Below are 55,627 nucleotides of genomic sequence, written 5' to 3'. Positions count from 1 at the left end.
GCGAGGCGCCGGGGTCGAGGGGACTGGGCGCGACGGTCCTGGCCCGGGAGCCACCGAGGACGGCCGGATCGGGCACGGTCCGCACCCGTCCCGGCGCGGCGGCGGACCGGGGGCCGCCCTTACCGTCGGCCACCGGCTCCGCCGGCGCCATGGACGGCAGCCGCGTCCAGGGGTCCCCGGGCGGCGCCGCCGCCCGGTCGCCCGCTATGCCCCGGCCCGGCTCGCGGTTCGGCTCGTCGCTCATCGCGCCCCCTGTCCCTCGGCGGTGGGTGCCGCGGCCGGACATCGTGGCGCGCGTCCCCCCAGCCCACCACCCCCCAAGCCCCCCTGCCCGCCGTACACCGCCGAACGGGTGACACGACGGCTCCGGCACCGAGCTCCACGGAACCGGTGTCATCGGGGCGGAGGGGGCACAGCCGGCGGCCGTGTCCCGCCGGGCGGGGCTAGCCGTGCGACAGTCGGAACGACATCTGGCCAAAGCCGACGACGTCTCCCGCGCGGACCACGACCGCGCCCGTGACCCGGCGGCCGTTGACCGTCGTGCCGTTCGTGGAGCCGAGGTCGCGGAGCACCCACATGCCGCTCTGCATCGACAGTTCCGCGTGCAGTCGGGAGGCCGTCTCGTGGCTGAGGCGGAGGCCGTTGACCGGGTCGCGGCCTATCCGCAGCGGGTGCGGGCCGGGCAGCGGCAGCAGGAGCTTGGGCAGTCGCTCCGCGTGCCACGCCCGCCCCAGCCGGGCCGTGAAGGCGGACATCCGCTCGACCGCGCCCACCACCCGCCGGGTCCAGGTGCCCTCGGTCCTCAGGTCGGCGGTGAGCAGGTCGAGTTCGTCCGGGCGCCGGGCCTGGAGCGCGCGCTCCATCCGGAAGACGAACGTGTCGTGCGAGAGGCGGCCCTGGGCGGCGCCCTCACGGAGCAGCACCAGCGCGCGGTCCCGCTCGGCGTCGGTCAGCCGAGGGGAGTTCGCCGGAAGCTCGAAAGGGGTCGTCACACCGCTGATTGTCCGTCCGCCGGGCCCGCAGTGTCCAGAAGCTCCCCGGGCCTGCGGAAACTCCGTACCGCGCGCGGCGGGACCGCTGCTACGGTCGGCCGTCTTCCGCGCCCGTCTTCCCAGGGGGAACCAGCACGTGCCCACGTCCTCTCCGACCGCCTTCGACCCGAACCAGCTCGTCATACGTCCGCTCGCCGGACCCGGGGAACTCGACCTGTTCCTGCGCCTCTCCTACTCGCTCGACCACGAGCTCGCCGACGACCTGGCCACCGGTCGGCGGGTGCCCGAGTGGATGTGGGTGGCCCTCGACGGCGACCGGCTCCTCGGCCGGATCGCCTGGTGGACGAACGCCGCCGGCGGTGAGCCGCAGGCCCTGGACTTCTTCGACCTCTCCCCCGAGCTCTCTCCGGAGGAACGCGCGGCGATCGGGCTGCGGCTCCTGGAGACCGCCACGGCCGCCGTGGTCCCGGCGGGTACGCGGCGCCCGGAGTTCGGCCGCTTCCTGCCGGCGGACTGGCGTGAGGTGCCGGAGACCCGGGCCCTCCTGGAGTCCGTCTTCGGCGTTCTGGTGGCCACCGGGGCGCGTCCGCTCGTGGAGCGGCTGCGCCTGGAGTGGCGGCCGGGCACGCCCGTGCCGGAGCCGAAGGGCCGGCTGGAGTTCCGCCCGGTGCGGGACCGCGAGGACCTGGTCGCGCTGATGACGCCGGTCATGGAGGGCACGCTCGACGCGCACGGGCAGGCCGATCTCGCCTCCGGTCTGTCGGCCCGCGAGGCCGCCGAGCAGCACTACGACGAGGAGTTCGCGCACTACTCCTCACCCCGTGAGTGGTGGCGGGTGGCGCAGCTGCCGGGGACCGGGGAGCCGGTCGGCTTCGTCGTTCCCGCGCGGAACAACTACCACCACACGATCGCGTACATCGGCGTGCTGCCCGCCCACCGCGGGCACGGCTACATCGACGACATCCTCGCCGAGGGGACGCGCGTCCTGGCCGCCGTCGACGTGCCGCGCATCCGGGCGGCCACGGACCTGGGCAACGTCCCGATGGCCGCGGCGTTCGCCCGGGCGGGTTACGACGCCTTCGAGCACGCGATCAACTACGTGTGGGACGCGCCGGGCGTGGCGGGTCCCTGACTGCCAGGATGGGGGCGTAGGTCCGTCGACGAGGGGATTTGGCGTGCTCTTCGAGGTGTGGGCGCCGCACGCCCGTGACCGGGTGACCCTGGAGCTGAACGGCTCCGGGCACCCCCTGGAACGGGACGCCGAGCGGGACGGCTGGTGGACGGGCGTGGTGCCCGCCGAGGACGGCGACCGGTACGGCTTCGCCCTGGACGGGGGGCCCGTCCTGCCCGACCCGCGCTCCCCCCGGCTGCCCGACGGGCCCGACGGGCTCGGCGCGGTCGTCGACCACTCCGCGTACGTCTGGCGGAACGAGTCCCCGAAGCTGCGGCTCCGCGGCGCCGTCCTGTACGAGCTGCACGTCGGCACGTTCACCCCGGCGGGGACGCTCGACGCGGCGGCCGCGCACCTCGGGGAGCTGGCGGGCCTCGGCGTCACCCATGTGGAGCTGATGCCGCTGTGCCCGTTCCCCGGGGTGCGCGGCTGGGGGTACGACGGGGTGGCGCCGTGGGCGGTGCACGAGCCGTACGGCGGTCCGGCGGCGCTGAAGCGGTTCGTGGACGCGGCGCACGGGCTCGGCATGGGGGTGGTCCTGGACGTGGTGCACAACCATCTGGGGCCGTCCGGCAACCATCTCCCGCTCTTCGGGCCGTACTTCACGGAGACCCACCACACCCCGTGGGGCGCGGCGGTGAACCTGGACGCGCCGGGCTCGGACGAGGTCCGGGCGTACTTCCGGGGCAGCGCGCTGGCCTGGCTGCGGGACTACCGGATCGACGGGTTGCGCCTCGACGCGGTGCACGCCCTCGCCGACACGCGGGCGCTGACGTTCCTGGAGGAGTTGTCGGCGGCCGTCGACGAGCTGGCGAAGGAGCAGGGCCGTCCGCATTTCCTGGTCGCCGAGTCGGATCTGGCCGACCCCCGGACGACGGCTCCGCGCGCGCTCGGCGGGCTCGGGGTGCACGCCCAGTGGAACGACGACTTCCACCACTCGCTGCACTGCGCCCTGACGGGTGAGTCCCAGGGCTACTACGCGGACTTCGCGCGCGCCCCGATGGCGGCGCTCGCGAAGACCCTCACGCACGTCTTCTTCCACGACGGCACCTATTCGGCGTTCCGGGGCCGCCGGCACGGGCGGCCGGTGGACCGGGAGCGCACCCCCGCGCACCGGTTCCTCGGGTACGCCCAGACCCACGACCAGATCGGCAACCGGGCTCTGGGGGACCGTCTTTCGGCCTCCCTCTCGCCGGGTCTGCTCGCCTGCGCGGCGACCCTGGTGCTGACGGGGCCGTCGGTGCCGATGCTGTTCATGGGCGAGGAGTGGGGGGCGACGACGCCCTGGCAGTACTTCACCGACCACACGGACCCGGAGCTGGCGGAGGCCGTACGGCGGGGCAGGCGGCGGGAGTTCGCGGCGCACGGCTGGGCCGAGGACGAGGTCCCCGACCCGCAGGACCCGGCCACCCGGGACCGTTCGGTCCTGGACCGGGCCGAGCGCGAGCGGGACCCGCACAAGCGGCTGCTCGCCTGGTACCGCCAGCTGATCGCGCTGCGCCGCACCCTGCCGGACCTGACGGACCCGGACCTGGCGGGGGTGAAGGTGGCCTTCGACGAGGAGGCGCGCTGGCTGGTCTTCCGGCGCGGGGTGCTGCGGGTGGCGGTCAACCTGGGCAAGGAGCCGGCGGTGATCCCGCTCGGCTCCAACGGCCGTGACCAGGTGCTGGCGGCGTGGGAGCCGGTCGCCACCCCGGCGGCGGACGGGGCCCTGCGGCTCCCGGGCGAGTCGGCGGTCCTCCTGACGGACGGCTGAGCCCGCCGCGCGGCCGTGCTATTCGACGAGGGCCATCTCGTGCGGGGTGTTGTTGAAGCGGCGGCCCGCCCCGTCCTCGGTGGCGGTCACGATGTCCTCGATGCGGACGCCGAAGCGGCCGGGCAGGTAGACGCCGGGTTCGATGGAGAAGCACATGCCGGGCACGATCGGGAGCTCCTCGCCCTCGATCATGTAGGGCGGTTCGTGGGTGGTGACGCCGATGCCGTGGCCGGTGCGGTGGATGAAGTACTCGCCGTACCCGGCGTCGGTGATGACCTTGCGGGCCGCCCGGTCGACCTCCTGGCAGGCCACCCCGGGCCGTACCGCCTCGAAGCCGGCCTGCTGGGCCTCCCGTACGAGGTCGTGGACGCGCCGCTCCTCGTCGGTGGGTTCGCCGACGTGGACGGTGCGGGTGGTGTCGGAGCCGTAGCCGTGCTTGAGGCCGCCGAAGTCGAGGACGACCATGTCGCCGTGCTCGATGACCCGGTCGCCCGCCTCGTGGTGGGGGTTGGCGCCGTTGGGTCCCGAGCCGACGACGGTGAAGTCGACCTGCGAGTGTCCGAAGCGCCGCAGCAGCCCCGCGAGGTCGGCGGCGACGTCGGTCTCCTTGCGGCCGGCGAAGCGGACCTTGAGGATCTCGCCGTAGGCCCGGTCGGCGGCGGCTCCGGCGGCGGCGATCCTGGCCAGTTCGTGCGCGTCCTTGACGCCGCGGAGCATCGGCAGGGCCTCGGTGAGGGAGACGTACGAGGTGCCCGGCAGCGCCTGTTGGAGGCCGAGGAGGTGCATGGCCCAGGCGTTGTCGCTGATGCCGAACCTGCCGTCGACGTCGAGCAGCGGCGCGGTGACGGCGTACGGGTCCTTGCCGTCGGTCCAGTCGCGCAGGGTGAGCGCGGCGGCCCCTGCGGCCTTCTCGGCGTCGGGGGCCTCCAGGGTGGGGACGACGAGGACCGGTTCCTGTCCGGCTGCGAGGACGAGGACGGTGAGCCGCTCGGTGATCGCGGTGGGCTGGTAGCCGGTGAGGTAGACGAGGTCGGGTCCGGGCGCGACGACGATGCCCGCGAGTCCGGCGTCGGCGGCGGACTCGGCCGCGCGGGCCATCCGGGCCCGGTAGTCGTCCGCGGTGAAGGGCAGGGCCGCCTCGGACGCGGTCCCGGTCTCCGTCGCGGGGGCGGGGGTGCTCGACATGGGGTCTCCTTCTCGGCTCCGCTGCGTCCTGGACGTACAGCATCCTGCCGGGCGGGGACCGGGGCCGCGACCTGGTGGTCGGCGGGCCGGGAGCGGCGGGGCGCGGCGCGGGCCGCCGGGTCAGCGGCGGTCCGGGCCCTGGGCGATGAGCCGCTCCAGGAGCTCCTGGAAGTCGTCGCCGACGACGATCCGCAGGTCGCCCCGCTCCTCGTCGTGCTCGCTGAGCTGGGTGAGCGTGCCGCCGCGCCACCAGAAGACGTACGGGCTGATGGCGCCCGGCGTGTCCTCGTACCCGGAGGCGGCGAACGAGGCCATCGCGCCGAGCGCCGGGATGATCGAGGTGTCCCGGATGGGGTGGAAGGCCAGCTGGTGCCGGAACGGCATGGCGACCAGGGCGCCGTGCTCGCCGAGCGGCACGCCCGTGACCCGGCGGACCACGCCGTCCAGGTCGAGGACGCGGCTCGCGGTGTAGAAGGAGTCGCCGAGGATGATCTCGAAGCACATGCCGTCGGCGTCCCGGACGGTCTCGTGTTCCTCGACGGGCAGCCCGCGGAGGTTGCGCAGCGCCCGGTCGCGCAGCTGGGTGTGGTCGCCGAGCCGTTCGAGCGCCTCGTCGGTGAGCATCATGACGCTCTCCGGCAGGTCGAGGGCGAGGACCTCGTACAGTCCGGGGGCGACGGTCCTGGCGTACCCGAAGGCGGCCGCGTCGATGCCCTCGCCGCTGACGACGCGGGGGTAGAGCTGGGAGCGGATCTGCTCGGGCGGCAGGGTGTCGAGCGCGGAGGGGCCTTCCATGGCGCGGACGACGAGGCCGATGTGCCGGTGGATCGTGCCGGGCCAGACGCGGGGGCCGCGCCGGTCCTGGTGGCAGACGGCGGCGAGGTTGCCGAGGCCGAAGCGGCGTCCCTTGTCGTCGATGACGTGGTCGGCGTAGACGGTGACTTCCAGGCCGAGTTCGGCGAAGGTCTCCCGGACGCGGCCCCGAAAGAGCGCGGCCTCGCGCTGCGAGAAGTACGCGAACTCGGGGTCCCTCGGTGCGTCGTCGCCGTCCCGCCGGGGTCCTCGTCGCCACCACGCCACGCCCGTCCGCCTTCCGTCGCCGTTGCGCACAGGGTAGCGACTGCCGGTGTCAGGCCCCCAGCCGTCCGGTGAACCGGGCCACCGGTCCGGTGGGTGCGGGAACGCGGCCGGCGGGCCGGAGGAGTTCGGTGCGGTGGACCAGCCGGGGCGCGACGAGGGGGACGCCGACGGCGCCGGGCACCCCGGCGGCCAGCGGCAGGGGCAGCAGCGCGAGGCCGTGCCCGGCGGCGGCCAGTGCGGTGAGCGCGCGGGTGTCGGTGCCCTCGTAGCGCAGGGCGGTACGGAAGCCCCGCCCGGCGGGCCCGCCGTGCACGGACCGCAGCTCGTCGAGCGGGACTCCGGCGGCGGGCGCGTCGAGCCAGCGGGCGTCGACCAGGTCGGCGAGGCGCAGCCCGGGGCGTCCGGCGAGCGGGTGGCCGGCGGGCAGCAGGACGGCGAGGGGCTCCTCGGCGACGGGGGTGGCGGTGAGCGGGGCGACGTCGGGCAGCCGCAGCGGGTCGCTGGGGGCGGCGATGCCGTCGACGAGCCCGGCGTCGGCGTCGCCGGTGGCGACGGCCTCGGGCACCCGCTCGCGGGGCAGGGCGCACAGGGTGACGCCGGTGGCGGGGAGCGCGGCGAGGGTGCGGGGGTGCAGGGCGAGCGGGGAGGCGGCGACGCTCAGGGTGGTGCGGGGGGCGGCCGCGAACCGGTCGAGGTCGGCGCGGGCCGCGTCGAGGCGGAGCAGCAGCGCCCCGGCGTGTTCCAGGAGCCGCTCCCCGGCGGGGGTCGGGGCGACGGGCCTGCGGGTGAGCAGGGGCAGTGCGAGGTCGGCTTCCAGGGCGGCGATGTGCTGGGAGACGGCGGACTGGGTGTAGCCCAGCGCGCGGGCGGCCTCGGAGAAGGAGGCGAGCCGGGCGACGGTGACGTACGTACGGAGGAGGTGCGGGTCCATGGGGGGGGCGGCTCAGGACCCGTCGGGGGCGGTGAGGAGGGCGCGGGCGTAGTGGGTGAGGGAGCGGTTGTAGCGGGGCAGCAGGGGGGCGAGGGCGCCGAGGGCCAGTGAGGCGGCTTCGCGGTCGCGGCCGGTGTCGGCGAGGGCGAGGGCGAGGAAGGCGTCGACGGCGCCGGAGAGCGCGGCCTCGTCGGCGTCCAACTCTTCGGCGGGGATGGCGCGTTCGGCGGTGAGGAGCTCGACGCTCCGGTCGGGGCGGCCGAGGTTGCGCAGGCTGCTGGCGAGCTGGATGACGGCCCGGCGGCGGCGCAGGCCGCTGAGCCGCCGGTCCAGGGCCCGGCGGTAGAACCGGACGGCTTCTTCGGGCTCTCCGGTGGAGTCGTGGGCGGCGCCCTGTTCGAAGAGGGCGGCGGGGTCGTCGTCGGGGCGCTCGGCGGCGAGGGCGGCGACGCGGGCGCGGAAGTCGGCGGGCTCGTACGCGTCGAGGCGCTCCCAGAGGGCGGCGACGCGGTGCTCCCAGTCGTGGTCGTTCGTCATGGGGTCAGCGTATCCACCCCGCCATTAGCGTTCGTGATGCCGGATGCAGGAATCATCGTTGGACGTGAACTGGCGGCGCGGCCAAGGATGGTGCCCATGAACGACACGCACACCCTTCCTCCTCGTACCCCCCGGATCGCCCTGGTCGGCGACCGCTCCCCGCACGTCCGCTCCCACGTCCGCATTCCCGTCCTGCTCGACGCCCTCGCCGAGCGGGACGGCCTCGCCCTCGACGCGTACTGGATTCCGACCGGGGACGCGGCCGCGCCCGGCGCGGTGCGGGGCTTCGACGCGGTGTGGGTGCTGCCGGGGAGCCCGTACGAGAGCGAGGCGGGCGCGCTCGCCGCGATCCGCACGGCCCGCGAGGACGGCGTCCCCTTCCTCGGCACGTGCGGCGGGTTCCAGCACGCGCTGCTGGAGTACGCGCGGGACGTCTGCGGCCTGACGGGCGCGGCGCACGCGGAGAACGACCCGTCGGCGGACGAGGGCGACCTGCTGATCGCGCCGCTGGCCTGCTCCCTCGTGGGGCACGAGGGGGTCGTACGGGTCACCCCGGGCTCGCTCGCCGAGCGGGCCCTGGGCGCGGAGCGCACCACCGAGCGCTACCACTGCAACTACGGCCCCGACAGCCGCCACCTGGACACCCTGCGGGCCCACGGGCTGCGGTTCACGGGCGCGGACGAGGAGGGCGGCATCCGCATCGCGGAGCTCCCCTCGCACCCCTTCTTCCTCGCCACCCTCTTCCAGCCGGAACTCGCGGGCGACGGCACCCGCCCGCATCCGCTGATCCGGGCGCTCGCGGTGGCGGCGACGAGGCACGCGGAGGGCGTCAGCGGGACGTGAGCGGGCGCGGGTCCTAGCTCAGGGTGACCGGGACGTGAGCGGGCGCGGGTCCTAGCTCACGGTGACGACGAGGTCGGCGCGGGCCCGGCCGGGGGCGACGAGGCGGGCGTTGGCCTCGTCGGAGTCGTGGACCCAGCGCTCGGCGCGGTCGCGGTCCTTGCCGAAGCGGACGTGGCGCTCGACGAGCCGGGACACCCGGCGCCGGTCGTCCAGGTCGAGGTACCAGGCCTCGTCGAGGAGGGGCCGGACGCCGGCCCAGGCGCCCGCGTCGTGCAGCAGGTAGTTGCCCTCGGTGATGACCAGGGGGACCTCGGGCCCGACGGGGATCGCCCCGGCGATCGGCTCTTCGAGGGAGCGGTCGAAGGCGGGCGCGTAGACGGTCGTGCCGGGTTCGGGGGCGCGCAGCCGGGCGAGCAGCGCGGTGTACCCGGCGGCGTCGAAGGTGTCGGGCGCGCCCTTCCTGCCCGCCCGGCCGAGGCGTTCCAGTTCGGCCTGGGCGAGGTGGAAGCCGTCCATGGGGACGAGGACGGCGCGCCCGCCGAGGTGGGCGACGAGCCGCTCGGCGAGCGTGGACTTCCCCGCTCCGGGCGGCCCGGCGAGCCCGAGGACCCGGCGGTCCCGCCCCTCGGCGAGGGCCCGTGCCCGGGCGGCGAGGCGGTCGAACTGCTCCACGTCCATGCGGGGCATTCTCGCACCGGGCGGGGCCGCCACGAGGGCCTTCGGGCCCGGAATCGGGCACGGGGGCGGCCGTGGCGGCGGCCCCCGGCCGGTCCGGAACCGGCCGCGACCCTCGTCCGCCCCTCCCCCGACCCTCGTTCGGACCCTCCCATCCGGGCCGGAACGACACGGGTCGGCGCGGGTGGTTTGCTACTGCTTCCGCGTATTACGTTGGGGTAATGCCGTCCATCGCACTCGTGACCCTCGTCGTCCGTGACTACGACGAGGCCATCGCCTTCTACACCGACGCCCTCGGCTTCGAACTGGTCGAGGACACCGACCGGGGTGGCGGCAACCGCTGGGTCGTCGTCCGCCCGCGCGGCGCGGCCGGCGTCGGCGGCCTCGGGAACGCGGGCCTGCTGCTCGCCCGCGCGAAGAACGAGGCCGAGGAGGCGTCCGTCGGCAACCAGACGGGCGGCCGGGTCGGCTTCTTCCTGCACACCGAGGACTTCGCCCGCGACCACGAGCGGATGACGGCGGCCGGGGTGAAGTTCATGGAGGAGCCGCGCCACGAGCCCTACGGCTCGGTCGCCGTCTTCGAGGACCTCTACGGCAACCGCTGGGACCTCCTCCAGCCGGCGGACCCGGCGGCGTAGCCGACAAGGAGCTCCGGATCTCCGGCCGTTGCCGGATCCGGTCCCCCGAAAACCGCTGTCGCGCGGCCCGTCAACCTCCCTACACTCACGTCTCGGCCGCACCGATCCGTGCGGGCCGTGAGACGTCCGTAACCGAGGGGAGCCGACCGTGCGCAGCCGCCGTGCCGCCGTCGTGTCGCCCTCCCGTGCCCGGTACGACGTGATCCTCGCCTCTCCCTCCGGCCGGTGGCGGCTGCGCGCCCGCCATCGCCGACCCGTGACGCCGCCGCCGTCCGTCTGACGGCCCGTCGTCCGGGAATCGCGCTGCCCTGTCTTCATCCAGCAGCAGCGAAAGGCACGACACCGTGCGTACCACCCAGCTCACCGGCCTCGTCCGCAACCTCGGCATCCTCGCTCACGTCGACGCCGGCAAGACCACCGTCACCGAGCGCTTCCTGTACCTCACCGGCGCCACCCACAAGCGCGGCGAGGTCCACGACGGCACCACCGTCACCGACTTCGACCCGCAGGAGCGGGACCGGGGCATCACGATCTTCGCCGCGGCCGTCAGCTGCGACTGGGCCGGCCACCGGATCAATCTGATCGACACCCCGGGTCACGTCGACTTCTCCGACGAGGTCGAGCGCTCGCTGCGCGTCCTCGACGGCGCCGTCGCCGTCTTCGACGCCGTCGCGGGCGTCGAGCCGCAGAGCGAGACGGTGTGGCGGCAGGCCGACCGGCACGGCGTCCCGCGCCTCGCGTTCGTCAACAAACTGGACCGCGCGGGCGCGGAGCTCGACAGCGCCGTCGAGTCGATCCGGACCCGGCTCGGCACCGTCCCGCTCCCCGTCCAGCTGCCCATCGGCCGCGAGGACGGCTTCACCGGCGTCGTGGACCTGGTCAGGATGCGGGCGTACGAGTGGGCCGACGGCGCCGACACGTACACCGACCTGCCGGTCCCCGACGACCTCCGCGACGAGGCGCTGCGCCGCAGGCGACATCTGGAGGAGACCGTGGCGGAGCTCCACCCGGGCGCCCTCGACGAGTTCTGCGAGCGGTCCGCGCTCTCCGAGGCGACGCTGACGGGTGCGCTGCGCGACCTCACCCTCGGCGGTGAGGCCGTGGTCGTCCTCTGCGGCTCCGCCTACCGCAACCGGGGCGTGGAACCGCTCCTCGACGCCGTCGTCGCCTACCTTCCCGCGCCGGCGGACATGCCTCCGGTACGCGGTGAGGTCCCGGCGGACCCGACGGCCCCGTTCACCGCGCTCGCGTTCAAGGTGAGCGCGACCGCCACCGGCCGCTTGACGTATCTCCGCGTCTACGCGGGCACGCTCGGAAAGGGGGACACCGTGCTCGACACCACCACCGGCCGCACCGAACGGATCGCCCGCGTCCTCCGGGTCCAGGCCGACCGGGCCACCGAGGTCGACGTGGCGCGCGCCGGTGACATCGTCGCCGTCGTGGGCCCGAAGTCCGCCCGCGCCGGGGCGACCCTGTGCGACCCGGCCGCGCCGGTCGTCCTCGAACCGCCCACGACCGCCGACCCGGTGGTCACGGTCGCGGTGGAGGCCCGCCGCGGCACCGACACCGGCCGCCTGGCGACGGCCCTCGCCCGGCTCTCGGAGGAGGACCCGTCGCTCGTCGTGCGGTCCGACCCGGAGACGGGTCAGACGGTGCTGTCCGGCCTCGGCGAACTGCACCTGGAGGTCGCGGTGGAGAAGCTGCGGCGCGACCGGGGGCTTGAGGTCACGGTCGGCCGTCCGCAGGTCGCGTACCGGGAGACGGTGACGAAGGGCGTCACGGGTCTGCTGTACCGCCACGTCAAGCAGGACGGCGGCGCGGGCCAGTTCGCCCATGTCGTCATCGACGTCGAACCGGCGCCCGACGGGACGGAGTTCGCGTTCTCCTCGGTGGTCACGGGCGGCCGTGTCCCGCAGGAGTACGTCCGCGCGGTCGAGGCCGGCTGCCGGGACGCGCTCGTCGAGGGTCCGCTCGGCGGCCACCCGGTGACGGGGGTGCGGGTGACGCTCACGGACGGGGCCACGCATCCGAAGGACTCTTCGGAGATGGCGTTCCGCACGGCGGGCAGGTTCGCGCTGCGCGAGGCGCTCCGCGCGAGCGTGGTGACCCTCCTGGAGCCGGTGGCCGATGTGACGGTCACCGTCCCGGCGGAGTCGGTCGGCGCGGTCCTCGGCGATCTCGCGGCCCGCCGCGGCCGGGTCACGGACCAGACGACCCGCGCCGGCACGGCGGTGGTGGAGGCGACGGTGCCGCTGGCCGAACTCTTCGGCTACGCGTCCCGCCTCCGCGGCCGCACCCAGGGCCGGGGCACCTTCACGACCCGCCCGGCGGGTTACGCGCCGGCGCCGTAGGCCCGGTCCGGGGACGCTCCTTGAACCATCAAGGAGCGTCCCCGGCACGCGAGTTGCACGAGGGCCGGAGTGGGGCGAACCTGGTGGTGGAGACGCGTGCAGGCGCCTGCGGACAGCAGCCTCCGTCGATCCCACCCAACCAGAACGGAGCCCCGCCATGGTTCTGGTGCATCTCGAATGCAGGGCCCCCGATGCCGGAAAGAAGTACCTCGCCGGCACCTACACCCAGGGCACGGTTTCTCTGCGGAACAGGGAAGATCCGGGTACGCGATGGGAGATGAACCACCTGGGCAACAATCAGTTCACGTTCCTGTGCGTCGAAGAGCTGGACCTGACCAACTTCTTCGACGTCCTCGACTCGTTCAACGAGACCCGCTATCTCGACGGGAACACGGCCACCGGCGCCGTCCAGCTCGCAAAGAACACCAATCCGCCGTTCACGGGCACCCGCTGGCTCCGCTCCAACGGCCCCGAGGACTCGCTCGTCTTCACCTGCCTCGGCGCGCTCGACGGACCCCGGATGCTCGACGGCTGGCCGGGCCACGACACCGTGCAACTCCGGCCTGACACCACGTTCCTGGGGACGAGGTGGATCACCGGGACGCCCTTCTGACCCACCGCCGGTTCAGGGAACCACGAGGTCGAGCTCGGCACGTACCGTCTTTCCGACCGGTACGCGGTCGAGCACGGCCCACCGTGAGGCGAGCGCCTCGACGAGGAGCAGGCCCCGCCCGCCCTCGTCGAGCGGGCCCCGGGTCGTGGCGGCCGGCCGCCGTTCGCCCCGGGTGTCGGAGACGTCGATCCGGAGCCGCAGCCCGGGCGTGTACGAGAGCGTCAGCTCGAAGTCGCGCCCGGGCACCCGGCCGTGCGTGACGGCGTTGGCGGCGAGTTCGGCGACCAGGAGCGCGGCCGTGTCGGAGGCCTCGGAGCCGTACGGGATCCTCCAGCGGTCGAGCTGGTGGAGGGTGAGCCGGCGGGCCAGCCGGGCGCCGCGCGGGGTCGAACTGAAGCGCTGGGTGAACACACGTACGGTGACGGGCGCTTCGCGGGTCACGGGGGAGGTCATGGGGCCAATGTGGCGCCGCCCGAGGGCAGTTACCAGCTCAGAAACTCGTACGCTGCCCAGCGTACGGGTTCACACTCTGGACTGTACCGGTAACTATCAGTGAGCCTTGTTCCGTTCAGCGCGAGCACACGGGTACGGAGGTGGCGGGGTGACGGACGAGGTTCCGAAGGGAAGCGAACCGGAGACGTCGGAGAGCCTGAAGGCTTTCGGGGAGGTGGTCAAGGTCTTCCGCAAACGCGCGGGCCTGACCCAGGAACAGTTCGCCCCGCAGGTGGGCTACTCGGTCCCCATGATCGCCTCGATCGAACAGGGCCGGCGCCTGCCGTCGAAGGAGTTCGTGGACCGCGCGGAGGAACGGCTGGACGCGTTCGGGGTGATCCGCGCGGCGGCGAAACACCTGACGCGGAGGGCGGGGCTGGCGAAGTGGTTCGAGGGGTTGGCCGAACTGGAGCCCCACGCCGTGACGCTGTACACCTACGAGAACCGGCTCGTGCCAGGCTTGTTCCAGACCCCCGCGTACGCCCGGACGCTCTTCGAGGAACAGATCCCGGCGATGGGCGACGACAAGATCGAGTCCAGCCTGGTCGCCCGCATGGAGCGGGCGAGCCTCCTCACGGAACGCCCGGAGACGATCTTCAGCTTCATCATCGAGGAGCACGCCCTGCGCCGCCAGGTAGGCGGCCCGGCGGTGATGGGCGAACAGATCGACCACGCCCTCGGCCTCTGCGGGCGGCGCAACATCGACGTCCAGGTCATGCCGCAGTCGCGCGGGCACCACGCGGGTCTCGGCGGACCCCTGCGCCTCCTGGAGACCGAGGAGAACTCCTGGTACGCCTACTGCGAGGGCCAGGAGACCGGCCAGCTCATCTCCGACCCCAAAGTGGTCAGCATCCTCCAACAGCGATATGCCAGGATGCGAGCACAGGCTCTGTCACCTGAAGAGTCCGTGAGCCTGCTGCGGGAGATCCGAGGAGCACTATGAGCACCACTGACCTGGCCTGGTTCAAGAGCAGCTACAGCAGCGGCAGCGGCGACGACTGCGTCGAAGTCGCCCTCTCCTGGCACAAGTCCAGCTACAGCTGCGGTGACGGCGGCAACTGCGTCGAGGTCGCCTCCTGCCCCTCCACCGTCCACGTCCGCGACTCCAAGAACCCCGACGGTCCGCAGTTCGCCGTGGCGCCCGGCGCCTGGACGGAGTTCCTCGCCCGGCTGGCGTGAGAACGCGTCTGGCAGGATGCGTGTACCTGCCCTCCACCGCATCTGGACGGGCCGGTACACGCACGACGCGAGGAGCGCAGACCAGATGAGCACGACGCCCGGCGGGTACCTCTCCGACCTCTTCTCCCTCGACGGGCGCACCGCCCTCGTCACCGGCGGCAGTTCCGGCATCGGCCGGGCCATCGCCGGCGCCCTCGCCCGCGCCGGGGCGAGCGTGGTCGTGCTGGCGCGCAAGGAGGCGGAGCTGACCGCGACCGTCGAGGAGCTGACGGCCGACGGCTGCCGCGCGGCCTGGGTGAGCGCCGACCTGAGCACCCGCGAGGGGATCAAGGCGGGCGCGGAGGCGGCCGCGGCCGTCTTCGGTGAGCCCGACATCCTGGTCAACTCCGCGGGCATCAACCTCCGTCCGCCGTTCGGCGAGCTCGACGACGAGGTCTGGGACACGACGATGACCGTGAACCTGGAGGCGCCGTTCCTCCTCGGCCGGCGTTTCGGTCCCGGGATGGCCGAGCGGGGCTTCGGCCGGATCATCCACATCACCTCGCAGCAGGCGCACCGCGCCTTCGTGCAGAGCGGTGCGTACGGGGTGTCCAAGGGCGCCCTGGAGTCACTGGCCCGTTCGCAGGCGGAGGCCTGGTCCCCGAACGGCGTCACGGCCAACACCCTGGTCCCCGGCTTCGTCATGACCGCGCTCAACGAGCGGCTCTCCTCCGACCCGGAGAAGGTCGCCGCGCTCGCCGCGCGCACGATGGTCGGGCGGAACGGGCTCGCCGAGGACTTCGCCGGCGCGGCCGTCTTCCTGGCGAGCACCTCCTCCGCGTACGTCACGGGGCAGTCGCTGTTCGTGGACGGCGGCTTCTCCGTCCACTGAGGCGGTGGCGGCCCCGGGGGTCAGCAGATGGTGCCCGGGGCGGCCGCCGTGGCCTTCAGGAGATCGCGTACCAGGTCGAAGTCGACGCGTTCCGGTTTCCGGAACCGCAGGCAGCCCTTGCCCATGTCCTGCTCGGCCAGCCGCTCCTCGAAGGCCTCCCGGACGTCGCTCCGCATGAGGTAGAAGGAGATGCACTGCCGCTGGCTCGCGAAGGCGATCTCGGCCGTGCCGTTCCGCTCGTACGCGGGCATGCCGTACGCCATGACCTCTTCGAAGCCCGTGAGCTCCGCCCGGCACAGCCGCCGGAGCCTCGTCAGGGCCTCCCTGCGGTCTTCCGGCACCTCGGCCAGGTATCCGTCGACGTCTTCCGCGCTGCTCCGCACCATGCCGTGAGCTTAGAGCGGCGGCGCGGGGTCGTCCGGCAGCCAGTCGCGGGTCGGGTCGTACTCCAGCCAGCGGCTCCGGCCCGCCTCCCCCGCGCAGGCCGCCGCGAGGCCGCTCAGGCCGGGGTGGGGGTTCCCGGTGCGCCACAGGAGCGACCAGGCGTACATCGGGGTCGGGTCGACCAGCGGGACCGAGCGCAGTCCGGGGACGTCCGGCAGGGGGACGTCGGCGGGCAGCAGCGAGAAGCGGCGCGGGTCCGCCGCCACCTCGGTGAGAAAGGGGGCGAGGCCCAGGTTCACGCTGCCGGCCCGCTCGCGGACGCCGAAGCGGTCGGCGAACCGGCGCAGGAAGTCCAGCCGGTCGAGCGCCCCCGGCGCCCACAGCACGCTGTCGCGCAGCTGCTCGGGCCTGAGCGCCGGCTCGGCCGCGAGCGGGTGGCCGGCGCTCAGTACGGCGTCGACGGGTTCGAGCCGGACGAGACGGTGGGTCAGACCGGTGGGGAGCGGCGGGTGCACGCGTCCGAAGGCCGCGTCGATGTCGCCGTGCAGCAGGGCCGCCGACACGGCGGGCAGGTCTCGGCCGTGGCCCAGCTCCAGTTCCCGTGCCGGTCCGGCGACTTGGCGCAGGGTCCGCATCGGCGCGTACAGGTGGCCCCACACGTCGACGCGGAGGGGGCGTTCCTCACTCGCCACGGCCGCGACGGCGTCGTCGGTGGCGGCGAGGACCCGGCGGGCCGGGTCGAGGAGGCGGCGGCCCGCCTCGGTGAGGGCGACGCCGTGGCCGAGGCGCTCGAACAGCCGCGTACCGAGCAGTGATTCCAGCCGGGCGATCCGCTTGGAGAGGGCCTGCTGGGTCAGGGACAGGTCGGCGGCCGCCCGGCCGAAGTGCGCCTCGCGGGCGGCGTGCACGAAGGCGCGCAGCTGCGCCGTGTCCAGATCCACGCCGCCCACCTTAGGAGACAACCGTTGGTTGTCGGGCTCTCCCGCCGGTTGTTGGATCACCGGGGGTTCGACGGCTTGCATCGTCCCCATGCGACAACTGATTCCCACGGGGGACGCGCTGCGGCCGGTGGAGTTCACCGAGGCGCCCCAGCCCGTCCCCGGGCCCCATGAGGCGCTGGTGAAGGTCGAGGCGTTCGCGCCCAACCGCGGCGAGACGTTCCTGCTGGAGCGGCCCGCCTCCGGGCTGCTCCCCGGCAAGGACATCGCGGGGCTCGTCGTCCAGGCGGCGGCGGACGGCTCGGGCCCCGGCATCGGCACCCGCGTCGTCGGGCACCCGCCCCACGGCGGGTGGGCCGAGTACGCCGCCGTCCCCACCCACTCACTCGCCGTCCTCCCGGACGGCATCGACAGCGTCCGGGCGGCGGCCCTCCCCCTGGCGGGGATCACCGCCCTGCGGCTGCTGCGGACCGCCGGGTCCCTGGCCGGCGCGCGGGTCCTGCTGACCGGCGCCTCCGGCGGGGTCGGGCACTACGTCACCGAGCTGGCGGCCGCCGCGGGGGCCGAACTGACCGTGGTGACGGCCACCCCCGAGCGCGGTGCGCGGCTCGCCGAGCTGGGCGCGGCCGAGGTGGTGCACGAGGTCGCGGACGCCCGCGGGCCGTACGACGTCGTCCTGGAGTCCACCGGCGGCCCGCACCTGCCCGTGGCCGTGTCCAAGGTCCGGCCGGGCGGTCTCGTCGTCTGGTTCGGCCAGGCGAGCCGCACCCCCGCCACCCTCGACTTCTTCGAGCTCCTCGGCGGGCCCGAGCGCGTCACGATCCGGCACTTCCACTACGCGGGCGCCCCGTACGGCCGCGACCTCGCCGCGCTGGTGCGGCTTGTGGAGCGGGGGCGGCTGCACCCGGAGATCGGCCGGACGGCGGACTGGTCGGAGACCGCGGACGTCCTGGTCGACCTGCGGGAGCGCCGGGTGCGCGGCAAGGCCGTCCTCACGACGGGGGCGACCCGGACGGCGGGGCAGCCCGCGACGACAGGGGCGGCCCGGGCGGCAGGCCACCCCGCGACGACAGGAGCGACCCGGACGGCGGAGCGCCCCGCGACGACAGGAGGGACCCGATGAGCGTGGCCGAGTTCGTCGACGCACAGTGGTCCCGCGCCCTCGGCGCGGGCCTCGACCCGCAGGAGTACCGGCGGGTCACCGAGGACCTGGCGTCCGTCGCCGACTGGGGTCCCGCCTTCCGGCGGACCGCACGCGACCACGTGCGGCGCGCGGAGCAGGCCGGGTCCGCCCGGTCGGCGGGTGAGTTCCTGCTGACGGCGGCCCGGTGGTTCCATGTCGCGACCCTCGCGCCGTACGAGGAGGCCGACGCGGCCGCGGCGGAGGCGGACAACGCCCTGGGCCGGGGTCTTGCGCTCCTGGAGCCCGGGGCACGCCGGATCAGCGGCCCGGAGTTCACCGGCTGGCTGCGCGGCCCCGCCGACGCGCCCGGCACCGTGATCGTCGTACCGGGTCTGGACTCGGCCAAGGAGGAGTTCCTCGACCTCGCGTCCGCGCTGCTCGCCCGGGGCCTCGCGGTGTTCGCGATGGACGGGCCGGGGCAGGGGGTGCTGCGGGCCACGACCACCAAGCGGGCGGACTACCACCAGGTCGTCGGCCGGGTCGTCGACGCCCTCGGCGTTCCCCGCGTCGGGGTGGTCGGGCTCAGCCTGGGCGGCTACTACGCGGCCGAGACCGCAGCGCTCGAACCCCGGGTGGCCGCCGTCGCGACCGTCAGCGGTCCCTTCCGGCTCGACTGGGCAGAACTGCCCCAGCCGGTACGGGACATCCTGATCCGGCGCACCGGCGGGGAGGAGGCCGCCCGCGCGTTCACCGGCCGGGTCGACCTGAGCGGACTGGCCCCGCGGATCGAGGCCCCGCTGCTGACCGTCGACGGGGCCCGGGACGTCATCCCCGGCGTGACGAACGGGGAACCGCTGGCCCGCCTCGCACCGCGCGGCGCCTACGTCTGCGTCCCGGAGGGCGACCACCTCCTGGGCAACGCCCGGGCGGCGTGGCTGCCGCTGCTCGCGGACTGGATCACCCACACCCTGACAGGAGCCCGCGCGTGAACCGCTTCACCGGCAGGACCGTCCTCATCACCGGCGGCACCAGCGGCATGGGCCTGGCCACCGCGCACCGGCTGCTCTCCGAGGGCGCGCACGTCGTCGTCACCGGCAGGACCCGCGACCGGGTGGACGCGGCCGTCGCCAAGCTCGGCCCGCGCGCCTCGGGCGCGGTGGCCGACGTGGCGGACCTCGGCGCGGTGGACGCGCTGATGGACCTCGTCGGGGAGCGGCATGGCCGGCTCGACAGCGTGTTCGCGAACGCGGGCGCGGGGACGTTCCTGCCGTTCGAGGAGATCACGGAGGCGGCCTTCGACCGGACGGTCGACGTCAACCTGAAGGGGGTGTTCTTCACGGTGCAGAAGGCGCTGCCGCTGCTCGTGGACGGCGGATCGGTCGTGATCAACGCCTCGTGGACCCTGCACCGCGGCAACAGCGTCCTGACCCTGTACTCGGCGACCAAGGCCGCCGTGCACAACCTGGCCAGGACCCTCGCCGCCGGCCTCGCGCCGCGCGGCATCCGCGTCAACTCCGTCAGCCCCGGTTACATCGACACCCCCATGTACCCGGCGGCCTCGCTGAGCGAGGCCGAGGCGGCGGCGGTGACCGGCGGGATCGTCGCCGGGCGCTTCGGGCGCCCGGAAGAGGTGGCGGCGGCCGTGGCGTTCCTCGCCTCGGCCGACGCCTCCTACGTCAACGGCCAGGACCTCGTCGTCGACGGGGGCCTGGTCGGCTCCGTCAGCCCGCCTCCGGCTCCAGCCGGAGCGAGATCGAGTTGATGCAGTACCGCTGGTCCGTCGGGGTGGGGTAGCCCTCGCCCTCGAAGACGTGGCCCAGGTGGGAGCCGCAGCGGGAGCAGCGGACCTCGGTGCGGACCATGCCGTGCGAGGTGTCCGCGATCAGTTCGACGGCCGAGCTGTCCTTCGGGTCGTAGAAGGACGGCCAGCCGCAGTGCGACTCGAACTTCTCGGTCGAGGTGAACAGCTCCGCGCCACAGGCCCGGCAGGAGTACACGCCCTTGGTGGTGGTGTCGGTGTACTCACCGCGGAAGGCGGGCTCGGTGCCCGCCTGGCGCAGCACCTGGTACTCCGCCGGGGTCAGCTCCGCACGCCACTGCTCGTCCGGCTTCTCGACGTCGTACGCCATGAGCTCGCTCCCTCTGCTACTTCGACAGGTGGTCCAGGATCAGCGGGCCGAGGTCCGTGACGTCGCCCGCGCCCATGGTGAGAACGAGATCGCCGGGCCCGGCCATTCCCGCCACGACACCCGGCACGGCCGCCTTGTCGTGGACGGCCGTGACGTCGGCGCCCGCCTGCCGCGCGGCGGCGATGATCAGCTCGCTGGTGATGCCCGGGATGGGGTCCTCACGCGCCGGGTAGATGTCGAGGACGACGGACGCGTCCGCGAGGGCCAGCGCGTCGCCCATCTCCTTGCCCAGTTCCTGGGTGCGGGAGAAGAGGTGCGGCTGGAAGACGACCAGGAGGCGGGAGGCCCCGGCGGCGCCGCGCATGGCCTCCAGGTCCGCGGTCATCTCGGTGGGGTGGTGCGCGTACGAGTCGATGACCTGGACGCCCTTGGCCTCGCCCTTGAGCTGGAGGCGGCGGCCGACGCCGGTGTAGGCGGTGAGGGCCTGGGCGAGCTCGGCCGGGTCGATGCCGACGCGGGCGCCGGCGGCGAGGGCCGCGGCGGCGTTGTGGGCGTAGTGGCGGCCGGGCACGGAGACGGTGAAGGTGTGCTCGACGCCGTCGAGGGCGACCGTCACCTCGCTCTTCATCCCGTTCGGGACGATCTTGAGGATGCGGGCGTCGGAGTCCTCGGACTCGCCGACCGTGACGATGTCGAGGCCCTCGCGGTCGGCGACCCGGCGGGCCAGCTCGCGCGCGCCGGCGTGCTCGCCGACGACCAGGGTGCCGCCGGGGCGGATCTTGGCGGTGAAGGCCTCGAAGGACTCGTAGATCTCGTCCATGGAGGCGTAGTTCGCGTGGTGGTCCAGCTCGACGTTGAGGACGATCGCGACCTCGGGGTCGTACTTCTGGAAGCTGCGGTCGCTCTCGTCGGCCTCGGCGACGAAGACCTCGCCGTCGCCGTGCAGCGCGTTGGTGCCGGGGCCCGCCAGGTCGCCGCCGATGGCGTACGAGGGGTCGAGACCGAGCTCGGTGAGCGCGACGGCCAGCATCGAGGTGGTGGTCGTCTTGCCGTGCGTACCGGCGACGGCGATCGCGCGCAGGCCGTCCATGAGGGAGGCGAGCGCGTCGGAGCGGTGGACGACGGGGATGCCGAGCTCGGCGGCGCGGGCCAGCTCGGGGTTGTCGGCGCGGATGGCGCTGGAGACGACGACGGCGGAGGCGTCGTCGGCGAGGTGCTCGGCGGCGTGGCCGATGTGCACGGTGACGCCGAGGGCGCGCAGCGACTCGGCGGTCGCGGATTCCTTGGCGTCGCTTCCGGCGACCTTGGCTCCGCGCTGGGCGAGGATCTTCGCGATGCCCGACATTCCGGCACCGCCGATGCCGATGAAGTGCGGCCGTTCCATGGCGGCAGGGATGGCGGGTGCCATGCGGATCTCTCCCCGGGGTTCGACGTGCTTGGAGGTCCCCAGCCTAGTGGCTCCGCCCGGGTGGCCCCGGCGGCGGCGACGGGGCCGGGCGCGTGGCGCGGCGGCCTCGCGGCGGGGGGCGCGGTGGCTGTGCATCGGGGGGCGCGCTCGCCGTGTGGTGCCTGGCACGGTGGCCCGCACCGCCCGGCGCGGTGGCCGGGTCCGGCTCGGGTCCGCGCCCCCTGCACGGGGCGCGGACCCGGGCCGCCGCGGCTACTCGCCGGCTTCCTCGCTGTGGGCGAAGAGCTTGAGGACGGGGACGCCGACCTTGTGGCGGGCCCGGGAGGCCCAGTCGCGGTGGAAGAACTCCTCCACGTAGTGCGGGGCGGTGAGGACGATCACCTCGTCCGCCGCGGACTCGTCGACGACCGCCTTCATCTTGTCGAGAGGGTGGTCCTCGACGACCTGGCCGACCGCCTCGCAGCCGGCGTTTCTCAGGGCCCGGAGGGAGTACTCCAGGGCTTCCTCGGCGGGGACCCTGGCCGCCTTGCCCTCCGGCTCGTCGCCCTCTCGCGCCGCTTCCTTCAGTTCGCCCATGGCGACGTCGTCGATGGCACGCAGCAGTACATCGGCCTGGTCACCACGCGGCTGCATCAGAACGATGAAGGACATGCCCTCGTCGCCGTGCAGCGTGGTGACGAACTCCACGTCGACGGACGTGAGGGGCTTCTCGATCATCAGAACGCTTGTGAACACCTCAGGAGCCCTTCTGCGGAAACCATCCTTCCCCGTGCCCGCACGGGGTCTGCGACAGTAAGTGTGCCCAGCGGACGGTAAGCGGAACGACAAATTCCGCCGATTGTCAGATCCGACGGTAGCGGGTGAAGAGGAAGCCGTCCTGCTCCAGCACGGAAGCCACCTGGAAGCGTGTCGGCACGGCCACCGCGGGGCCGCCGGCGATCCGCTGGGCGGCCCCCGAGGTCATCGTGGGCGAGACCGTCAGACAGAGCTCGTCGAGGGCGTCCGCCGCCACGAACTGCCCGAGCAGCCGGGGCCCGCCCTCGGTCAGCTGCCGCCGCAGACCGCGCTCCGCGAGCACCGCCCTCGCCCGGGCCGGCTCCACCCCGGCCCCGTCCCCGGCGACCAGCACCTCGGCACCCGCCGCCCGCGCGGCCGCGACCCGCTCGGCGGGCGCGGCGGCCCCGGTCAGGACCAGGGTCGGCACCAGCGGCTCGGTGAAGAGCGGAAGCGAGAAGTCCAGGTTCAGGGAGGCGCTGACGACGGCGATCGCGGGGGCCGGGCCCTGCCCCGCGGCCTCGCGCCGCGCGGCGAAGGCCTCACGCGCGCGTGCCGGGCGGTAGCCCTCCAGTCGTACCGTTTCGGCACCGACGACGACCACGTCGGCGAGGGCCCGCAGGGTGCCGAAGATCCGCATGTCCTCCTCGGAGGAGAGCGGCTGGGAGCGCCCGTCGTGCTGCCCGGCACCGTCGAGCGAGGAGACCATGTTGGCCCGCAGCCAGGCCCCGTCCCCGGCCTCCCCGCCGGCCCCCGCGGCCCCGGCCGACGGCAGCTCGGGGTACGCGTAGGCATCGGCGAGCTCGTCCAGGGACCACTCGCGGCCGGCGGTCTCGGGCTCTGTCATGTCCGTCACAGGCAGCAGTCGTCGCATCCTTCGAGTCTGACATGGCGCTTACAGTGGGGAACTGTGTCGACCCGTGCCCTCACCGAAGCCGCTTCCGCCCCGGCGGCCCCGCTCTCGCTCTGCTCCCGAGAGCCCCACGTCCCCGCCGACCGGCTCGTCGCCGAGATGGTGCCGCCGCCGCGCTTCGACTCCGTACGGTTCGACACCTACCTCCCGGACCCGAACCAGCCCAGCCAGACTGAGGCTGTCAAGGCGCTGAGCACCTTCGCCGAGGGACTGGGCGGAGCGCACGCCTCCGGCGCCGGGAAGCGCCGCTGGTTCGCCCGCAAGCCGGCCGCCCCCACCGGGCCGCGCGGGGTCTACCTCGACGGCGGCTACGGCGTCGGCAAGACCCACCTGCTCGCCTCGCTCTGGCACGCGACCCCCGCCGAGCCCGCCCTCAAGGCCTTCGGCACCTTCGTCGAGCTGACCAACCTGGTCGGCGCGCTCGGCTTCCAGCAGACCGTGAAGACCCTCAGCGGGCACCGCCTCCTCTGCATCGACGAGTTCGAGCTCGACGACCCGGGCGACACCGTCCTCGTCTCCAGCCTGCTCGGCAAGCTCGTCGAATCGGGCGTGGCGCTCGCCGCCACCTCCAACACCCTCCCCGGCAAGCTCGGCGAGGGCCGCTTCGCCGCCGCCGACTTCCTCCGCGAGATCCAGGGGCTCTCCGCCCACTTCCGCCCGCTGCGGATCGACGGCGAGGACTACCGCCACCGCGGGCTGCCCGAGGCCCCGGCCCCGTACTCCGACCAGGTCGTCACGGAGACCGCGTACGCCACGCCGGGCGCCTCCCTCGACGACTTCCCGCACCTGCTCGAACACCTGGCCAAGGTTCACCCGAGCCGGTACGGCGCGCTCACCGACGACCTCGCCGCCGTCTGCCTCACCGACGTCCAGCCCGTCCCCGACCAGTCGACGGCGCTGCGCCTGGTCGTCCTGGCCGACCGGCTCTACGACCGCGAGATACCCGTGCTCGCCTCCGGACTGCCCTTCGACCGGCTGTTCAGCGACGAGATGCTGAACGGCGGATACCGCAAGAAGTACTTCCGGGCGATCTCCCGGCTCACCGCGCTCGCCCGCGACGCCAAGGGGCTTGTGGCGCAGTAGGTTGGAGGCCATACCCGATCGAAAGGGATCCACCATGGCCACCGTGCGTCACGCCCACACCGTCTGGCAGGGCGACCTCCTCAAGGGTTCCGGCGTCGTCACCCTCGACTCCTCCGGTCTCGGCTCATACGACGTCTCCTGGCCGGCCCGCACCGAGGAGCCGAACGGGAAGACCAGCCCCGAGGAGCTCATCGCCGCCGCGCACTCCTCCTGCTTCTCGATGGCCTTCTCGAACATCCTGGCCAAGGCGGACGCTCCGCCGGCCCGCCTGGAGACCAAGGCCGACGTCACCTTCCAGCCGGGCGAGGGCATCACCGGCATCCACCTGACCGTGCGCGGCGAGGTCCCCGGCCTGGACGCGGACCAGTTCCAGGCGCTGGCCGAGGACGCGAAGAAGAACTGCCCGGTGAGCCAGGCGCTCACCGGCACGAAGATCACCCTCACCGCCGAGCTCGCCTGACACCACGTCAGCACCGGCGCCACACGAGGCAGTTGTGGCCCGCATGGTTCACGTGTCACCACCGTGCGTGATACACACATGCGGGTCACGCGTCACACACACCACCTGTCTGTCCGCCAGCAGAAAGTGGGTTGCTGCCTCATGTCCGCAACACGACGTCAGATCCTGTCCCGCACCGGCGCGTCCGTCGCCGGCATCGCCTTCACCGGCGCCCTCTCCGAACTCTTCGCCGGCAGCGCGGCCGCCGCCGGGCGCCGCGGCGGCTACGGCCCGCTCGTGCCCGACCCGGCCGGACTCCTCGACCTCCCGGCCGGCTTCCGCTACAAGGTCCTCTCCCGGCAGGGCGAACCGCTCCGCTCCGGCGAGGGCCTCGTGCCCAGCAACCCCGACGGCATGGGCGCCTTCGCCGGCCGCCGCGGCCGCGTGCACCTCGTCCGCAACCACGAGAACCGGGTCACCGGGAAGATCGGCGTCCCCACCGTCCCCGGCCTGACGTACGACCCGGCCGGCAAGGGCGGCTGTACGGCCCTGGAGCTCGACGGCCGGAACAACGTCCTCGGCGAGCGGGTCGCCATCGCCGGAACGGCCGTCAACTGCGCGGGCGGGCCGACCCCCTGGCGTACCTGGCTGACCTGCGAGGAGACCGAGGACAAGGCGGGGACGAACGGCTACACCAAGGACCACGGCTTCATCTTCGAGGTCGACGGGGCCGACCCGCACCGCACCGGAGCCGTCCCGCTCACCGCGATGGGCCGCTTCCAGCACGAGGCGATCGCGATCGACCCGGCGAGCGGCATCGTCTACGAGACGGAGGACGCCTTCGAGCGCCCCTTCGGGCTCTTCTACCGCTTCCTGCCGAACCGGCCGCTCGGTGGTACGGGCTCGCTGCGGGCCGGCGGGGCCCTGGAGGCCATGCGGGTGCCCGGCGTGGCCGACCTCTCGGTGGTCCAGGAGGCCGGCACCCGGTTCGAGGGCGTCGAGTGGGTTCCCGTACCGGATCCGCTCGCGGCCGAGACCCCGATCAGGCTCCAGGACTTCGGCCCCCGGGGCATCACCCACGCCCAGAAGCTGGAGGGCTGCTACTGGGGCGGCCGGGCCGTGTACTTCGTGTCCTCCTTCGCGCGCGTCAAGGACGGCTCGGGCGCCACCCACTTCGGCCAGGTGTGGAAGTACGAGCCGCACCGGCGCCGGCTCACCCTCGTCGTGGTCTTCGGCCCGGACACCGACATCCAGCTGCCCGGCGAGTCGCCGGACAACATCTGCCTGGCGCCGAGCGGCGGCCTGATGGTCTGCGAGGACGGCGACGGCGCCCAGCACGTCTTCGGGGTGAGCGAGCGGGGCGAGGTGTACGCGCTGGCCCGGGGCAGGCAGAACATCGGCACGACCGAGGCGCCGGAGTGGGGCGAGTTCGCGGGCGTCACGTTCTCGCCCGACCGGGAGACCATGTACGTCAACTGCTACACGCCGGGCACGACGTTCGCCGTGACGGGCCCGTGGTGCTGACCTGACCGCCGCCCGGCCGCCCGCACTCGCGGGCGGCCGGGTTCCGGCGCAGGATCGGGGGAGGACGAGGGCGCGGCGGAAGGGGCACGCGGTGGCGAAGAGGGACGGGAAGAAGGACGACGGTAAGCGAGAGGGGAGGAAGCAGGACGGCGGGAAGAAGCACGGCGGGACGCGGGACGGCGGGAAGAAGAAGGACGGCGGGGCGAAGCCGGAGCGTCGGGAACCGTCCGTGCGGGAGCTGCTCCGCGTCCCCGGGGGCGAGCGGATCGACCTCGCCTCGTACGACGCGGCGGCGACCCCCGGAGGCCCCGCCGGCAAGGCGGCCGGCCTGGCCGCCACCGCCGCCCTCGGCCCCCGGCTCGCCGACCTCCAGGAGCGCCTGTACGCGTCGAGCACGGCGGGCGACCGACGCCGTGTCCTGCTGGTCCTCCAGGGCATGGACACCAGCGGCAAGGGCGGCACGGTCAAGCACGTCATCGGCCTCTTCAACCCCTCGGGCTGCCGCATCCGGGCCTTCAAGGCCCCGACCCCGGAGGAGCGGAACCATCCCTTCCTCTGGCGGATCACGAAGGCGCTCCCCGAGCCGGGCGAGATCGGCATCTTCGACCGCTCGCACTACGAGGACGTGCTCATCGCGCGGGTGCGGGAGCTGGTCCCGCGCTCGCAACTGGAAGGCCGCTACGGCCAGATCAACGACTTCGAGCAGTCCCTCGCCGACGACGGGGTGACGCTCGTGAAGGTCTTCCTGCACATCTCGTACGAGGAGCAGCGCAGCCGTCTCCTGGAGCGCCTGGACAATCCGGAGAAGCACTGGAAGTTCAACGTGGGCGACATCGAGGAGCGCGCGCTGTGGCCGGCGTACCAGGAGGCGTACGAGCTCGCCCTGGAGCGCTGCGCGACGGACGAGACGCCCTGGTACCTGGTCCCCGCGGACCGCAAGTGGTACCGCAACTGGGCGATCAGCAGGCTCCTGCTCGAACACCTGGAGGCACTGGACCCGACGTACCCGCCGGGTGACTTCGACGTGGCCGAGAGCCGACGGCGGCTACTTGCCTCGTGAGCGGCGGCGCCAGTCGCCGACGGCGTCCCGCAGCGCCCGGGACGCCCCGAGGTCGAGCAGGCCGAGCCGGCCCTGCTGCGCCATGGTCCTGAGGAGCCAGTCCAGCAGGACGGTGTCGCGCGGGTGGTTCAGCCAGACGGCGAAGGTGGTCATGAGCCTCGTGTCGTCGAGCCAGGTCACCAGGTCGAACAGGGTCTCGATCTGCGCGCCCGTCAGCTCCAGGATCACCACGCCGAGCCGTACCTCGTCCGCCTCGGGACGGTCCGGCAGGGCGGCGGCGAGGACGAGGGCCGCCATGTCGTGCCGGCCGGCCTCCGCGAGGCCGACCGCGACCCGCAGGCCGAAGTGGTCCCCCCGCCGCCCGCGGGCCAGGGTCTGCGCCACGCGGAACAGCCGCGGCGGCGCCGAGGAGCCGGAGAGGGCGGCCGTGACGAGGCCGACGGCGTCCGCGTCGCTCCGCGTCCGGGACACCGCCTCGGCGAGGACGCGGTCGCTCTCCGAGTCGGAGAGGGTCTCGGCGTTCCGCAGTCCCTGATGGACGACGGCCGCGTTCCGGGTGGTGACCCGGGCGGCCACCGCGGTCGTCCACGACTCCTGGATCCTGCTGCGCCCCTGCCAGGCCACCTCGGGGGCGAAGGCCAGCACGTCCGGCAGAGGCCTCAGCCGGGCGACGTCGGCGACGAACGCCACCGCCGGGGTGAGCCCGGCGGTCTCCTTCACCCAGTCCAGCAGCTCCACCGTCTCCGCCAGCGGCCGTGACCAGGCCGCCTCCGTCAGCTCACGGCTCGCCTCGGGGAAGTCCTCCTCCTCCCACAGCGCCACCAGCTGTTCCTTGAACGCCGCCAGGGGCAGGTTCCCGGCCGACGGGGCGCGCCGCGAGAGTTCCTCCTCAAGGCCCAGCACCTGCTCGCGCAGCTCCTCGCCGTGCCGTTCGGCGTCCGCGCGGAGGTGTTCGGCGTCCCTCAGGTCCTCGCGCAGGCGGGCGACCTCGCGGAGCAGGTCGTCCTGGATGCGGGCGAGGTCGGCGCGCTCGGCGCCCCAGTCGAGGCGGAGCCGGGTGAGGTCGTCGGCGAGGTGACGGACTTCGGCCTCCTTGCGCTCCAGGAGGGTGTGCAGCGCCTCGATGTTGCGGTCGGCGCGCTGGGCGTCCCGGCGCGAGCGGGCCAGTTCGCCGCGCAGGGTCTCCAGCTGGAACTCGTCCGGGTTGCAGACCCGCAGCGCGTCGAGCCGCTGGTTGCGGAGGGCCTCCTTCGCCTCCGGCTGGAGGGGGGCGCCGAGGTGCTCCTCGACCTCCCGCACCAGGCGGTCGACGAAGTCCTGCGGAGCGAGCCGGCGGCCGGAGAGGTAGCGGGAGACGGCGGACTTGTCGAGGTGGACGCGGTGGGCGTACTGGCTCTGCGGGATGTCCAGGCGCTTGAACAGGTCCGTCAACACCTTGCCGAGCGCGGCGACCTCGGGGACGCCGCCCCGCTCGATCTCCGACGAACTCCCCTGCGTGCGGGCGAGTTCGGTCATCGCACACCTCCCCCTCGGCCGTTGCCACGGGACCGGCAACGGTTGCGGCTTTCGCAACGTACCCGACGGCGCGGACGGTGGGGGCCGACTCATCCACACCTCCGAAGGAATCCGATGCGTACTCTCCGGTGGGCCCAGCGGGCCCTCATCGTCCTGGTGGCGACGCTGCCGCTGCTCCTCGTGACGCTCGCGTTCGTGCCGGCGTTCCTCGTGCTTCCGTTCCGGCGGGAGCGGGCGGCGCAGGCCGAGGCGATGGTGCGTCAGCTCAGCGCGTGGACTCGGGGGCTGCTGCTGTCGAGTCGCGAGCGTTAGACACTTTGATCGGTTAACTTCCGATCGTGAACACTTCTGTACGAAACCTGGCGGCGCTCGGTCTTCTGGGCGCCGTCCTCGTCGGCTGCGGCCAAGGCACCCCCGAGACCGCGGCGGCCCCCGCGGCGAAGCAGCCGACCGCCGCCGGCACCAGCCCCTCACCCCTGGCGAGCGCGGCACCCGGCCCCGGGAAGCCCGCGGCCGGCCGCACCGCACCGCCCACCATGGCGCCGGGACCCGGCGGCCGCACGCCCGTCTACAACCGCCGGACGAAGGGCGCGGAGAAGGTCGTCGCGCTGACCTTCGACGCCGACATGACGGCCGACCAGGGGCCCAGGGCCGCGCGCGGCGAGCACTTCGACAACCCGCAGCTCATCGCCACCCTGCGCCGGCTCAAGGTGGACGCGACGGTGTTCATGACGGGCCGCTGGGCGGAGGAGTACCCGGACCAGGCGAAGTCCATCGGCGGCGACCCGCGCTTCGAGATCGCCAACCACTCGTACAGCCACTACGCCTTCGCCTCCCCCTGCTACGGCCTGCCGACCGTCGCGGGCCCCGACATGGCGGCGGACGTCCAGCGCGCCTTCGACGCGTTCCGCGACGCCGGGGCCGTGCACGTCGTCCCGTACTTCCGCTTCCCCGGCGGCTGCTACGATGACGCGGCCCTCCGCGCGCTCGCCCCGGCGGGGGTGACGGCCGTCCAGTGGGACGTGGTCAGCGGCGACGCCTTCGCGAAGGACCCGGACGCGGTCGCCGACCAGGTCCTGGACGGCGTCAGGCCCGGCTCCCTGGTCGTCATGCACTGCACCCGCAGCGCGGCCCCCGTCACGGAACAGGCCGTCCGCCGCATCGTCCCGGAACTCCGAGCCCGCGGCTACCGCTTCGTGAAGGTCTCGGAACTGATGGGCGGCTGAGGCGGCTAGCCCGAGCAGGACTGGCGTTCCGCCTCCTGCCACTCGCACACCGGGCACAGGGTGATGCCCTTCGTCGACTCCGGGTACTCGGTCGGCTCCTGGCAGAGGACGCAGACGGCGAACGGTCCCTCGGCCGCCGTCCCGGACGTCGGGGCGGGCGTCGGGGCGGGTCCGGGGGCGCAGTACGACGCCGACTCGTGCGACGTGGTCTCGTGCGACGTGGTCTCGTACGGCATGGACTCGTTCATACCTTCGAGCGTACTCACTCCAGCCGGGCCGTGGCCCGGCACGCGAGGGCCGCGCAGACCGCCGCCAGGAGCACCGCGCCCGCGGCCGCGAACCACGGCGGGTCGGCGATCGGCGTACGGGCGCCGGTGATCAGCGCCGTCATCGCGTGCTTCGCCGGGGAACCTGTCGTGACCAGGGCCAGCAACGAGCCCAGGACCAGCGCCGAGAGGGACCAGCCGGGCGCGCGAACGAAGGGCCGCGAGACCAGCGCGCCGACGGCGGCGCCGGTCAGGGCGCAGGCCAGCACCGCGAGGAGCCCGGCGGTCGCGGCGGCGAGCGCGGTGACACCGCGCCGATTGCCGGTCGCCGTCACGGCGAGGACCGCGACCCCGCCGACCAGGACCGGAAGCACCGTCCCGGTGACGAGCGCCGCCAGATGCGCACGGCCCCGGCCGGCCGCCGCCGCGACCACGTTCCGCGCGGCCGGCGGCTCCTGCGTCACACAGATCCGCACGGACCACGCCGTCACCGGGAGCAGCGCGCCCGCCGTCAGGCCGAGCGCGCCGAGGACGGGCTCGCCCACGCTGATGCCGACCCCGAGGACCGCCACGTACAGCAGGAGCGGGGCGAGCCAGCGCTGCGAGCGGAGCAGCAGGCCGGTCTGGTAGCGGAGCAGCGCCGTCATACGCGTACGCCTTCGGGGCCGAGGTGATGGATGTGCCAGGAGGCGTCGAGGAGCGCGCCGAGCAGCGCGTCCGAGTGCGCCGCGTCCACCGTGAGGACGGTGGTGGGGGCGGCGGACGCCGGGTCGACGGCGCCCGGCGCGGCGACCGGGTCGCCGGGGAGGCCGACGGGGAGCGGGCGGGGGCCGCCGGAGACGGTGATCCGGACGCGGGGGCCGGGGCCCGGCGGGATTCGGGGGGCGGGGAGGGGTGGCACTCCGGGGGCGGGGGTCGGTGGCACTCGGAAGCCGGGGCCCGCCGGCGCTCCGGAGCCGGGGCCCGCCGGCACTCGGGAGCCGGGGCCCGCCGGCACTCCTGGGGCGGGGCCCGCCGGCGCTCCGGGGGCGGGGCGCGTCGGCTCGTGGTTCTCGCGTTCCCGTACCCGGCCGTCCCGTACCTCGTACACCGCCGACGGCTCGCCCGCCAGGCGCCGCGGGTCGTGGTCCACGAAGACGACCGTCGCGCCCGCCGCGAGACGCCCGCGGACCGCCGCGTCGAGTTCCGCCCGCGCGCCCGTGTCCAGGCCGGTCCACGCCTCGTCGAGGACGAGCAGCGACGGCTCGGCGAGAAGGGCCTGGGCGGCCGCGACCTTCTGGCTGGTGCCCTTCGAGAGCTCCGCCATGGCCGTACGGGCGTGCTCCCCCGCCCCGAAGCGCTCCAGCCACTCCTCGGCCCGCGCCCGCGCCGCCGCCCGGCCGAGGCCCCGGACCCGCCCGAGGTGGACCAGATAGTCGGCGGCCGTGAACGGCAGGGCCACCGGGAAGCGCTCGGGGACGTACGCCGTGCGCGGCGGGCGCCCGGTGACACGGCCCTCGGTGGGCGCGTCCACGCCGGCGACGAGCCGCAGCAGGGTCGACTTGCCGGTGCCGTTCGTGCCGACGACCCGGACGAGGGCCCCGGCGGGCAGATCGAGACCGACCTCCCGGAGGATCCACCGCCCCCGCAGGCCGTGCCGGCGGCCGACCCGCTCCAGCCTCAACTGGACGAGGTCTTCTGCGGGGTCAGCTCGCTGGGACGGACGACCACGAAGCCCTGGCCCTCCATCTTCAGCTGCACCGCCTCGCCCGAACCGCCGCGGAGCATCGACCCCAGGGACTGCGAGCGGTGCAGCGAGGTGTGCAGCTGCTCGCTCCAGCCGACGACGGCGTCGGTGTCGACGTAGACCGGGGCCTGCGGGGTGACGGGGATGACGATCGGGTTGCCCTCGCAGATCAGCGCCACCTTCCCGTAGCCGGAGAAGACGGAGTTGAAGAGGCCGCCGCCGGTCATGCCGGCGCCCTTCACCGTCCTGATCTCGTAGTGCAGGGTGGCGTCGAAGCAGAGCACGTTGCGCCCGTTCACCGAGAACGCGTCGCCCTGCTCGATCTCGACGATGAAACAGTTCTGCGCCTCGTGCGCGAACCACGCCTCGCCCTGGCCGCGCACGGCCATCAGCGCCAGGCCCTCACCGGTGACGGCCCGCTTGAGCATGCCGCCGATGCCCTGGCCCTTCCGCTCGAACTGCAGGTCGCCGCGGAAGGCGATCATCGAACCCTGGCGGGCGTGCATCTCGCCGTTGACCGTGTACTTCACCGACTTGGCGTTCTGCAGGACCATGCCCGGGAAGTCGGCCGCCTCGGCAAGGTGCTCGCTACTGAAAAGATCACTCTTCATGAGGGGCATCCTGACCCGGAGGCACTCATTCCCACAAGAATCACCCGAGACGGCAATGGCAGACTTGCCGGGTGAGCAGCAACGACACCGATCTCCGCGACGAGAAGCCCCAGTTCGTCCTCCCCCTGGTCGTCCGCATCGAGCGGGACGCGCCACCGCCGCGTACCGACGCCCTGGAGACCGCCGCGCGCGCCGTCCTGGCGATCCTCACCGACGACCGCTCCCTCGGCGAGGGCGAGTGGGCGCAGGTGATGACCGACTGGCAGGACGCCAGGATCCGCAAGGTGGTGCGCCGGGCGCGCGGCGCGGAGTGGCGGCGCGCGGAGGCGCTCCCGGGGCTCACGGTCGCCGGCGCGGAGGCGGAGGTACGGGTCTTCCCGCCGGTCCCGCTCGACGGCTGGCCCAAGGACCTGGCCCGCCTCCAGGTCTCGGGCACCGACCTCGACGACCCGGCCGCCCCCGGGGCCGTACCGGAGGGGACGCCGGTGCTGTGGATGAGCCCGGAGCTCGACATGTCCGCCGGGAAGGCGATGGCGCAGGCCGGTCACGGCGCCCAGCTGCTGTGGTGGGCGCTGGCGGACGCCGACCGCAAGGCGTGGCGGGAGGCCGGCTTCCCCCTCGCGGTCCGCACCGCGCCGGCGGAGGCGTGGGCCGCGCTGACGACGAGCGGACTTCCGGTGGTGCGGGACGCGGGCTTCACGGAGATCGCACCCGGCTCGTGCACGGTGGTGTCGGAGCACCCGGCTCTGTCCCGCTGACGGGCATGTGCCTCTGACGGGTCTGTTCCCGGCGACCGGCTCGTCCGGTCCCGGGGGTGGGCCCGGTGCAGCTCCGATGGCCCCGGTCCTGCCCTTCCGTACCTGTCTTCGCGGTGACATCCCGGGTAGAACTCGCAAGGGCAGGCTGTCGACTGGGAGAGGTCTCGTGCACGCGAAGGCGAACGACCGGAACGGATCCACCGGCGAGCGGGAACGGAGCCCCGGGCGGGACTCGACGTCCCGGCAGCCGCGGTCGCCGGGACCGGCGGGGCCGGCGGCGCGCGGCATGTCCCCGCGCCAGGCGGGCGAGCTGCAGCGGCGGATCGGGAACGCGGCCGTGTCCCGGCTGGTCCAGCGGGAACGACAGGAGCCGTCCGGCGGACAGACCGCGCACGAACACCCGTCCACCGTGCAGGCCTCGCACGAACACCCCTCCGGCGGGCATGCCGCGCACGAGCGCCCCTCCGGCGGGCAGGCCGCGCACGAACCCCCCTCCGCCGTGCAGCGCTCCACCGTGCACCAGGTGCTCCGCGGCTCCGGACGGCCGCTGGGCGAGGCGCTGAAGTCGGAGATGGAGGGCCGCCTCGGCGCGGACTTCTCCGACGTGCGCCTGCACACCGGGCCGGCGGCCCAGCGGTCTGCCGCCGAGATCGGGGCGCGGGCCTACACCTCCGGCAGCCATGTCGTGATCGGTACGGGCGGCGCCGACAAGCACACCCTCGCGCACGAGCTCACCCATGTCATCCAGCAGCGCAGCGGCCCCGTCTCCGGCACGGACAACGGCGCCGGGCTCTCGCTGTCCGACCCCTCGGACCGCTTCGAGCGGGAGGCCGAGGCGAACGCGGCACGGGTCATGGCCCGGCGCCCCGCGGGCGGGCAGCCGAGCCCCGCCGCGGCGGCGCGACCGGCCGCCGGGGCGCCGGTGCAGCGCATGCTGGGGTTCGAGACCGAGGTCAGCCTCCCGGTCGCGGACGCGGCGGGCCGGCAGTACGCGGGCGACACCGACCTGGCCCAGAGCACCACGGAGGACTTCAAGATCGTCTCGGACAAGCGCGCGCTGAACAACGGCGCCGGGTACTCGAACCTGGAGTTCGTGACCGGAGCGGTCAAGGTGGTCGGCTCGGAGGCCGCGACGGGACCCGGGACCCTCGACCGGCTGCTCGACGAGATCAGGACGGTGAGCGAGGCGTTCTACGCGGCGACGGACGGGACCCGGCTCCAGGACATGACCCTGGACCTGGAGGTCCTCCCCGCGGGAGCGGACGCCCGGCTCCGCCCGGGCTTCGCGTACCCGGAGTACGCCGGGCGGCCGGGCATGGGCGACGGCCTGTTCGTGCACTACTCGGTCGGCGTACCGCTCGGCGGCATGCCGCTGTTCTTCGACCACCTCAGGGACGCCGCACCGGTGGCCCCCGGCGCGCCCAACCTTCGTGCCCGCTTCCGACTGACCCAGGCCAAGGACTTCGCCGCGGAGGTCGTGGCCGGATACACGAAGGCCAACGAGGGGTCGAAGAAGCGGAAGCGGCTGGAGACGGACGCCCTCGACGGCTACGCCCAGCTGTTCTACACGCAGATCGCGGCCGTGGCCGACTACCTCGCGCAGGACGCCGACATCGGTCAGATCAAGAACCTGACCGCCGTCCTGTCCCGGTCCAGGCTGTCGGACGTCCGCGCACTGCTCGACCCCGAGTTCCAGACCTACCTCGCGGACAACAGCGACACCATCCTCAACACCCTCGCGGACTACCAGGAGAAGAGCGAGACCGCGGGCGCCCCGCCCCTGGACTTCCGCGAGAACTCCACCCGGAACATCGACGGCAACGTGGTGTCCCTCATCAGCTACTACGAGTCGGCGCTCACGGGCACACCCGCGGTGGACCAGCAGTCCGTGTTCGGCGGCATGAACCAGATCGCGCCGCACAAGGAGGGGGGCGCCATGATGGTGCCCTTCGAGATCCGCACGATGGGCTCCCTGATGAAGACCTGGGACGAACTCAGGGCCGAACTGCACGACCTGGCGAACTGGGCCGAACAGTCCTACCGGCACGACCGCTCCCAGACCAACACCACGAACCGCCCCCGCACCACCGGTCCATAGTCAGCCTGAGGGGCCGCCCTCCTCGACGACCTCCACGTCGGTCTTCCCGCCACGCCGGGCCCACTCCCCGGCCTGGCGCGCGGCAGCCGCGTCCGAGAACCCCTCCATGGTCTCCAGAGTCCCGTCCGCCGCGCGCCAGCGGAGGACGAACCGCCCGGGAGCCGGCGTGGCCGCCGCCTCCTGGACGGGCCCGCTGTCGCTCCGGAAGTACCCGAGCTGCCGGCGCCAGTAGACGACGTCACGGCCCGTGGCGAGGGCCTTCGGATGCCGCGGCCCCCCTTCTCTCCGCTGCCGTACGAGAAGCTCCTGCAGCACCGAGATGGCTCCCGAGACGTCCCCCTTCCGGGATCTCCAGTACGCGATGCGACGGCAGGTCGTGATCACCGTCGGGTGCAGGGGGCCCTCCCGATGTTCGAGGCGTATCGCCTCGAAGGCCGCGATCGCCCCGTCGACATCGCCCCCGAACCCCCGCGCGTCGGCGATCGACGTACGGGTGGCGATGGTCTTCGGGTGTCCCACGCCCAGCGCCCTCTCCTGGTCGGCGAGGAGCTCCTCCAGTACGGCGACGGCCGCGGCGTGATCGCCTGACCGGGCCCACCAGTTGGCGAGGCGACGACAGGTCGACACCACCTTCTTGTGCAGCGGACCCGCGGTCTCCCGCTGGTCGGAAAGGATGGCCTCGAACGCCTCGATCGCTCCCGCGATGTCGCCCGACAGACCCCGCAGGTCCGCGAGTTCACCGCGCGTGGCGATCGTCTTCGCGTGCTCGGCGCCCAGCGTCGCCCGCTGGTCCGCGATGATCCCCTCCAGCGTCGCGATCCGGGCGGCCGAGTCACCCGACTGCTGCCAGTGGGCGAGGTGGCGGCGGGTGGCCATGACCTGCGGATGCTTCTCGCCCAGCCGAGCCACCTGGTCGGCGAGGATCTCCTGCAGGTCCGCGATCGCCCCCGCGCGGTCCCCCGCCTGTCCTCTCCGGTCGGCGAGCGCGGCGCGGGTGGCGAGGGTCCTCTCCCCCGGTCCCCAGGCCTTCAGCTGACGGGCCAGGACGTCCTCGAGCGTCGCGATCGCCTCCCGCAGGTCGCCGGCCGGCCGCCAGTGGGCGATGCGACGGCGGGTGACGGTGACGTCGTTGTGGTCCTCCCCGCGGGCCCGCACCTGGTCGGCGAGGAGCGACTCAAGACCGGCGATCGCCCCTTCGCGGTCGCCCGACTGCCCGCGCAGCTCGGCGATCGCACCACGGGTCGCGAAGGTCTCGGGATCCTCCGGACCGAACCGTGCGACCTGTTCGGCGAGGACCGCCTCGAGGGCCGCGATCTCCGCCGGGTGATCGCCGGAGTGGATCTGCATCCAGTGGGCGATGCGGCGACGGGTCCTGGTGACGGCGGGGTCGTCCTCGCCCGTCAGCCGCGTCAGGTCGGCGGCCAGCTCTTCGAGGACGGCGACGGCCCCCTCGCGATCGCCCGACTGACCCAGCAGTTCGGCGAGATCACTGCGGGTGGACAGCGTGTCGGGATGGTCCCCGTCCCGTCTCCTCAGCTGGTCGGCGAGGATGCCTTCCGTCGTCTCGATCGCGCCGACGAAGTCGCCGGAGCGGGACTGCCAGTTGGCGGACCAGCGCAGGATCTGCACGGTGTCCTCGTGCCCGGGGCCGAGGTGCTGGGCGGCGGCGACGGCCAGCTCCTTGAAGGCGGCGGCCGCGGAGGCCGTGAGCCCGGCCGTTCCGAGGCTGGTGGCGCTGCGGGTCAGCACGGTGTGGGCGTCGAGTGCCCAGAGCCGCTCGGCCGCGTGGGCGTGCAGCGCGTCCGCGTTCGCGCGAAACGCCTCCTGGCTGTTCGTCGCCGCGGGCAGGGCGCTTCGGGCAGGCCAGGCGGCGCAGAGGGCATCGGCGGCTGCCCGTACGGTGCCGTCGAGGCTGTCCGGCGGGAGCTGGTCACGGGTGGCGCGCTGGATGAGCCCGTGGACGCGGACGTGACTCCCGGGCTCGGGTCTGTTGCCGATGAGGTTCAGGCGGTACAGACACCACAGGGCGTCGTCGGCGTCCACCTCGTCCACCGCGGCCGCCTCGTCGCGGCCCGCCGCCCCGCCTGCCGGCTCGTCCCCGCTCGCCGCCCCGAGCGGCGGCCGGGCGCCGGGGACCCTTCGCGTGCGGAACGCGGACAGGTACGAGAGCGCCGGGGCACTGGTGAGCGCGGTCTTCGGAATGCCGTGGGCGTCGAGCAGGCTGCACAGCTGCAGCATCGGGCGGGCCAGGCCGACGGGTGCGAGCTGGTCGGCCAGCTCGACCGACAGCGACCAGGTCGTGGCGACCGTGGCGCGCTGCTGGTCGGGCAGGCTGCCGCTCTCGGGCAGGTTGTCGGCGAGGCGGCGGCGCCGGTCCGTGAACCGCCTTCGGTAGGCGGCGCAGTCGAGCCCCCGGTCGACCATGTAGGCGGCGGCCTGCGCCAGGGCGAGGGGCAGGTGCCCCAGGTCCTCGGCCAGACCGCGGAGTTGTTCCGGGTCCTGGCCCTGGGCCCGGGCGGCGAGCGTCGCGGTCAGGTAGGAGAAGGCCTCTTCCGGTGTGAAGAGCCCGACTTCGATCATCTCCCGTCCGCTCTCCAGTGCGGAGTCCCGGCGCCGGGTGGTCACCACCGTCTGGCCGGCGGGGCGGTGGGGCGGCCACAGGCCGGCCATGTCGCCGGGGTCGGCGAGGTCGTCCAGCACGATCAGCCAGCGCCGGTCCGTGGTCCCCAGCCACACCAGGAACTCGTCCGCCGCCTGTTCGGGTGCGGCGCCGTCGGCGCCGGTGACCTTGGCGGCCGCCTGACCGTAGGCCGACAGGACGGCGTCGCGACCGGTCGCCGACACCCACACCAGGAGGTCGACGCCGCCGGCGACCTGCTGCCGCCGGGCGTAGTGGGCGGCCAGCTGGGTCTTGCCGACGCCGCCGGTGCCGGAGAGCACCTGGCAGAGGACCGCCGTTCCGCCGCCGGTCACCGCGGCTTCGAGCGAGTCGACCTCACTGCGGTGCTGGAAGCACTCCGCCTGGGCGGGTACCACTCCGACCTGGGCAGGCCAGGAGATCACCTTCTGCTGGGCGTAGTTGATCGTCACGCTGTCGATCTGCTGAGCGACCAGCGAATTGCGGTCGGCGATCAGCATCGTGCCGACGACGGCGGCGGGAGGATCGGTGACGGGGACGCCGGGTTCGGTCAGCCCTGCGACCGGCCCGGCTGAGAGGGGCCCAAGGTGACGCCTCCGTGGATGACGCCGGCGGCGACGGAGCCGCCGTCGGCACGGATGCTCATGTCGCCGCCGACGGCGAGACCTCCGTCGCCGGCCGTCGGAGCGCTCGCGGGCGGCCGAGCGCCGGACGCCGCCACGATCTGCCGGAGCTCCTCCGCGACCTCGTCCCGCTGGGTGTCGTCGAGCTCTTCCAGCAGTTCGACCAGCCGGTCACGCCAATTGATCTGCAGGGTGGCCTGAATCTGTCCCGCGGAGTCGTCCGTGGCCCCTTCCAGTTCCGCCGCCGTACGGTCCAGTCGCTCAAGCGTCGCCTGCTCGGCCCGCTCGCTCCTGCGTCCGAAGAGCCGCGCCACCCGCTCACGAAGGCCCGTCCACGCATCCGTACCGGCGGCCTGGATCACTGCCGTGCCGCTGGTGGTGGCCAGTACGGTCAATGCCTCTGACAGCACGTTCTCTCCTTCGGGAACACACGGACCTTCAGACCCGCAGCACCTTACAAGTGGGGACGGACGCAAGGTGACGGGTCGTCGAGAACGAGCCAGCCCTCGCACCCGTGGGGTAACCGCGCGTCACATGTGTGGCGAGGACACGGGATTCGGACTCTTTCAGTTACTTGCGAGTAAGTACGAACTGGGCCGGAGTGCGCCTTTCGGCATACTCCGGCCCTTGAGATTACGGTCCGAAAGCGGACATCTTATTGATTATCCACTTAATCGCTTTCCGGCCAGCCGCGCTTCGGATTCCTTGCGCAGGGTCGGAAGTGACCGACCATAGATGTGCCGCTCGGTTCACCTGAGGTCGCTGAGCACACCGCTCACGTTGAGGACCTCGTGGCATTCCCGCGCCTGACGACCGGTCGCGGGAGTGCCCGGCTTCGCGCAGGTCACCTGGACGGTCACAGTCTGGCTCTCGGTGATGTTGATGGGGGTGACCCAGTGGTAGTCCTGGTTGCGGAACGTCTCCAGTGCGATCGTCGTGATCTTGCGGTCACCGAAGTTGATGGTCACCACACCCTCGTCGCCCTGGAAGTTGGCGACAACGATGTCCGTGATCCCGAACGACTTGCCCGCCGGAACCTGGTACGTGCCGGTCTCCGTCCGGCCGCCGGCCGTCTGGAGGTCGATCGTGGCCGAGCTCTGCTGACCGCCCGTCCCGCCGCCCGCACCCGTGCCGCCCGAACCGCCGCCGCTCTTACCGGGCTTGGCGGCACCGCCGCCGCCCGGCTTGTCGTCACCGGCGGTCACGGGAGGCGCGGCGCTCGGCGGCGCACTGGGCACCGGTCGCTTCTGCACGGCCTGGTCGGCGGCCTCCTTGGCCGTGCTGCGCACCGCCGGACGGACCAGCAGGAACCAGGCCAGCAGCAGCGCCAGCAGCGCGGCGAGCAGCACGAGCAGCCAGCGCGGGAAGATCGGGATCTGGACGAACTCCGCGTCCAGCGGGGCCCGGACCTCGGCGACGGGATCGGTCCGCTCCGCGGCGGCCGCGTCGTCCTCGCCGTCGCCCGTCTCGGCGACGGCGACGGTGAACGGCCAGGTGGTCGGGGTGCCGAACCACACCGGCCGGCCCGTACGGACCCGCAGCCCCACCTCCGTCGACTCGCCCGGCTCCAGCCGCACCGACGCGGGGGTGAAGCCGAAGTTCAGCTCCTCGCCCGCCTGTCCGGGCGTGAACCCCACCCGAACCGGGGCGTTGCCCTCGTTGCGTACGGCGAGCCGGTACCGGCCGCGGAGCCAGCCGCGCCGGCGCCGCGGCGCGAGCTCGGTGCGCAGCGCCCGGAACTCCTCGACGTGGACGGTGGTTTCGGGGACCCGTACCGCCTCGGGGTGCTCGGTCGGCAGGACGCGCACGGCGAGCGGCACGTCCCCCGCCCGCACCTGCGGCGAGCGGGGCGGGGAGAGCCGGATCGTCACGGTCTCCGATGTACCGGGGTAGAGCGAGAGCCCCTCCGGTTCCACCGTGGTCCAGGCGGCGCATTCGCCGACGACTTCCAGGCGGTACGCCTCGACGATGTCGCTGTCGTTGCGCACGGTCAGGGTCGTGGTCGCGCTGCCGCCCGGCGTCACCGACACACCGGGTATGTCGAGGCCGGCCGCGCCAGGGCTGGGAGAGGCTGTGGGAGACGTCACCCCTCCACGCTATGACGGCGCCCCGGCCGGCTCCACGGACGCGGGGGCAAGCCCCCGGGCAGTTCCGGTGCCCCGGCGGACTCACCTCAACTCACTTCACACTGCCATCCGTTGACGGCGGCCGCACCCTCATCGGCGGCCCGCCTCCCACGAAAGAGGACCTGACCATGTCCCTCACCACGCACCACGCCCCCTCCTCCATACCCGGCATACCCGGCTCCGACGCGTCCGGGTCCGCCACCGGCATCCCGACCGCGCAGAGCGCACCGCCGGGCGTCCGTCGGGCCACGGTGGCCGTCTACGCCTCGGACCCCATCCTGTACGTCGGCATCGTCCACCAGCTGCGCCGGCGCCCCGAGGTCGAGGTCGTCGACACCGCCGACGCCGACACCGCGCAGGTGTCGCTCGTGGCCGTGGACAGCGTGGACGACGAGACCGCCGCGCTGCTCTACCGGCTGCGGCACAACCCGCGCACCCGCACCGGGCTCGTGGTCGGCACGTTCGAGTCGGGCGACGCGCTGCAGCGGGCCATCGAATGCGGGGTGACGGCGGTGCTGCGGCGCGCCGAGGCCGACCAGGACCGGCTGCTCCGGCTGGTCCTGGCGATCGCGAACGGCGAGGGCGTCCTCCCCGGCGACCTGCTCGCGAAGCTCCTCACCCACGTCGGCAGCCTCCAGCGGGCGGCGCTCGACCCGCACGCCGCGTCCCTGTCCACCCTGGCCCCGCGCGAGGCGGACATGCTGCGCCTGGTGTCGGAGGGCCTGGACACCGCGGAGATCGCGCGCAAGACCTCGTACTCCGAACGGACCGTCAAGAACGTGCTGCACGAGGTCATCACCCGGCTGCAACTGCGCAACCGCACCCACGCGGTCGGCTACGCCCTGCGCAACGGACTGATCTGAGGCATGGCAGGGCACTGCCCGAAAGCGCAGCCCGCGTTTCCCCCGGGTGCGGCCCCCCGGCCCTGCCGGGCCCCGGCCGCCGTGCCGCAGGGTGGTGCGGACGTACGTGATGCTGCACCGGACTGTGAGGTGGACCGTGATGAGCACCGGTGGCTCCGGCGGTCGGCGGCACCGCTGGGGGTTGGTCGGCGCGCCGCTGCTGCTGCTGATTCCCCTGCTCGCGGTGACGGCGGCGACCGGACCCGACGACGCCCGGCCGGGCGCGCCCGTGGCCGCGCAGGCGGCCGACGCGGGTGACAGCCGGATCGCGTTCGCCGGCACCCGGCACCGCAGCCTCGGGCGGGTGACGGGCGACACGTCCAGCGCCCCGCTGTTCGGCGACGGCCCGGTGCACCAGGACCTCCAGCCCTCCGCGCTCGGCGACCAGCTGGTCTTCGCGAGCCGCCGTGACGAGCGGAGGCCGCAGGTCTACCTGCGGGCCCCGGACGGCTCGGTGCTCCGGCTGACCGAGGGCATGGACGCGGCGAACCCCCGGCTGACCCCGGACGGCCGGTCGGTCGTCTTCGACTCGGCCGAGGCCGCCACGGGCGGCGGCCGCCAGCGGGACCTGTGGCGGGTGCGGACCGACGGCACCGGGCTCACCCGGCTGACCGACACCCCCGCGAACGAGGTCCACCCCACGGTCTCACCGGAGGGCGGGCGGATCGCGTACTCCAGCGACGGGGACCCGCTGGTCGGCCGGCAGGTCTACGTACGGCCGCTGGCGGGCGGCGACGCCACCCGCGTCACCGACCCCGCCAACGGCAGGGCCACCGAGCCGGTGTGGAACCCGGTGGACGACGCCGAGAACCGGGACGTGATCGCGTACACGGCCACCGGCTCCTCAGGGCCGCGGCTGCGGTGGACCGACGGGCGCGCCGACGGGCCGCTGCTCGCGGGCGCCCAGGCGAACTGGCGTACCCACGGGGCAGCCTGGCTGCCCGACGGGGACAAGCTGCTGTTCCTCAGCCCGGACCGCACCTGCGAGTGCAAGGGCGACTGGAACCACGTGTTCCAGGTGCCCGTGCACTCGGAGCAGGTGCCCGCGCTGATCCTCAGCGAGGACCGCGAGGTCGGCTCGCCGACCTGGCTCGGCCCGCTCGAAGGCGGCGGCACCGTCGTCGAGCGCGTCTCCGCCGAGGGCCCGCACGCGGTGACCCTCCAGGACGTCCGGATGGACGGCTCCGACCCCCGCGACCTCAATCTGCCGATCCTGAACGAGGACCCCGCCGCCGACACCAACACCGACCCGGCGAAGGACCCGCTGTTCCAGCCGGGCGCCGACTACGACCCGTGGACCGAGCGGCAGAGCTACACGCCCGACGGGCGCCGGATCGTGGTGACCCGCTTCGAGGGCCCGAAGAACGCGCGGATCCAGCGGATCTGGATGGCGGACGCCGACGGCACCCACCCGGCGGTGCTGCCGCTGGCGGGCCGCGGCGAGAAGGACTGGGACACCGACCCGACCTTCTCCCCCGACGGCAGGTTCCTCGCCTTCACCCGGACCTCGCCCGGCGGCGTCGGCGGGGCCGCGGGGCCCAGCCGCATCCTCGTCGCGGACGTGGCCACCGGCGCGATCACCGGCGAGATCGTCCCGCCGGCCGGGGAGACCCGCGGCCAGGACGCCCAGCCCACCTGGTCCGCCGACGGCACCACGCTCGCCTTCACCCGCAACCACGTCATCGACGGCGCCGGCGGCAACAAGCACATCTGGACCGTGCCCGTGACCGACCTGAACCGGCAGCGCGACCTGAGCGCCAAGAACTGCCCCGGCGCCTGCCAGGTCATCGACGACAGCCCCGCGTTCTCCCCGGACGGGCTGACCATCGCCTTCAACCGGAAGAACGGCGCCGGGCGGATCGACGAGCGCAACGGCATCCTGCTGACCGACCTGAAGGGCGACGACTGCCGGGTCCTCCTGCCGCCCGCCGCGCGCGGCCTGCCCGGCGCCTGCGGGCGCGAACTGCCCGAAGCCCCGGGCCCGTTCCAGCCCCGGGACGCCGCCTGGACCGCCGACGGCAAGAGCCTGGTGCTCAGCGCCCGGCCCGACCGGGAACCCAACAGCCAGGAGAAGCTCAAGGTCCTGAACATCGCCTCCGGCGAACTCGGCAAGCTCACCAACGATCTGCCGGGCCGTCACAAGGAGCCGACCGTCCAGCAGTCCGTGGACCTCGCCGTCGAAGCACCCGACGCCCTGCCGCCGCTCACCGTCGGGGACTCCACCGACATCGTGGTGAACGTCGTCAACCGGGGCCCGGCCGCCTCCCCCGGCACCCGGCTGACGCTGGCGCCCCCGCCGGGCCTCACCGTCACCGGAATCACCGCGCCCGGCGCCACCTGCGCCGCCGCGGAGCTGAGCTGCGTCCTCGGCGTGGTGCCGCCCGGCACCACCGTCCCGGTGACGGTCACCGTCACCGGCGTCACCCCCGGCGACCAGCCGGTGGACTGGTCGGTCGGCGGCGCCGTACTCGACCCGCGGCCCAGCGACAACGCGGACCGGACGGTGGTCCCCGTACGGGAAGCACCGGTCACGCCGACTCCCCCGACGCCCAGCCCGTCGACGACGACACCCACCCCGCCGCCGCCCAGCCCGACCCCGCCGCCGACCACCACCCCGGCACCCACCCCGCCGGCGCCCCGGCCGCCCGCGCCCAAGGCCGGACCCGGCGTGACCGTCACGGCCCAGCCCAACCCCGGTTACGTCGGCGGCCGCGTCGTCGTCACGTACACCGTCCGCAACGGCCGCAACGCCCTCGCCACCGGACTCCGGCTGCGCATCGGACTGCCCGCCGGCATCCCGAACAACGGGCCGCCGCCCGGCTGCGACCGCACCTGGGTGTGCGCGCTGCCCGACCTGGCCCCGGGCGCCCGGAGCGTCCTCCAGGTCGTCCTCAGCCCCGACAAGGCCCTCACCGGCCGCGTCACCGGCACCCTCACCACGACCGGCACCGACGCCGACCGGCGCGACAACACCGCCCGCCAGCGGCTGCGCATCCTCCAGCCGCGCATCGTCGCCGTGCCGCCGATCGGCAAGCCCGGCTTCGTCACCTCGGTGCGCGGCAAGGACTTCCCGCCCGGCGTGCCCGTGCGGTTCGCCTGGAAGCCGGGCATCACGGCCGCCGCCGCGCCGACGGTCCCGCTGCCGGACGGCACCTTCATCGGGCAGCTCCTGATCCTGGCCAAGGACCAGACCGGGCCCCGGACCATCACCGCGAGCGGCCCCGGCTTCTCGCCCGTGCGGACCGACTTCCTCGTGGTCAGCGGCACGATCCAGCCGCCGGACGTGGTGACCCGCCGGTGATCCACGAAGTCGACGAAGCACTCCGCCGACTGCTCGTGGAGTCCGGCCTCGAGACGTCGGGCGTCGAAGTCGTCTTCGACGCGCCGACGCGCGACTGGGCGGCCCGCCGCAGCGCGCCCACCGTCTGCGTGTTCCTCTACGACATCCGGGAGGACCACGCACGGCGGGGCAGCGGCGGCGGCGAGGTGTACGACGAGGACGGCCTCGTCGTCGCGCGCCGCACCCCGCCCCGCTGGTTCGACCTGACCTACCTGATCGCGGCGTGGGCGGGCCGGCCCCAAGACGAACACCGGCTGCTCTCCCAGGTCCTCGGCACCCTGGTGTCCACCGACGCGCTGCCCCCGCACCTGCTGACCGGCACGCTCGCGGACCTGGGCCTGACCGTGGCCCTGGACGCGGGCGGCACCGGCGCGGACGCGCCGGCGGCCTCCGACGTGTGGTCGGCGCTCGGCGGCGAGCTGAAGCCCTCGCTGGGGGTCCGGGTACGGGCTCCACTGGCGGGCATCAGCCGGGTCACCGCCCAGCCGGTCACCGAGGGGCTCGTCGTACGGTCCGTGCCGCGGTCCGAGCAGGGCGACCCCGACAGCACGCGCCGCCTGCGCTACACCGAGGTGCGGCCGCCGGAGCCCGCGGAGGGCTTCGGCGGCTCCCGGGAGCGTCCGCCGGCCCCGGCGCGGCGCCGAAGAGGAGAACGACAGCCGTGACCCACACGATCCGCCGCGAGTCCGACACCACCGGCGACACCGGGACCGGGACCGCTGAAGATGCCCGTCCCGACGACCCTCACTTCTGGGCGCGGCTGCGGGCCGTCGAGGAGCGGGTGCGGCTGGCCGTGGCCCGGCGGCGGGCCGGCGATCCCGACCCCGACGACCCCTACCGGGGGCAGTACCTCAGCCCCGAGGCGGCCGGGCGGCTCCTCGACGCCCCGGACGGGCCGCTCCTGTCCGTACTCCCGGCGGCCGAGGCCCCGCCCGGTTCGCCGCTGCACGTGCTCGCCGCCCGCTTCGGGCTCGACCCGCTCGACGTGGACCTGCTCCTGGTCGCCCTGGCACCGGACCTGGACACCCGCTTCGAGCAGCTCTACGGATACCTCAACGACGATCTGACGCGCCGCCGGCCCACGGTCGGGCTCGCCCTCGAACTGTGCGGCCGCTCCGGGGCGTCGGCCGCGCGCTTCCGGCTCTCCCCCACGGCTCCGCTCGTCGCGGGCGGCCTGCTGGAGGTGGCCGAGCCCGAACGGCCGCCGCTGTCACGCCTGTTGGTCGTTCCGGACCGGGTCACCGCCCACCTGCTCGGTGACACCTCGCCCGAACCGAGGCTCGCCGGAGTGCTCCGCGAGGCCGCCGAAGACCCGGCCGTGGACCCGGCCGAACGGGACCGGGCCGCCGCCGCGATCAGCCACGGCACGGGACGCGGCACCGGATACGGAAGCGGGCACGGCACAGATCACGGCCCAGGCCACGGCCCCGGCCACGGCCCCGGCCCCAGCCACGGCACCGCCCACGTCCACCTGCGGGCCCGGGGCGGTGACCCCGAGGGCCTCGCCGTCGCCGCGCTCCGCGCGGGCGGCCGGCGGGTCCTCGCCCTGGACCCGGCCGTCCTCGGCCGGGACGCCCTGGACGTGCCCGCACTCGCCCGCGCCACGGCCAGGGAGGCCCGCCTGGTGGGCGCCGGGGTGCTGCTCGGCCCACTGGAGGAGCTGCCCGACAAACCCGGCGAGCGGACCCGGCTGCTTCGCGCGCTCAGCGCGGAGCTGCGCGGCATCCCCCTGTTCACGTACGGGACGAGCGGCTGGGAGCCCGGCTGGGCGGCCGACACGCCCGTCACGCTGACCGTGGCGGCCGCCTCGCCCGACCGACAGGCGGCGCGCTGGCGGCACGCCCTGGAGCGCGAGGAACCCGACCGGGACGGCGCGGTCGACGGGCTCGCCCGGTCCGTGGCGGCGCACCGGCTCGACGCGGGGCAGCTGCGGCGCGCCGCGGGGGCCGCCGTGCGCACGGCGGCGCTCGACGGCCGGCCGGTCTCGCCGGAGGACCTGCGGTCCGCCGTGCGGGCCCAGAACGGCGCGGGCCTCGCCCGGCTCGCCCGCCGGGTGGAGCCGGCGGTGGGCTGGGACGATCTGGTGCTCCCCGAGACCACCCACCGGGGTCTGCGGGAGCTCGCGGTACGGGCCCGGCACCGCGACCAGGTGCTCGGGCAGTGGGGCATGCGGCCCGGCGGCGGGCGCGGGCGCGGGGTGATCGCCCTGTTCGCGGGGCCTTCCGGGACCGGCAAGACGATGTCGGCCGAGGTCGTGGCCGCCGACCTGGGCATGGATCTGTACGTGGTCGACCTGTCCACGGTCGTCGACAAGTACGTCGGCGAGACCGAGAAGAACCTGGAACGGATCTTCACGGAGGCCTCGGCCGTCAACGCGGTGCTGTTGTTCGACGAGGCCGACGCGATCTTCGGGAAGCGCTCCGAGGTGAAGGACGCCCAGGACCGGCACGCCAACGTCGAGTCCGCCTATCTGCTCCAGCGGATGGAGTCCTTCGACGGCATCGCCGTCCTGACGACCAATCTGCGGGCCAACCTGGACGAGGCGTTCACCCGGCGCCTGGACGTGATCGCGGACTTCCCGGTGCCCGACGCCGCCCAGCGGCTCGCGCTGTGGGAGCGGTGTCTGGGCGACCGACTGCCCCGGGCGGACGACCTCGATCTGGGCTTCTGCGCCGACCGGTTCGAGCTGGCCGGCGGTTCGATCCGGGCCTGCGCGGTGACCGCCGCGTACGACGCGGCCGCGGCGGGTGCCCCCCTGGCCATGGAGCAGCTGGTGACGGCGGTCGCCCAGGAGTACCGCAAGCTCGGCCGCCTGGTCCTGGAGGGCGAGTTCGGACCGTATCTGCCGCAGGTCACGCGCCCCTGAGCCGTACCCGAACCGTGCCCGTACGGCAGTGCGGCCGTACCTGCGCCGTCCCGGACCTGCCCGCTGCCTGGGAGGTCCGGCGGCGGGCGACCAGGAGGGCAGCGCCCGTGCCCCCGGCCAGGTCCGTGCGCCCCTGCCGCCGACCCGCGGCCACCGGAAAGGCTGGAGCGACCTGAGCGCGACGCGGCGATCCGCCGCCGCCACCCGGCGCAGCGCAGCGACACGAAGGAGCGAGCATGCCGACGTACCTCACCCCGGGCGTGTACGTGGAGGAGGTGCAGTCCGGTGCTCGGCCGATCGAAGGGGTCGGCACCGCCGTCGCCGCGTTCGTCGGCTTCGCCCAGACCGGCCCGTTCCACGAGCCGACGCTGGTCACCAGCTGGGACCAGTACACCCAGAACTTCGGCGGCTTCACCGAGGGCACCTACCTGCCCCACGCGGTGTACGGGTACTTCGCCAACGGCGGCGGCGCCGCGTACATCGTCCGCATCGGCGGAACCGCGCAGAGCGGCGCCGCGAGCGCCGGGCCCGCGGGCGCCGGTGCCGCGCGGCCGGTCGAGCTCGGCGGCGGCTTCCTCGCCGCGGTCAAGCCCGGCGTCACCGGCGTCACGGTCGAGATCGCCGACGCCGACGGGGAGAACCCGCCCGAGGACCGCTTCAAGCTGCTGGTCCGTCAGGGCGACCGGGTGGTCGAGACGTACGAGGCGTCGACCCGCAAGAACGTCAAGGGCTACCTCGTCAACCAGACGCGGGCGTCGAAGCTCATCGAGGTCACCGAGCAGCGCGACGCCACCCAGACCCGTCCCGCGGCCCTCAGCGTGGCCCTGCCGGACGCGGCACCGGTCGTGCCCGCGCAGGCCGGCCGCGACGGCGTGGCCCGGCTCGACCCGGCCGAGTACGTCGGCGACGCGGGCGCCCGCACCGGCTTCGCCGGCCTGGAGACCATCGACGAGATCACCATGGTCGCCGTCCCGGACCTGATGAGCGCCCACCAGCGCGGCGACATCGACGCCGAGGGCGTGCGGACCGTGCAGCTCGCGGTCATCTCGCACTGCGAGCAGATGGGCGACCGGGTCGCCGTCCTGGACACCCCGCCCGGGCTCTCCGCGCAGCAGGTGCGCAACTGGCGTCAGGACGAGGCGGGTTACGACTCCCGCTTCGCCACCCTGTACTACCCGTGGGTGAAGGTCTTCGACCCGGCCGCCGGGCGCAACGCGCTCGTCCCGCCGAGCGGTCACATCGCCGGCGTGTGGGCGCGCAGCGACGCCGAGCGCGGGGTGCACAAGGCGCCCGCCAACGAGGTGATCCGCGGCGCGGTCGACCTGGAACTGCGGCTGAGCAAGGGCGAGCAGGACCTGCTCAACCCGATCGGCGTGAACTGCGTACGTGCCTTCCCGGGCCGTGGCATCCGCATCTGGGGCGCCCGCACCCTCTCGTCCGACCCGGCCTGGCGCTACCTGAACGTGCGCCGCCTGTTCAACTACCTGGAGGAGTCCATCCTCCTGGGCACCCAGTGGGTGGTGTTCGAGCCGAACGACGACCGGCTCTGGTCGAGCATCCGGCGCAACGTCACCGCGTTCCTCACGGAGGAGTGGCGCCGTGGCGCGCTGTTCGGCCGGACGGCGGCGGAGGCGTTCTACGTCAAGTGCGACCGGGAGAACAACCCGCAGGAGTCCATCGACCAGGGCCGTGTGGTCTGCGAGATCGGCGTGTCGCCGGTCAAGCCCGCCGAGTTCGTGGTGTTCCGGCTCGCCCAGTTCTCCGACAGCACCAGCCTCGTCGACGAGTGACCCACGGATCCGCAAGGAAAGGTTGACAGACACACATGGCAACGGGAGACGCTCTTTCCACCCACATCTTCGGCGTGCAGCTCGGTGGTTACCTGGTCGAATCGATCCAGGAGATCAGCGGGTTCACCGTCGAGGAGGACGTCGTCGAGATCAAGCAGGTCACCTCGGACGGCAAGCAGATCATCCGCAAGCAGCCGGGCGCCCGGCAGGCCGGCGAGATCACGATCACGCGGGGACTCGACCAGAGCAGCGAGTTCACCAAGTGGATCAAGGAGACCCTGAACAACGGGGCCGTGAACTCCGCCCGGCAGAACCTCACGATCGAGATCAAGGACACCGAGGGCAACACGGTCCGCCGCATCCAGCTGATGCAGGGCTGGGCCTCCAAGTGGGAGGGCCCGTCCCTCAAGGCCGGCGACTCGTCCCCGGCCACCGAGTCCGTCACGATCGTGTTCGAGGAGATCGTCGTCGAATGAGGCGCCGTACGGTGACGGCGGGCAACCTGGAGGACCTCCTCCAGGTCACAGCGCCCGCCCCGGCGCCGGAGGAGGCGGCGGCCGGCCCGGCCGCCGCCCCGCCGCGCCGAGAGGACCACGGCCTGCGCACCGAGTTCGAGTTCGAGCTGCCGCGCGGGTACGTCGACGACGCGGGCAACGTGCACCGGCACGGCTCGATGCGGCTGGCCACCGCCCGCGACGAGCTGCGCCCGCAGATCGACCTGCGGGTCAAGGAGAACCCGGCGTACCTGAGCGTGGTGCTGCTCAGCCAGGTGATCACCCGGCTCGGCGACATCACCGACGTGCACGCCGGGATCGTGGAGCGGATGTACGCGACCGACGTCGCGTTCCTCCAGGACTTCTACCGGCGCGTCAACAGCGAGGGCCACACCCGCGCGGCGGTCACCTGCCCGCACTGCGAGGGCGGCTTCGAGGTCGACCTCTCCGGTGGGCGCCTGGGGGAATCGTGACGTACGCGCTCCCCCGGCTCCGGGAGGAGATCGCGTACATCGCGTACCACTTCCATTGGCGGCGCGACGAGATCCTGGACCTGACGCACGGCGAACGCCAGGACTGGGTCGCCGAGATCGCGCGCATCAACACCCGTATGAACGAAGGCGGTTGAACAGATGGCATGGCGGGACAGGCTGCGCCGGCGCGCCGCCGTGCCGGACGCCGTGACGCCTTCCGACGACCCGGCCGGGCTCACGCCCGGCACCGCCGGGCCGGGCGCCGCATCGTCCGGCCCGGCGCCCGGCTCCGGCGTACCCGGCGACTGGGACGGCGGCTGGCGCATGACCACACCGGCCAGGCTGACCGTGTCCCGCGCGCCGATGAGCGTCAGCGACGGGCTCGTCTTCCGGTCGCGCCTCGCGGCCTGGCGCGACCCGTCGTTCGACACCGGTCTCGCCCATGCCCTGCTGCCGACCGCCCCGACCGGCGTCGTACGCGGCGTGACGCGCCCCGCCACCGCCGGGCCCGCCCCGCACAGCGCCGGCGGTCCGCTGCTGCTGCGCGCGGTCCGGCAGAACGAACAGAACGAGGAGGCGGGCGCGACCGGGGCGACGGAACGGCCGGGCCCCTCGGGGCCGGTACGGCCGGCACCGCCGGTGCAACGGTCGGCGGCGGGCACGCCGACGGCCGCGCCGTCCACGCCTGTCGTCCGCACGGCGGCGACCGGAGCCCCTGGCGGCTCCGCCGGTCCGGTCGTCGCGCGGGCCGAGGCCCGTGGGGGTACGGCCGGGAACCCGGGCGCGGGCAAGGCACCGACGCCCGCTTCGGCGCCGGCGACGGTGTCGGGCGAGGCCGGTCCGACCGCCGGGGAGACCCGTACGGGCGACCTCGCCTCCCGCCCCTCCTCGCCGGTGCTCGGCACGCCCGCTCCCGCCGTGCAGCGGGCCGCGACGGCCGACGGCGGCCCCGTGCCGCCCGCCGCGCCTGTACGGACGCCGACACCCCCGAACTTCCCGCTGATCCGCCGTATCGCGGTGATCCCGGACTCGGCCCTGGCGGCCGCGCCAGGGGGTACCCCGGCCGGACGCACCCCGCCGGTACAGCGGGCGAAGGCGGGCAACACCTCCATGGGCGCCCCCGCCATGCCCTCGTCGGGGGCCACGCCGCCGGTACGCACCTCCCCGCCCGGGCCCGCCGGTGCGCCCGCGCAGCGGGCCTCGGCAACTCCTGCGGGAGGCTCCGCCGCCGACACCGGGGCCGCCGCCGAGGCGCCGCCCGCCGTCGTCCGGCCCCGGGCCGTCGGCAGGTCGCTGACCGTCGCCCGGGTGCCCGCCGTAGCCCGGCGCCGGGTCTCCGTCGTGACGCCCCCCGCCGCCCCCGCCGCCCCTTCCGCCCAGCCCGCCCAGAGCTCTCCGAGCACCCGGCCCGCTCCGGACTCGCCCGTCCAGCGTGCCCCCGGCCGGGCGCCGCTCGGCGCGCCCCTCACCGAACTGCCTTCCACCGCAAAGCCGTTGAGCCATGGTCCGGCGGTGGCGCCCGGCACCTCCCCCGCCCCGGCCATGCCCGTGATCCAGCGCCAGGCGGAGCCCTCGGCGGACGGCGGTGGGCCGGCGCCGTCCCCACAGTCCGGCACCGCGAGCGAGACGACCCGCCGTGGGCCGGGCCGGCCGACGCCCCGGGTACGCACCGGGCTCGGCGCGCCCATGGCCGCCCTGCCGCCGAGCGCCGCCCCGGCCACGCCCCCGTCGTCCCGGCCCGGAGCCGCGCGCCCCGCGTCCGCCGCCGACGGCCGGAGTACGCCGCCGTCCCCGGGCCCGTCCCAGCCGTCCGCCCAGACGCCGCTGCTCGGGACGGACAGCGTCCAGCGCCGTACCGACGGAGCCCCCGCCGCGCCCGCCGACAGCCGGAGTACGCCGCCCTCTTCGGGCCCGTCCCAGCCGTCCGCCCACGCGCCGCTGCTCGGGACGGACAGCGTCCAGCGCCGTACCGACGGAGCTGCCGCCGCGCCCGGCACCGGGCCCACCGGACCCACCGGGCCGGTCGTCCAGCGCGCCACCACCGCACCCGGAGTCCCGGCACCCCAGCACCCGACGCCCCCGACCGGCCCCGCCCCCACCGGCACGCCGTCGGCTGTCCAGCCCCAGGGACCCACCCCCGTCCGGCCCGCGCCGGGCACCGGACCCACCGGACCGACCGGACCCACCGGCCCGGTCGTCCAGCGCGCCTCCACCGCACCCGGACTCCCGGCACCCCAGCACCCGACGCCCTCGGCTGCCCAGCCCCAGGCACCCCTCCACCCCGCACCCACCCCGGTCCGGCCCGAACCCGTCCCCGCGCCCTCCGTGCCCGTCGGCGCTCCCCCGGTCGTCCAGCGGTCCGCCACCTCCCCGGAGCTGCCGACGTCCCCCACCCCGGCGCCGCACCACTCGGCCCGGGCCCAGGCCTCCCCCGGCTCCCCGGCGCGTGCCCGCGCTTCGGTGCCGCCGCTCGTCGTCGCCCGTGCCGTCCCCGGCCGGAGCGTGGCCTCCCGCCCCGTCTCCGACGGCGGCTCGGCCGTCCCGCCCCGTACGCGCAAGCTGCTCGCCTCGCGGCCCGTGACGCTCGGCACCCAGGACCTCGGCGGCCCGGCCGCTCCCGCCCCGCGCCCGGCAGGCCGCCCGGTGGTCGCGGCACGCTGGCCAGGATCGCCGCAGGTCCAGCGCGCGTCCGAGGGCGCCCCCGCGGCGCCCGCGCCGACCCCCGCCCGTACCGCCGGCGCCCCGCCCGTGGCCCCCGGTCACGCCGTACGCCCCACGTCGCGCCCCGGGCCACCGGCGTCCGGACCGCGTCCCGCGAACGGCCTCCCCACGGCGTACGCGTCGTCACCCGGGGCTCCCGCCCCGGTCGTCGCTCCCCTCCCGGTGACCCGCCCGCAGACCGCGCCGCTCATGGTGCAGTCCGCCCCGGCCATGCCGTCCGCGCGGCCGCCCGTCCCCGTCGTACGGCCCGGATCACCCGCTCAGGCCCCGCCGCCCCCGGTGGGGACCGCCGCTCCGGTGCAACGGGCCACGGGCGGCAGCGGCGGGCCGGCTGCCGCCCCCCGCGCCGGCCGGCCCACGCCCCCACCGGCGACCGCCACCGGGACCACGTCCTCGGGCCGTTCCAAGCGGGCCGGCGACGGCGTGCCGCCCGGTGGGCCCGACCTCGATCTGGACGAGCTGGCCCGGCGGCTGCTCGACCCCGTCGCCCGGCTGCTGCGCACCGAGCTGCGGCGCGGCCGGGAACGCGCGGGCAGGCCCTTCGACGGACGCCGCTGACCCCCTGGGCGGGGTGAGGGCCGGACGCACGAGAACGAGACGGACGAACGAGAGACGGACCACGGACCCATGACCGACAACATCTTCGCGACCAGCGTGTTCTTCCGCCTGGCGATCGGCGGAAACGACCTGGGCGCCTTCCACACCTGCTCGGGCATGGGCGCCGAGGTCGAGATGGAGACCTACGCGGAAGGCGGCAACAACGGCTTCACCTGGCAACTGCCGGGCCGCGTGACCTGGTCGAACATCACCCTCACCCGGCCCGTCACGGCGGACACGGCGAAGATCGGCCGCTGGCTGGACGAGACGCTGCGGCGGGTGGAACCGAAGGACGGCGAGATCGTCGCGCTGCGGCCCGACCTGAGCCGGATCATCAGCTGGCAGGTGTTCGGCATTGTCCCGGTGCGCTGGCAGGGGCCGTCCTTCGACCCCGCCAACTCCCAGGCGGCGGTGGAGACCCTGGAGATCGCCCACGCGGGACTCGTCCCCTCCTGACCCGCCTCCACCGCCCCACGGCCGCCCCACGGCCGCTCCCGCATCCGCCACCTCCTCCTCGTCCTCACCTCAACTCGTCCCGCCGCTCCGGAAGGGAGTCCACGGCATGGCCTCATCGGCACGCGCCAGCCGCGCCCGGGCCCAGCTCACCCTCAAGGAGCCGCCGGCCTCGGTCGGGGCCAAGCCCGGCGGGACGCTCGCCCGGCTCGACCTCCAGTTCAACCCGTCGACCCTGCAGTTGAGCAAGAGCACCGAGTGGCGGCGTACGCCCTCCCGGATGGCCGGGCAGTCGGCGCTGCCCGAGTTCGTCGGCAGCGGTCCGCGCACGCTGAGCCTCGAAGTCTTCCTCGACGCGACCGCCAAGCACGACAACTCGGTGGAACAGGCGGTGGAGAAGCTGATGAAGGCCTGCGTGCCGACCCCCGCCAGCCTGGGGCGGAAGAAGCCGGCCAGCCCCTGGGTGCGGTTCGAGTGGGGCAGCGCGCGGACGACCTCGTTCGACGGGGTGCTGTCGAGCCTCTCGGTCTCGTACACGCTGTTCGACGTGGACGGGAAGCCGCTGCGGGCCACCTGTTCGCTCTCCATCGAGGAGGCGAGCGTCGATCCGGCCGGCCAGAACCCGACGTCCGGCGCCCGGACCGCCCGCAGCACGCACACCGTGGTCGCGGGCGACAGCCTGGCGATGCTGGCCTGGCACGAGTACGGCGACGCGACGGCCTGGCGGGTCATCGCCGAGGCCAACGGCATCGACGACCCGATGGCGCTCGTCCCCGGCACCGAGCTCGTGGTGCCGGGGATGCGCGACGCGGAAGGCGAGGAGGACCGATGAGTTCGGGCGAATCCGGAGGCCGGTCGTTCGCGGCCGACCCGATCGTCGAGGCGCCCGGCGAGCTGCCGCAGATCTGGGCGGCGCAGCTGGTGAGTTGTGTGGTCGACGAGAACGTGGGCCTGCCGGACACGGCGGTGCTCACCTACCGCGACCCCGACCACGAGTTCCTCACCGCGACGGGCATCACGATCGGCACTCCGCTGCGGGTGTCGGTGGTGACCGTGAAGGGGCAGGCGCGGGAGCGGCTGTTCAACGGCGAGGTGACGGCGCTCGAGATCGACCGCGACCGCACGGGCTCCTTCACGGTGGTCCGCGCCTACTCCAAGGCGCACCGCCTGCAGCGGGGCCGCAAGGTGGTGGCGTACCGGAACATGACGGCCGCCGCGATCGTCCGCAAGGTCGCGGCCGGTGCCGGACTGACCGTGGGGAAGGTGGAGGCGGCGCCGGTCACGTACCAGCAGCTGTCGCAGGCGAACGTCTCCG

Annotated in this window: 55 protein-coding genes (2 of these 55 only partly in view); 33 read left to right on the top strand and 22 right to left on the bottom strand. The window is 74.1% G+C overall.

The window, feature by feature from the left end:
• Nucleotides 1-244 carry the beginning of a cytochrome P450 gene (locus DEJ43_RS29575; protein WP_015037074.1) on the bottom strand. 872 nt of this gene lie to the left of the window's left edge, so the window shows 244 of its 1,116 coding nt (coding positions 1-244); the start codon lies at nucleotides 242-244; its stop codon lies off the left edge, out of view.
• Between the two features lie 199 nt (nucleotides 245-443).
• Nucleotides 444-992 (bottom strand): DUF1707 and FHA domain-containing protein, encoded by a 549-nt coding sequence (locus DEJ43_RS29570; protein WP_015037073.1) that lies wholly within the window; start codon nucleotides 990-992, stop codon nucleotides 444-446.
• A gap of 136 nt (nucleotides 993-1,128) precedes the next feature.
• Here DEJ43_RS29570 and DEJ43_RS29565 point away from each other — a divergent pair, with 136 nt between their 5' ends.
• Together DEJ43_RS29565 and treZ are read left to right on the top strand one after the other, a co-directional pair.
• Nucleotides 1,129-2,124: a GNAT family N-acetyltransferase gene (locus DEJ43_RS29565; RefSeq protein ID WP_015037072.1), complete on the top strand. Its 996-nt coding sequence runs from the start codon at nucleotides 1,129-1,131 to the stop codon at nucleotides 2,122-2,124.
• A 43-nt stretch (nucleotides 2,125-2,167) separates the two neighbouring features.
• Nucleotides 2,168-3,919 (top strand): malto-oligosyltrehalose trehalohydrolase, encoded by a 1,752-nt coding sequence (gene treZ, locus DEJ43_RS29560; protein ID WP_015037071.1) that lies wholly within the window; start codon nucleotides 2,168-2,170, stop codon nucleotides 3,917-3,919.
• Between the two features lie 18 nt (nucleotides 3,920-3,937).
• Here the strand turns inward: treZ and DEJ43_RS29555 are convergent, their stop codons facing one another.
• From DEJ43_RS29555 to DEJ43_RS29540, 4 genes are all read right to left on the bottom strand, one after another.
• Nucleotides 3,938-5,104, bottom strand: a complete 1,167-nt coding sequence (locus DEJ43_RS29555; RefSeq protein WP_015037070.1) for an aminopeptidase P family protein — start codon at nucleotides 5,102-5,104, stop codon at nucleotides 3,938-3,940.
• 120 nt (nucleotides 5,105-5,224) lie between these two features.
• The gene (locus DEJ43_RS29550; RefSeq protein WP_015037069.1) at nucleotides 5,225-6,184 is read right to left on the bottom strand and encodes a DUF1444 domain-containing protein; all 960 of its coding nucleotides are present in this window, start codon (nucleotides 6,182-6,184) and stop codon (nucleotides 5,225-5,227) included.
• Nucleotides 6,185-6,233: 49 nt separating this feature from the next.
• Nucleotides 6,234-7,115: a LysR family transcriptional regulator gene (locus tag DEJ43_RS29545; RefSeq protein WP_015037068.1), complete on the bottom strand. Its 882-nt coding sequence runs from the start codon at nucleotides 7,113-7,115 to the stop codon at nucleotides 6,234-6,236.
• Between the two features lie 12 nt (nucleotides 7,116-7,127).
• The gene (locus DEJ43_RS29540) at nucleotides 7,128-7,652 is read right to left on the bottom strand and encodes a tetratricopeptide repeat protein (protein WP_015037067.1); all 525 of its coding nucleotides are present in this window, start codon (nucleotides 7,650-7,652) and stop codon (nucleotides 7,128-7,130) included.
• A gap of 96 nt (nucleotides 7,653-7,748) precedes the next feature.
• Here DEJ43_RS29540 and DEJ43_RS29535 point away from each other — a divergent pair, with 96 nt between their 5' ends.
• Nucleotides 7,749-8,495 carry a CTP synthase C-terminal region-related (seleno)protein gene (locus DEJ43_RS29535; RefSeq protein WP_015037066.1) on the top strand — a complete coding sequence of 249 codons (747 nt, stop codon included), beginning with the start codon at nucleotides 7,749-7,751 and terminating at the stop codon, nucleotides 8,493-8,495.
• Between the two features lie 51 nt (nucleotides 8,496-8,546).
• On the opposite strand, the gene DEJ43_RS29530 is transcribed toward DEJ43_RS29535, so the two are convergent.
• Complete coding sequence (locus DEJ43_RS29530; protein WP_078508779.1) at nucleotides 8,547-9,182, bottom strand: nucleoside/nucleotide kinase family protein; 636 nt, start codon at nucleotides 9,180-9,182, stop codon at nucleotides 8,547-8,549.
• Nucleotides 9,183-9,391: 209 nt separating this feature from the next.
• Here DEJ43_RS29530 and DEJ43_RS29525 point away from each other — a divergent pair, with 209 nt between their 5' ends.
• The 4 genes from DEJ43_RS29525 (at nucleotide 9,392) to DEJ43_RS29515 (ending at nucleotide 12,772) form a co-directional block, all read left to right on the top strand.
• The gene (locus DEJ43_RS29525) at nucleotides 9,392-9,808 is read left to right on the top strand and encodes a VOC family protein (RefSeq protein WP_015037064.1); all 417 of its coding nucleotides are present in this window, start codon (nucleotides 9,392-9,394) and stop codon (nucleotides 9,806-9,808) included.
• A gap of 148 nt (nucleotides 9,809-9,956) precedes the next feature.
• On the top strand, nucleotides 9,957-10,088 hold the full coding sequence (locus DEJ43_RS38640; RefSeq protein WP_015037063.1) for a hypothetical protein: 132 nt from the start codon (nucleotides 9,957-9,959) through the stop codon (nucleotides 10,086-10,088).
• Between the two features lie 64 nt (nucleotides 10,089-10,152).
• On the top strand, nucleotides 10,153-12,159 hold the full coding sequence (gene fusA / locus DEJ43_RS29520) for an elongation factor G (RefSeq protein ID WP_015037062.1): 2,007 nt from the start codon (nucleotides 10,153-10,155) through the stop codon (nucleotides 12,157-12,159).
• A gap of 157 nt (nucleotides 12,160-12,316) precedes the next feature.
• On the top strand, nucleotides 12,317-12,772 hold the full coding sequence (locus tag DEJ43_RS29515) for a vWA domain-containing protein (protein ID WP_015037061.1): 456 nt from the start codon (nucleotides 12,317-12,319) through the stop codon (nucleotides 12,770-12,772).
• A 12-nt stretch (nucleotides 12,773-12,784) separates the two neighbouring features.
• Here the strand turns inward: DEJ43_RS29515 and DEJ43_RS29510 are convergent, their stop codons facing one another.
• Nucleotides 12,785-13,225 (bottom strand): ATP-binding protein, encoded by a 441-nt coding sequence (locus DEJ43_RS29510; protein ID WP_015037060.1) that lies wholly within the window; start codon nucleotides 13,223-13,225, stop codon nucleotides 12,785-12,787.
• A gap of 148 nt (nucleotides 13,226-13,373) precedes the next feature.
• Here DEJ43_RS29510 and DEJ43_RS29505 point away from each other — a divergent pair, with 148 nt between their 5' ends.
• From DEJ43_RS29505 to DEJ43_RS29495, 3 genes are all read left to right on the top strand, one after another.
• Nucleotides 13,374-14,207 (top strand): helix-turn-helix domain-containing protein, encoded by an 834-nt coding sequence (locus DEJ43_RS29505; protein ID WP_015037059.1) that lies wholly within the window; start codon nucleotides 13,374-13,376, stop codon nucleotides 14,205-14,207.
• A complete protein-coding gene (locus DEJ43_RS29500) occupies nucleotides 14,204-14,443 on the top strand; it encodes a DUF397 domain-containing protein (protein ID WP_015037058.1) in 240 nt (79 codons plus the stop codon). Before DEJ43_RS29505 ends, DEJ43_RS29500 begins: the two co-directional genes overlap by 4 nt.
• 85 nt (nucleotides 14,444-14,528) lie before the next feature.
• The gene (locus tag DEJ43_RS29495) at nucleotides 14,529-15,314 is read left to right on the top strand and encodes an SDR family NAD(P)-dependent oxidoreductase (RefSeq protein ID WP_041663029.1); all 786 of its coding nucleotides are present in this window, start codon (nucleotides 14,529-14,531) and stop codon (nucleotides 15,312-15,314) included.
• Nucleotides 15,315-15,334: 20 nt separating this feature from the next.
• Here the strand turns inward: DEJ43_RS29495 and DEJ43_RS29490 are convergent, their stop codons facing one another.
• Both DEJ43_RS29490 and DEJ43_RS29485 read right to left on the bottom strand, forming a co-directional pair.
• The gene (locus tag DEJ43_RS29490; protein ID WP_015037056.1) at nucleotides 15,335-15,700 is read right to left on the bottom strand and encodes an iron chaperone; all 366 of its coding nucleotides are present in this window, start codon (nucleotides 15,698-15,700) and stop codon (nucleotides 15,335-15,337) included.
• 9 nt (nucleotides 15,701-15,709) lie between these two features.
• Entirely contained in the window at nucleotides 15,710-16,639 is a 930-nt protein-coding gene (locus tag DEJ43_RS29485; RefSeq protein ID WP_041663028.1) for a LysR family transcriptional regulator, read from the bottom strand.
• An 88-nt stretch (nucleotides 16,640-16,727) separates the two neighbouring features.
• On the opposite strand from DEJ43_RS29485, the gene DEJ43_RS29480 reads away from it, so the two are divergent.
• The 3 genes from DEJ43_RS29480 to DEJ43_RS29470 are packed head-to-tail and all read left to right on the top strand — an operon-like array spanning nucleotide 16,728 to nucleotide 19,521.
• Nucleotides 16,728-17,759, top strand: coding sequence for a zinc-binding dehydrogenase (locus tag DEJ43_RS29480; RefSeq protein ID WP_015037054.1), 1,032 nt, complete (start codon nucleotides 16,728-16,730; stop codon nucleotides 17,757-17,759).
• Complete coding sequence (locus DEJ43_RS29475; protein ID WP_015037053.1) at nucleotides 17,756-18,748, top strand: alpha/beta hydrolase family protein; 993 nt, start codon at nucleotides 17,756-17,758, stop codon at nucleotides 18,746-18,748. The genes DEJ43_RS29480 and DEJ43_RS29475 overlap by 4 nt, the downstream gene beginning before the upstream one ends.
• Nucleotides 18,745-19,521: an SDR family NAD(P)-dependent oxidoreductase gene (locus tag DEJ43_RS29470; protein WP_015037052.1), complete on the top strand. Its 777-nt coding sequence runs from the start codon at nucleotides 18,745-18,747 to the stop codon at nucleotides 19,519-19,521. Before DEJ43_RS29475 ends, DEJ43_RS29470 begins: the two co-directional genes overlap by 4 nt.
• On the opposite strand, the gene msrB is transcribed toward DEJ43_RS29470, so the two are convergent.
• The 4 genes from msrB to DEJ43_RS29450 form a co-directional block, all read right to left on the bottom strand.
• Nucleotides 19,481-19,888 (bottom strand): peptide-methionine (R)-S-oxide reductase MsrB, encoded by a 408-nt coding sequence (msrB, locus tag DEJ43_RS29465; protein WP_015037051.1) that lies wholly within the window; start codon nucleotides 19,886-19,888, stop codon nucleotides 19,481-19,483. The genes DEJ43_RS29470 and msrB overlap by 41 nt on opposite strands.
• A 16-nt stretch (nucleotides 19,889-19,904) precedes the next feature.
• A complete protein-coding gene (murC, locus tag DEJ43_RS29460; protein ID WP_015037050.1) occupies nucleotides 19,905-21,296 on the bottom strand; it encodes a UDP-N-acetylmuramate--L-alanine ligase in 1,392 nt (463 codons plus the stop codon).
• A gap of 252 nt (nucleotides 21,297-21,548) precedes the next feature.
• Entirely contained in the window at nucleotides 21,549-22,031 is a 483-nt protein-coding gene (locus DEJ43_RS29455; protein WP_041663027.1) for a hypothetical protein, read from the bottom strand.
• A gap of 106 nt (nucleotides 22,032-22,137) precedes the next feature.
• Complete coding sequence (locus DEJ43_RS29450; protein WP_015037048.1) at nucleotides 22,138-22,944, bottom strand: pyrimidine reductase family protein; 807 nt, start codon at nucleotides 22,942-22,944, stop codon at nucleotides 22,138-22,140.
• Nucleotides 22,945-22,980: 36 nt separating this feature from the next.
• Between DEJ43_RS29450 and zapE the strand changes: the two genes are divergently transcribed.
• The 4 genes from zapE to DEJ43_RS29430 all read left to right on the top strand — a co-directional run bounded on the left by zapE (nucleotide 22,981) and on the right by DEJ43_RS29430 (nucleotide 27,089).
• Entirely contained in the window at nucleotides 22,981-24,066 is a 1,086-nt protein-coding gene (gene zapE, locus DEJ43_RS29445; RefSeq protein ID WP_015037047.1) for a cell division protein ZapE, read from the top strand.
• A 34-nt stretch (nucleotides 24,067-24,100) separates the two neighbouring features.
• The gene (locus DEJ43_RS29440) at nucleotides 24,101-24,526 is read left to right on the top strand and encodes an OsmC family protein (protein WP_015037046.1); all 426 of its coding nucleotides are present in this window, start codon (nucleotides 24,101-24,103) and stop codon (nucleotides 24,524-24,526) included.
• Nucleotides 24,527-24,667: 141 nt separating this feature from the next.
• Complete coding sequence (locus tag DEJ43_RS29435) at nucleotides 24,668-26,029, top strand: alkaline phosphatase PhoX (protein ID WP_015037045.1); 1,362 nt, start codon at nucleotides 24,668-24,670, stop codon at nucleotides 26,027-26,029.
• 229 nt (nucleotides 26,030-26,258) lie between these two features.
• Nucleotides 26,259-27,089 (top strand): PPK2 family polyphosphate kinase, encoded by an 831-nt coding sequence (locus tag DEJ43_RS29430; protein WP_051026201.1) that lies wholly within the window; start codon nucleotides 26,259-26,261, stop codon nucleotides 27,087-27,089.
• On the opposite strand, the gene DEJ43_RS37630 is transcribed toward DEJ43_RS29430, so the two are convergent.
• A complete protein-coding gene (locus tag DEJ43_RS37630) occupies nucleotides 27,075-28,604 on the bottom strand; it encodes a hypothetical protein (protein WP_041663026.1) in 1,530 nt (509 codons plus the stop codon). The genes DEJ43_RS29430 and DEJ43_RS37630 overlap by 15 nt on opposite strands.
• A 114-nt stretch (nucleotides 28,605-28,718) precedes the next feature.
• Between DEJ43_RS37630 and DEJ43_RS29420 the strand changes: the two genes are divergently transcribed.
• Nucleotides 28,719-28,916: a hypothetical protein gene (locus DEJ43_RS29420; RefSeq protein ID WP_015037042.1), complete on the top strand. Its 198-nt coding sequence runs from the start codon at nucleotides 28,719-28,721 to the stop codon at nucleotides 28,914-28,916.
• Nucleotides 28,917-28,963: 47 nt separating this feature from the next.
• On the top strand, nucleotides 28,964-29,830 hold the full coding sequence (locus DEJ43_RS29415) for a polysaccharide deacetylase family protein (protein ID WP_041664334.1): 867 nt from the start codon (nucleotides 28,964-28,966) through the stop codon (nucleotides 29,828-29,830).
• Between the two features lie 5 nt (nucleotides 29,831-29,835).
• On the opposite strand, the gene DEJ43_RS29410 is transcribed toward DEJ43_RS29415, so the two are convergent.
• From DEJ43_RS29410 to DEJ43_RS29395, 4 genes are read right to left on the bottom strand one after another with little or no spacing between them, the layout of a single operon-like run.
• Nucleotides 29,836-30,066 (bottom strand): hypothetical protein, encoded by a 231-nt coding sequence (locus DEJ43_RS29410; protein ID WP_051026199.1) that lies wholly within the window; start codon nucleotides 30,064-30,066, stop codon nucleotides 29,836-29,838.
• 26 nt (nucleotides 30,067-30,092) lie between these two features.
• Entirely contained in the window at nucleotides 30,093-30,743 is a 651-nt protein-coding gene (locus tag DEJ43_RS29405) for a hypothetical protein (protein WP_041664333.1), read from the bottom strand.
• Complete coding sequence (locus tag DEJ43_RS38635) at nucleotides 30,740-31,759, bottom strand: ABC transporter ATP-binding protein (protein ID WP_071892233.1); 1,020 nt, start codon at nucleotides 31,757-31,759, stop codon at nucleotides 30,740-30,742. Before DEJ43_RS38635 ends, DEJ43_RS29405 begins: the two co-directional genes overlap by 4 nt.
• Complete coding sequence (locus DEJ43_RS29395; protein ID WP_015037039.1) at nucleotides 31,756-32,433, bottom strand: AIM24 family protein; 678 nt, start codon at nucleotides 32,431-32,433, stop codon at nucleotides 31,756-31,758. Before DEJ43_RS29395 ends, DEJ43_RS38635 begins: the two co-directional genes overlap by 4 nt.
• 71 nt (nucleotides 32,434-32,504) lie before the next feature.
• Here DEJ43_RS29395 and DEJ43_RS29390 point away from each other — a divergent pair, with 71 nt between their 5' ends.
• Nucleotides 32,505-33,191 carry a peptidyl-tRNA hydrolase gene (locus DEJ43_RS29390; RefSeq protein WP_015037038.1) on the top strand — a complete coding sequence of 229 codons (687 nt, stop codon included), beginning with the start codon at nucleotides 32,505-32,507 and terminating at the stop codon, nucleotides 33,189-33,191.
• A gap of 286 nt (nucleotides 33,192-33,477) precedes the next feature.
• A complete protein-coding gene (locus DEJ43_RS29385) occupies nucleotides 33,478-35,289 on the top strand; it encodes an eCIS core domain-containing protein (RefSeq protein ID WP_086024716.1) in 1,812 nt (603 codons plus the stop codon).
• Here DEJ43_RS29385 and DEJ43_RS29380 read toward each other — a convergent pair whose 3' ends face one another.
• From DEJ43_RS29380 to DEJ43_RS29370, 3 genes are all read right to left on the bottom strand, one after another.
• Nucleotides 35,290-38,427, bottom strand: coding sequence for a tetratricopeptide repeat protein (locus DEJ43_RS29380; protein ID WP_015037036.1), 3,138 nt, complete (start codon nucleotides 38,425-38,427; stop codon nucleotides 35,290-35,292). It lies immediately after the preceding gene.
• Between the two features lie 50 nt (nucleotides 38,428-38,477).
• Nucleotides 38,478-38,960 (bottom strand): hypothetical protein, encoded by a 483-nt coding sequence (locus DEJ43_RS29375; protein WP_015037035.1) that lies wholly within the window; start codon nucleotides 38,958-38,960, stop codon nucleotides 38,478-38,480.
• Nucleotides 38,961-39,299: 339 nt separating this feature from the next.
• Nucleotides 39,300-40,637, bottom strand: coding sequence for a COG1470 family protein (locus tag DEJ43_RS29370; RefSeq protein WP_015037034.1), 1,338 nt, complete (start codon nucleotides 40,635-40,637; stop codon nucleotides 39,300-39,302).
• Between the two features lie 167 nt (nucleotides 40,638-40,804).
• Between DEJ43_RS29370 and DEJ43_RS29365 the strand changes: the two genes are divergently transcribed.
• The 12 genes from DEJ43_RS29365 to DEJ43_RS29315 all read left to right on the top strand — a co-directional run.
• Complete coding sequence (locus tag DEJ43_RS29365) at nucleotides 40,805-41,539, top strand: helix-turn-helix transcriptional regulator (RefSeq protein ID WP_015037033.1); 735 nt, start codon at nucleotides 40,805-40,807, stop codon at nucleotides 41,537-41,539.
• A gap of 139 nt (nucleotides 41,540-41,678) precedes the next feature.
• On the top strand, nucleotides 41,679-44,879 hold the full coding sequence (locus DEJ43_RS29360; RefSeq protein ID WP_150253477.1) for a DUF11 domain-containing protein: 3,201 nt from the start codon (nucleotides 41,679-41,681) through the stop codon (nucleotides 44,877-44,879).
• Nucleotides 44,876-45,583, top strand: a complete 708-nt coding sequence (locus tag DEJ43_RS29355; protein ID WP_015037031.1) for a Pvc16 family protein — start codon at nucleotides 44,876-44,878, stop codon at nucleotides 45,581-45,583. The genes DEJ43_RS29360 and DEJ43_RS29355 overlap by 4 nt, the downstream gene beginning before the upstream one ends.
• Before the next feature lie 95 nt (nucleotides 45,584-45,678).
• The gene (locus DEJ43_RS29350; RefSeq protein ID WP_051026198.1) at nucleotides 45,679-47,784 is read left to right on the top strand and encodes an ATP-binding protein; all 2,106 of its coding nucleotides are present in this window, start codon (nucleotides 45,679-45,681) and stop codon (nucleotides 47,782-47,784) included.
• 236 nt (nucleotides 47,785-48,020) lie between these two features.
• The gene (locus DEJ43_RS29345) at nucleotides 48,021-49,574 is read left to right on the top strand and encodes a phage tail sheath family protein (RefSeq protein ID WP_015037029.1); all 1,554 of its coding nucleotides are present in this window, start codon (nucleotides 48,021-48,023) and stop codon (nucleotides 49,572-49,574) included.
• 35 nt (nucleotides 49,575-49,609) lie between these two features.
• Nucleotides 49,610-50,050: a phage tail protein gene (locus DEJ43_RS29340; RefSeq protein WP_015037028.1), complete on the top strand. Its 441-nt coding sequence runs from the start codon at nucleotides 49,610-49,612 to the stop codon at nucleotides 50,048-50,050.
• A complete protein-coding gene (locus tag DEJ43_RS29335) occupies nucleotides 50,047-50,541 on the top strand; it encodes a zinc-ribbon domain-containing protein (RefSeq protein ID WP_015037027.1) in 495 nt (164 codons plus the stop codon). Before DEJ43_RS29340 ends, DEJ43_RS29335 begins: the two co-directional genes overlap by 4 nt.
• Entirely contained in the window at nucleotides 50,538-50,696 is a 159-nt protein-coding gene (locus DEJ43_RS37625) for a DUF6760 family protein (RefSeq protein ID WP_015037026.1), read from the top strand. The genes DEJ43_RS29335 and DEJ43_RS37625 overlap by 4 nt, the downstream gene beginning before the upstream one ends.
• Before the next feature lie 4 nt (nucleotides 50,697-50,700).
• A complete protein-coding gene (locus tag DEJ43_RS38630) occupies nucleotides 50,701-53,820 on the top strand; it encodes a hypothetical protein (RefSeq protein WP_071892231.1) in 3,120 nt (1,039 codons plus the stop codon).
• A gap of 69 nt (nucleotides 53,821-53,889) precedes the next feature.
• Entirely contained in the window at nucleotides 53,890-54,315 is a 426-nt protein-coding gene (locus DEJ43_RS29325) for a phage tail protein (protein ID WP_015037024.1), read from the top strand.
• A 106-nt stretch (nucleotides 54,316-54,421) separates the two neighbouring features.
• Complete coding sequence (locus tag DEJ43_RS29320) at nucleotides 54,422-55,144, top strand: CIS tube protein (RefSeq protein WP_015037023.1); 723 nt, start codon at nucleotides 54,422-54,424, stop codon at nucleotides 55,142-55,144.
• Nucleotides 55,141-55,627: the beginning of a VgrG-related protein gene (locus DEJ43_RS29315; protein WP_015037022.1), read on the top strand. 1,331 nt of this gene lie beyond the right edge of the window; only the first 487 of its 1,818 coding nucleotides appear in the window; its start codon is at nucleotides 55,141-55,143; the stop codon falls past the right edge of the window. Before DEJ43_RS29320 ends, DEJ43_RS29315 begins: the two co-directional genes overlap by 4 nt.

It is taken from the genome of Streptomyces venezuelae ATCC 10712, assembly GCF_008639165.1.
GTDB classification, from domain to species: domain Bacteria; phylum Actinomycetota; class Actinomycetes; order Streptomycetales; family Streptomycetaceae; genus Streptomyces; species Streptomyces venezuelae.
Note: the sequence above shows the minus strand (reverse complement) of the source record. Positions and strands in the feature narration are given on the sequence as shown.

Bases quoted from the DNA above. Each gene is read 5' to 3' on its own strand.
- DEJ43_RS29555 (WP_015037070.1), bottom strand. From the start codon at position 5,104: ATGTCGAGCACCCCCGCCCCCGCGACGGAGACCGGGACCGCGTCCGAG.
- DEJ43_RS29545 (WP_015037068.1), bottom strand. From the start codon at position 7,115: ATGGACCCGCACCTCCTCCGTACGTACGTCACCGTCGCCCGGCTCGCC.
- DEJ43_RS29540 (WP_015037067.1), bottom strand. From the start codon at position 7,652: ATGACGAACGACCACGACTGGGAGCACCGCGTCGCCGCCCTCTGGGAG.
- DEJ43_RS29535 (WP_015037066.1), top strand. From the start codon at position 7,749: ATGAACGACACGCACACCCTTCCTCCTCGTACCCCCCGGATCGCCCTG.
- DEJ43_RS29530 (WP_078508779.1), bottom strand. From the start codon at position 9,182: ATGCCCCGCATGGACGTGGAGCAGTTCGACCGCCTCGCCGCCCGGGCA.
- DEJ43_RS29525 (WP_015037064.1), top strand. From the start codon at position 9,392: ATGCCGTCCATCGCACTCGTGACCCTCGTCGTCCGTGACTACGACGAG.
- DEJ43_RS29515 (WP_015037061.1), top strand. From the start codon at position 12,317: ATGGTTCTGGTGCATCTCGAATGCAGGGCCCCCGATGCCGGAAAGAAG.
- DEJ43_RS29510 (WP_015037060.1), bottom strand. From the start codon at position 13,225: ATGACCTCCCCCGTGACCCGCGAAGCGCCCGTCACCGTACGTGTGTTC.
- DEJ43_RS29500 (WP_015037058.1), top strand. From the start codon at position 14,204: ATGAGCACCACTGACCTGGCCTGGTTCAAGAGCAGCTACAGCAGCGGC.
- DEJ43_RS29495 (WP_041663029.1), top strand. From the start codon at position 14,529: ATGAGCACGACGCCCGGCGGGTACCTCTCCGACCTCTTCTCCCTCGAC.
- DEJ43_RS29490 (WP_015037056.1), bottom strand. From the start codon at position 15,700: ATGGTGCGGAGCAGCGCGGAAGACGTCGACGGATACCTGGCCGAGGTG.
- DEJ43_RS29480 (WP_015037054.1), top strand. From the start codon at position 16,728: ATGCGACAACTGATTCCCACGGGGGACGCGCTGCGGCCGGTGGAGTTC.
- DEJ43_RS29475 (WP_015037053.1), top strand. From the start codon at position 17,756: ATGAGCGTGGCCGAGTTCGTCGACGCACAGTGGTCCCGCGCCCTCGGC.
- msrB (WP_015037051.1), bottom strand. From the start codon at position 19,888: ATGGCGTACGACGTCGAGAAGCCGGACGAGCAGTGGCGTGCGGAGCTG.
- murC (WP_015037050.1), bottom strand. From the start codon at position 21,296: ATGGCACCCGCCATCCCTGCCGCCATGGAACGGCCGCACTTCATCGGC.
- DEJ43_RS29450 (WP_015037048.1), bottom strand. From the start codon at position 22,944: ATGCGACGACTGCTGCCTGTGACGGACATGACAGAGCCCGAGACCGCC.
- DEJ43_RS29440 (WP_015037046.1), top strand. From the start codon at position 24,101: ATGGCCACCGTGCGTCACGCCCACACCGTCTGGCAGGGCGACCTCCTC.
- DEJ43_RS29435 (WP_015037045.1), top strand. From the start codon at position 24,668: ATGTCCGCAACACGACGTCAGATCCTGTCCCGCACCGGCGCGTCCGTC.
- DEJ43_RS37630 (WP_041663026.1), bottom strand. From the start codon at position 28,604: ATGACCGAACTCGCCCGCACGCAGGGGAGTTCGTCGGAGATCGAGCGG.
- DEJ43_RS29420 (WP_015037042.1), top strand. From the start codon at position 28,719: ATGCGTACTCTCCGGTGGGCCCAGCGGGCCCTCATCGTCCTGGTGGCG.
- DEJ43_RS29410 (WP_051026199.1), bottom strand. From the start codon at position 30,066: ATGCCGTACGAGACCACGTCGCACGAGACCACGTCGCACGAGTCGGCG.
- DEJ43_RS29405 (WP_041664333.1), bottom strand. From the start codon at position 30,743: ATGACGGCGCTGCTCCGCTACCAGACCGGCCTGCTGCTCCGCTCGCAG.
- DEJ43_RS29395 (WP_015037039.1), bottom strand. From the start codon at position 32,433: ATGAAGAGTGATCTTTTCAGTAGCGAGCACCTTGCCGAGGCGGCCGAC.
- DEJ43_RS29385 (WP_086024716.1), top strand. From the start codon at position 33,478: ATGTCCCCGCGCCAGGCGGGCGAGCTGCAGCGGCGGATCGGGAACGCG.
- DEJ43_RS29380 (WP_015037036.1), bottom strand. From the start codon at position 38,427: ATGCTGATCGCCGACCGCAATTCGCTGGTCGCTCAGCAGATCGACAGC.
- DEJ43_RS29365 (WP_015037033.1), top strand. From the start codon at position 40,805: ATGTCCCTCACCACGCACCACGCCCCCTCCTCCATACCCGGCATACCC.
- DEJ43_RS29360 (WP_150253477.1), top strand. From the start codon at position 41,679: ATGAGCACCGGTGGCTCCGGCGGTCGGCGGCACCGCTGGGGGTTGGTC.
- DEJ43_RS29345 (WP_015037029.1), top strand. From the start codon at position 48,021: ATGCCGACGTACCTCACCCCGGGCGTGTACGTGGAGGAGGTGCAGTCC.
- DEJ43_RS29340 (WP_015037028.1), top strand. From the start codon at position 49,610: ATGGCAACGGGAGACGCTCTTTCCACCCACATCTTCGGCGTGCAGCTC.
- DEJ43_RS29335 (WP_015037027.1), top strand. From the start codon at position 50,047: ATGAGGCGCCGTACGGTGACGGCGGGCAACCTGGAGGACCTCCTCCAG.
- DEJ43_RS38630 (WP_071892231.1), top strand. From the start codon at position 50,701: ATGGCATGGCGGGACAGGCTGCGCCGGCGCGCCGCCGTGCCGGACGCC.
- DEJ43_RS29325 (WP_015037024.1), top strand. From the start codon at position 53,890: ATGACCGACAACATCTTCGCGACCAGCGTGTTCTTCCGCCTGGCGATC.
- DEJ43_RS29320 (WP_015037023.1), top strand. From the start codon at position 54,422: ATGGCCTCATCGGCACGCGCCAGCCGCGCCCGGGCCCAGCTCACCCTC.